The following is a 55,995-nucleotide window of genomic DNA, read 5'->3' on the forward strand; positions in this document are numbered from 1 at the left end:
ATAATGACTGTTAGTAACCATGATTATGTACTTTGGTAAAGATGTGGAGGGAAACAACAATGCGTGTAAACATTACTTTAGCTTGTACTGAAACTGGTGATCGTAACTACATCACTACTAAAAACAAGCGTACGAATCCAGACCGTTTAGAGCTTAAAAAATACAGCCCGCGTTTAAAGAAATACACAGTTCACCGTGAAACGAAGTAATTTCACTTAGAAACGCCTGATACCCATGCAAATGAGGGATCAGGCGTTTTTTCATACTCAAAACTTCAATACATACATAGCTGCGTGATATGATAAATACATCATTTATTAGAGGTGTTTTATAGATGAATAAATCTGAATGGCGAAAAAAAATAAAACAAATATTGCTTTTCACAAAAGAGGATGAAAGAAGAAAAAAAAGCAAGGCGATCTCTAATCTTCTATTTGAAACGGAAGAATGGAATAAAGCACAAAGTGTCGGAATTACCGTTGCAAGAAAATTTGAATTAGATACGTCCTTTATTATTAAAAAGGCATGGGAAGAAGGAAAGAAAGTCGGTGTTCCTAAGTGTTATTCTGCAGAAAAACAAATGCAATTTAGAGAAATGCGTTCATATGACGAACTTGAAAATGTTTACATGGATTTATTTGAACCTAGAATGGATGCGACTCAGCTTATTACTTCTGACCAAATAGATTTAATCATCGTTCCTGGACTCGTGTTTGATAGGAGAGGATATAGGATCGGATACGGCGGTGGTTATTATGATCGTTATTTACAAACGTATCGAGGATTAAAAATTTCACTTGCATACTCCTTTCAAACGACAGATACACTTCCGCACGAAGAATTTGATATTCCAGTTGATCACATCATTACGGAAGATGGACGCTTTATTTAATGGAAATCATTTTAGGCGGGATTGCTCTACTTTCACTTTTATCTGCAATACTTAAATGGCTGACGGTTCCGGGAAGTATAACAGCTTTTATATTGGGATTTATCATTTTTAAAGCGTTTGACTGGCAAGGCCTGGTTATATTGGGTGTATTTTTTATAACTTCTACGTTATTAACAAAATGGAAAAGAGATTTAAAGCGAGACGAAAAAGCACTGCATTCTGAAGAAAAAAAGGGAAGATCAGCTGGACAAGTGCTGGCTAATGGAGGTGCTGCTCTAATCGCTGCAGCATGTCACACAGCAATTCCGAATCCTGTTTGGCTAATTATGTACACTGCAGCTTTTGCGACAGCCACAGCTGATACGTGGGCTTCTGAAATCGGTGTTTTATCAAAAAAGAAACCATTCCATATTAAAGAGTGGAAGACTGTAGATCGCGGGCTGTCTGGAGCGATCTCAAGTTTAGGTACTTTTGCGGCTGCTCTAGGTGCCCTTTTGATCGGTTTTAGTTTTTATATTCTTTTTGACACGTCATTTCTCGTTGCGCTTTGTATTACTATTTCTGGTTTCGTTGGCAACCTAGCTGACACCGTATTTGGGGCGTGGTTTGAACAAAAGTTCTTTTGCTCAATGTGTAAAAAGGAAACAGAGAGCCGAGTGCACTGTGGAAAGAAAACAACAAGGATATATGGGGTTTCTTGGGTGTCAAACAATCTTGTGAATTTCACTTCAACTCTAATCGGTGGAATGATTGCGGGAGGGCTATATATATGGATAAACCAATGAGCTGTGTAGGAGTCGTTATAGCAGGCGGTAAGTCTCGGAGGTTTGGAAGTCCAAAAGTGTTTGCGGAATGGAATAACAAAACTTTTTTTGAGCATTCAATGAATTCCATCGCTCCTCTTTCAGATAACCTTGTAGCCGTGGTCGGGGAGGAATGGATACAACCATTACAACCATACAATAATAATTACAATGCCGAAATCATTACAGATATCGATTCTTTTAAAGGAAATGGTCCTTTAGCAGGCATCTATAGCGCAATGATGCAAATAAAAGCCGATTATTATTTGGTCTCACCTTGTGACATGCCGAGAATGAGCAGCAGCATGTATGAAAAATGGCTAAAAATTGCTATGGATCATCCAGAGTATGATTGTGTTGTTCCGCTTTGGGAAGGGAAAGTATATCCACTTAACGGTGTATATAAACGAACATGCCTCCCTGATATAGAAACATGCTTAAGGAATCAGACGTACAAGGTCTTAGCCTTACTGAAACGTAAAAACACCCATTATATAGAAATTAGTGAAGATGAAGAGTGCTTTTTTCACAATGTAAATACAAAAGAAGAGCTTTTAAAATTGTCGGATTAAAAAATGTACGAGAAAAAATGATTAAAGGTATATTGTCAGGGCAAATGACGAATAAAATGCGAAAATAAAACAGAAAGTAGTAGCAAGGAGGTTTTTATATGAAAGGGTTTGTGATTAAAAGTTTTTTGTTATTCCTTGCTATTATGCTTGGCTACAGAATGAGATATCGCATGATGAATATGGCTCTTGGTCAACCGCTAATCCGAAGGTTCTTAGTAGGAAGCGCCATGTCTTTTCCAGGATTGCGCTCTAAAATGATGGACGAACTTATTTAGATATGCAATCTGCTAAAAAAGCTGCTTTCTTTTTTGATTTAGATAATACACTGTTTGATTATGAAGCCTCCTTTAAGAAGGCTTCTTTGTTTGCATTTCATACAATTACGAATAACAAATGGAAAGATACCCCATTGGTGGAAAAGTGGTTCACTTATTATAAGGCATATTGTGATCTGTATTGGTCTGCTTATGAAAAGAAAGAGATATCACGTCAAGATTACCAAAGAGTACGGCTGCTTTCTTCATTTGAGGCAATAGGATTAAAGAGCTTTTGTGATGCGCAGATCCAGTATTATCAAAAAGTTTTTGAAAAAAGTGTTCCTTCTGAAGTGGAACCCTTTGAATGGATAAAAGAAATCTTTCAGCGATTAGATCAGCTAGGAATCTTAATTGGAATAATTTCAAACGGTGATTCCATTATTCAGAGGGAAAAAATAAAAAATTTAAAATTACATATACCAGAGATGAACATTTATATATCATCCGAAATAAATGTTGCAAAACCAAATCCCGACATCTTCCATTTTGTCAAAAACTGTACGAATGCTGAAGTTTATCACTATGTTGGAGATGCTTTTGATTTAGATATTGTGCCTGCAGTACAAGCTGGTTGGAATGCCATATGGTGGAACCCGCTCAAGCAGCCTGCGGCCGTTAACCCTTCCTCCATTTACAATTGCACATCAAGCAGTGATTTGATTGAGGTCATTAAGAGATGTATTGAATCAGCTGGATATTCTCTCCATTAGCGGTTTGAAGCAGTACGAATAAATACTTTTTATCTTTACTGATTAAAATGAATGGCATAGAACTTCCGATCGGGCTTATCTTTTGTCCGTTCTTTGTCGTGATTCCTAAAAAGTAGTTTTTGTATAATCCTTCCCAAAGCTTTCCTATAATCTCTTGGCTCTTTGCTTGAGAAAAACCAGGCAGGGGCTTAACATTGTAGTCTGTTAAAGATTCTAATGAGATCACATTATAGTTATTAAGATCGATCTGATAATAATTTGCTGCTTGTGTAAGTGTTCCTTGTAGGTATTGATTCGTTTTTTCATCTAATGCATTTTTTGCTCTTCTCTCTAGTGCGTTATTAGGGATTTGAAATCCAGTATAAGATTGGCCAATAACAGATGTATACAAAAAATCATGGCTCATTTGCTGAACAGAGCGATACTTTTCTTCGTTTAAATGAATTTCTCCTTGATGATAAGAGATGGCCTCCCAAAGTCCAGGATCTGTACTTTTAATGTCTTTTTGCAAATCAATTGATTTTGCAGATGTTTTCCATTCAGTCATTTTGTTGATTAACTTTCCATTTTCAAAGATCATAGCGATGTCCTGCCTCAGATAAACTCGTTCAGATGTCTCAGAATTTACTTTCCAAAGTAATTCGTAGCTTGACGGTGTACCTTTTAAGAATGAAAGGTCTGTTGTTGCCTTTGAAAAGGAGAATGAGCTGTCTAAAGGAAAGAATGTAATACTTTCACGGGCTTCTTTTTTAACAAACGGCTGGTAGATGATTCCTATTACAAGTATAATAATCAGCAGATAGATTGAAATTTTCCACTTCATACGTTAGGCCTCCTATAGGACAAACTTGTTCCTAAATTCTATGCAGAATTTTTTTAAATAGAAGACGGAGTAGCAGAAAACGCAGGAGTGGAAACGAGAGGAGAAAAGGTATGGAAATTCAAACGAATGAAATAGTGGGCTTTATTAAAGATCTCGTACATATTCCAAGTCCTTCAGGAAATACAGAAGCTGCAATAAACTATATGAAATCATTTTTTGAAGAAAACGATGTTTCATTTACGATGAGCAATAAAGGTGCTGTTATTGCAACTATCAAAGGTGAGGATGATACAAAACACCGGCTCCTGACCGCACATGTGGATACTCTCGGTGCTATGGTTAAAGAAATTAAAAATGATGGTCGCTTGAAACTAGATTTAATCGGCGGTTTTTATTGGAACACGATAGAAGGTGAATATTGCTCGATTCATACGAATTCTGGAAAAGTGTTTACCGGTACTGTTATGATGCATCAAACAGCAGCACACGTTTATAAAGGGATGAACGAATTAAAGCGTGATGAAAAGAACATGGTTGTTAGAGTCGATCAAGAATTTCATTCCAAGAAAGATGCTGAAGAAGCGGGAATCTCTGTAGGAGATTTTATTTCTTTTGCGCCAAGGTTTGAAGAGTCTGAAAGCGGATTTGTGAAATCGCGCCACCTCGACGACAAAGCAAGTGTTGCAATTCTTATGCACATCATTAAACAGATTAAGCAATCTTCTGTAACATTGCCTAACACGACCCATTTTCTGATCAGTAATAATGAAGAAATCGGGTTTGGCGGTAATTCTAACATTCCAAAAGAAACCGTTGAGTATTTAGCAGTGGACATGGGAGCAATTGGTGATGGGCAAGCAACAGATGAATTTACCGTAAGTATCTGTGCAAAAGATTCTGGCGGTCCATATCATTTTGCTTTAAGAAAACATCTTGTCGCTTTAGCTGAAAAACACAACATTGGGTACAAGGTAGATATATATCCTTATTATGGGTCAGACGCAACTGCTGCTATCCGCGCGGGAGCGGACATTGTACATGGGTTAATCGGTCCTGGGATTGATGCTTCTCATGCATTTGAGCGTACTCATGTTAAGTCATTGAAGCAAACAGCTGATCTCATAAATGTATATTTGCAATCACCACTTGTTTAAGCATTCTAAATCCTAGCCGTTTGCTAGGATTTTTTCTTTGGCTGTTTTCTTAAACTTTGATGCTGATGTAAGTGGTTGATTTCCGCTCCAGGTGCTTCGCTTTCCGCGGGGCGTGCGGTGAGCCCCTTGCCGCTTTGCGCCCTAAAAGGGTCTCACCTGACCGCTCGTCCCGCAGGAGTCTCGCACCTTGTGCTTCAATCAACTTGCAAATGAAGACAATTACAAAAATCTCTTCAGAATCCGTGAGATTCCTTGTCTCATGCCTTGCAAGAAGCTTCTAAGGTGGTAGGTGCAACTTGAAAATTAATGAGAAGAATGAACAAAAGCAACAATCTTATAGAGAAGAGCTTTTCTTTTGGTTGAGGTATGAATTAGAAGGAGTTTGTGAAGGATGATAGGCAGAGGAGTGATGAAAAAATGACATATCTGCCAAAAAAACAACCTCTTTCACCAAACTTTGACGAGAACGTACATTATATGAAGAAACAGCTTGGTGTTGATGTCAGTTTTGATTGCATTCACTTAGATTTAGAATATGCTGGAAGAAGGATGGCTTTATTTATGGTCGATGGATTTGTTAAAGACGACATCCTTCACTATTTAATGAAGCTTTTAGCAGATCTCGAACCCGGGCAATTAGAACCAGATCCTTTATTAAAGTTGATGAAAACGTATTTACCGTATATAGAGATCTCCACGTCTGACGATCTGAACCAAGGTATCGACTGGGTACTAAGCGGTCCTACTGTTTTGATTGTAGAAGGGGTATCAGAAATTCTGCAGATCGATGCTAGGACGTATCCGGTTCGTGGACCAGAAGAGCCAGATGTTGAACGGGTTGTTAGAGGTGCAAGAGACGGATTTGTTGAAACGATTGTTTTTAACACTGCATTAACAAGAAGAAGAGTACGTGATCGATCGCTGCGTATGGAATATATGAGTATCGGAAGGCGATCAAAAACAGATATTTGTATTTCCTACATTGAAGATATTGCCGACCCGCATATTGTAGAGAGAATAAAAGATTCTTTGAAAATGATTGATACTGACGGACTGCCGATGGGGGAGAAGACGGTAGAAGAATTTATATGCGGCAGACACCTGAACCCTTATCCTTTAGTAAGGTATACAGAGCGTCCTGATACGGCAGCTGTGCATTTATTTGAAGGACATGTTCTTGTATTCGTAGATGGCTCTCCATCTGTATTAATAACTCCAACAACTTTCTGGCATCATCTACAGCATGCTGAAGAATATAGGCAAAAACCAGTTGTAGGTGCTTATTTAAGATTTGTACGTTTCTTAGCTGTATGGATATCAATTTTTCTATTGCCTCTTTGGTATTTATTTTCTGTACATAAAGAGCTGCTCCCAGTTTCTCTTTCTTTTATTGGACCAGAAGAAATTGGGGTTGTACCTTTATTTATGCAATTTGTGATCATTGAGTTAGGTATGGATATGCTTCGAATGGCTACCATACATACACCCACTTCTGTTTCGACAGGTCTTGGGCTCGTTTCTGCCATCGTAATTGGACAGGTAGCCATTGAAGCAGGATTGTTTGTAAATGAAGTCGTTCTTTATATTGCAGTTGCTGCCATCGGTACATTTGCAACTCCAACATACGAGCTGAGTCTTGCCAATCGTTTGTTAAGACTCGCTTTGTTATCGCTTACTGCGCTTTTAGGAGTTCCAGGTTATATTGTTGGCTTAACGCTAGCCATATTGTTCTTTGTATCCTTTAAATCTTTCCATATCCCTTATTTATGGCCTTTTATACCGTTTAACTTCAAAGCCATCAGAGATGTTATTTTTAGAATACCAATGCCTCTTAAGAACAGAAGACCCGTTGTATTGCATCCCAAAGACCCTGATCGATGAGTATGTTTAAAACAGCTGAAATTAATCAGCTGTTTTTTTATGCATTATTTCTGTGCAAAGGCTTGCATTCATCCCTATATTTTTTGTTATAATGACAAAGGTGATATTCATGAAAACAATGTATGATGTTCAGCAGCTGTTAAAAAGGTTTGGAACAATTATATATACGGGAAATCCTGTAGCTGATTTAGAATTAATACAAGAAGAAGTACGAGAACTTTACAATCAAAAATTAATTGATGTAAACGAATACAAAACAGCGATACTCATTATCCGAGCTGCACACAATAAATTTCAATAAAGGATGAGACAAGATGGAGAAATGGTTGGTTGGCGTTGACCTTGGTGGAACAACAATTAAAATAGCGTTCATAACTTTGGACGGTCATATCGTAGAAAAATGGGAGATTCCTACAAATATTGAGCAAGATGGAAAGAATATTGTGCCTGACATCGCTCAATCTATACAGACCAAACTAGATGAGCTTTCTGAACCAAAAGAAAAACTTGCGGCAATCGGCATGGGTGCCCCTGGCTTTATTGATATGAAAACAGGGTTTATCTACCATGCGGTTAATATCGGCTGGAGAGATTACCCGCTAAAAGAAGAACTTGAAAAAGCAACAGGTCTGTCTGTTATCGTTGATAACGACGCAAACATTGCTGCAATCGGTGAAATGTGGCGTGGTGCTGGAGATGGAGAAGGAAACTTACTAATGGTAACTCTCGGTACAGGTGTTGGCGGCGGAATCATTGTTAACGGCCATATCATGCATGGTACGAACGGAATGGCAGGAGAAATTGGGCATATTACTTCAATACCAGACGGCGGCGCTCCATGTAATTGTGGCAGAACGGGCTGTATTGAAACCATTGCTTCAGCAACAGGAATTGCAAGAATATCCAAAGAAAAAGCTTTAAAGGATAAAACTTCATCTCTTTATAACATTTTAGAGCAAAACGGGGAAATCAAAGCTAAAGATGTTGCTGCCGCGGCAGAAAAGGGAGATCATGTCGCTATTGAAACGTTAGACGAAGTTACTTTCCATTTAGGCCTTGTGATAGCCAATCTTTCGAACAGTATCAACCCAGGAAAGATCGTAATTGGCGGTGGCGTTTCTAAAGCGGGTAACACCCTCATGGAGAGACTTCAAGAGAAGTTTAAACATTTTGCTCTTCCAAGGGTTGCAGAAGGCGCTGAATTAAAAGTAGCCACTTTAGGCAACGATGCAGGGGTAATAGGCGGAGCATGGCTTGCAAAACACAACCTTTAATATTCATTTTTAAATTGAGCCACATTTAGTGGTTCTTTTTTTTATTTGGCTGTTTTTCCGATGATACGCATGGACGCATGGAAATGATTAAAATCTCAGCGGATCACACCTTTCAATAAAATGACTCCAAAAGAAAACAATCTTTTAGAAAACAGCCCTTCTAAAGTTGGTGATAACAGATTTTTTTTTGAAACTTTTTTGGGGTAAGTTCGTCTAATGGTTTATGAGCTTTAAAAAAGGGTAAAACTAAAATAGTTTTGTTGTCCTATTGTCAGAATCTTGAAATAGTACGTTAGGGTATTGAATTCTTGTGTAAAACCATTTAATATACTCTTTATGTAATCCTTTGATTAAGGTTTTGTAAATTTGTAAAGACTGATTTACATTTCCATTGGATGCTTACGTATATAACAGAGAGTAGTTAATAAAGAAAAAATAAAACGTGCAGGAACACAAGAGTTCTTTTTGATTGAGGAGGTCAGAGAACATATGAAAGAAAAAATGAAACAAGCTTTTGCTGATTATAAATTTTTCTTTATAGCAATTGCTTTATTATGGATAAAAACATATGTCGTTTATAAAACAGCTTTCGAATTACCAATGGACAACAAAGTACAGGAATTGATCCTTTTTATTAATCCGATTAGTTCCGTTATTCTATTTTTAGGGATTACCCTTTATTTTAAAGGAAGAGCACATAGACGGATGATTGTAGCTGTCAGTGCGATTATGAGTTTTGTTATGTATGCCAACATGGTATTCTACAGATTCTTTAACGACTTTATTACGATTCCCGTCTTGTTTCAAACAAGTAACATGGGAGATTTAGGTAATAGTGTTTTTGAATTGATTCAGCCAACCGACTTATTAGTGTTTATCGATATTGTTATTTTGGCTTATTTCATGAGACGTGCAGATTACCGTCCTGCTCGTGCTTCACGCAAGCAAATTACGATTACATTTGCTGCGGCTATCGTGTTTTTTATCGTCAATGTAGGGATTGCTGAAACTGAGCGTCCACAATTATTAACCCGTACATTTGACCGTGAGATGCTAATTAAAAACATCGGTTCTTACAACTATCACATTTATGATTCCATTATCCAGTCTAAAGCAAAGGCGCAGCGTGCTTTTGCAGATGGAAGTGAGATCACTGATATCGAGAACTATTCACGTGCTAATTACAAAGAGCCGAACCCTGAAATGTTCGGTAAAGCAAAAGGCAAGAATGTATTTGTCATCTCAGTTGAATCAACTCAAAACTTTGTTATTAATGAATCAGTAAATGGAAAAGAAATTACACCGTTTATGAATGATTTAATTGAAGACAGTTACTATTTCCCTAACTTTTATCACCAAACAGGGCAAGGTAAAACATCTGACTCTGAGTTCTTATTAGATAACTCGTTATATCCGCTTCCAAGTGGAGCAGTATTCTTTACTCACTCACAAAACCAATACAATGCAACTCCAGAAATATTGAAAGAGCAAGGCTACTATTCTTCAGTACAGCATGCGAATAACAAGAGTTTCTGGAACCGTGATATCATGTATGATAATTTCGGTTATGACCGTTATTATTCATTAAAGGATTTTGATGTAACACCTGAAAATTCAATTGGCTGGGGCTTAAAAGACAAAGATTTCTTTAAACAGTCCATTCCGCACTTAAAAGAAATGCAAGCTATGAACAAGCCATTCTACACGAAATATATTACGTTAACGAATCACTTCCCGTTCACATTGGAAGAGGAAGATGAAATGATTCCAGAATGGACGTCGAACGATGGAACAGTTAACCGTTACTTTACAACGGTTCGTTACACAGACGAAGCATTAAAAGAATTCTTTGCTGACGTTAAGGAAGCAGGACTATACGAAGATTCAATCTTTATTATGTATGGAGATCATTACGGAATTTCTGAAAATCATAATGACGCAATGGGACAATTCTTAGGGAAAGAAATTACTCCTTTTGAATCAACTCAATTGCAGAAAGTACCGTTGATCATCCACATGCCTGGTGAAAAGGGCAAGGTAATGAATTCAGTTGGTGGGCAAGTTGATTTAAAACCAACGATTCTTCACTTGCTTGGAATTGATACAAAAGGCGACATTCAGCTTGGTTCAGATTTATTCTCTAAGGACCACGAAGATTTCGCTGTACTGCGTGACAATTCGTATATCACAAAGGATAATGTATTTACTGATGGTAAATGTTATGATAAAGCAACTGGCCAACCTGTTGAAGGTGAAAACAATGGTTGTGAACCATACAGTGAACGTGCTAAAACTGAACTAGATATCTCTGATCGCATCATTTATGGTGACTTGTTGAGATTCTATGATAAAGATAAGGCAAAAGATAAAGCATTAGATAAAGAAAATAAAGAAAAACAGAAACAGTAAATAAGATAAGCACTTAGCCTCGGCTAAGTGCTTTTTTTTGCATATCTGAAAAGGGTAAACATACATCTTTAAGAGGGACGTTTTATAGGGAGGGCTCTGTTTGGAAATTATCATGCGTAACGGCGATTCACTGTGGTATTATTCTCGACTCTTATCTATCCCTTACGTGTTGATTAAAGACTCTAATCCGAATATGTCTAGTGCAAATATGCAAGCAGGTGAAAGAGTTCAAATACCCGGTTTAAAGGTTGAGAAATACAAGATTAAAAATGGAGATACATTCTTTTCAATAGCAGAGAAATTTGATTTACCACTGGATGCTTTATACTTATTTAATCAAAATGTAAATCCGAAAGAAATTTTTACAAAAGACATTATAAATATTCCTAAAAGATTATCTTTTCCTTTAATTAATGGACAGCGAAAATACGATACGGCTGCTTTAAAGCATGATATGAAAATGCTGCTAAATACTTACCCGTTTATTAAAAAGCAGGAAATCGGCAAATCTGTCCTTGGTAAATCGATAGATATGCTTATAATCGGTAATGGGAAAAAGAAAGTTCATATTAATGGATCCTTTCATGGTAACGAATGGATCACTTCAGGTGTATTAATGAAATTCATCAATGAATATGCCTATGCGTTAACGAGTGAAAATGATTTAAATGGGAATAAACCCTCTAAGCTTTATAGAGATACAACGCTTTTAGCCGTTCCTATGGTAGATCCTGATGGTGTGGATCTTGTATTGAACGGTCCGCCTGAGGACTCTGAGTATAAAGAGCTTGTATTAGAATTAAATAAAGGAAGCAAGGATTTCTCTGGATGGAAAGCAAATATTCGCGGGGTAGACTTGAATAATCAATTTCCCGCAAGATGGGAGCTTGAACAAGTGAGAAAGCCAAAAGCTCCTGCTCCAAGAGATTATCCAGGAAAAGCCCCATTAAGCGAGCCTGAGGCGATAGTGATGGCTGAGGTAACAGAAAGGTATCAATTTGATCGAGTGATCGCACTTCATACTCAAGGAAAAGAACTCTACTGGGGTTTTGAGGGTGAGGAGCCTATGCCGTTATCTGGAGAAATCGCCGAAGAATTTGAAAGGGTAAGCGGATATAAAGCAATCAGATATGTAGATAGCTATGCAGGATATAAGGATTGGTACATTCAGGAATATAGAAAACCCGGATTTACTATCGAACTTGGGATAGGGGTTAATCCGTTACCTTTGAGACAGTTTGATAAGATCTATGAGGACACAAGAGGCATCATGCTTGCAGGCTTATATATGTAATAAAGCTTTTCGCTCCATAAGACCAAAGGTGTGTGCGGCTAGCGAAAGAAAAAACCATCAGAATATGAATTCTGATGGTTTTTTGAGTTCTTAATGGCCTGTAGAACCGCCGCTGCCTACTAATACGTCCAGTACAGTCATGACTGTAAACCAGCCAAAAACTGCAAACGTTAAAAAGGCAAAGCCTGCAGCCATTAAATTTTTAATTTTTAACGAACGCAATAGTCCCAATGCAGCTAAAATAGCTACTAAGCCGAATATAATGGCTAATCCCATTATTCTGTGCCCCCTTGCTCTGGAGTAATACCAATCCTATGTATAACGCTTTCACACAGGTACAACCTTGTATTATTTTACTTGTTTTATTCTGGTTTGTCGAGTGAACATTTAGAACAAAATGAATTCGATGGCTAGTTTGTAAACAGAAGCCCATTTTTTAATGAGAGGTTGATGATGTTTATCTAATATATATATTCTTTTTCCTTCCTCACAAACAGCTACTAATTCTTCTTCCACTTGAAGGAGAAACATTTCTTTTTCTTGTTCATCGCAGTCGATGATAAAAAATGCACAAACCATATCCATATAAATGTAATGTTGTTGTGAATCGGATCTGAAGCCATAATCCTCATATAGAAGTGTTGTCTGTATGGGATTGATGTGGAGTAAAGGAATAGTATCAGGAAAATCTACAATAGCATCTGTAGCAATAAAGAAATCTTCATGTTGATCACAGACAAGAATGTCAGCGTTCTCAATATTTTCGTATCCATAATATACTTTCATTCATTTCCTCCGTAATTATGACTATTTTAGTGTAAGATAGAAAGGAATAACTTGCAATTGGAGGACTAATGATGAAGTGGAAAAAGCTAACTGTAGGACCTGTTCAAGAAAATACATATATTATATATAACACTAACAATGAAGCGATTGTCATCGATCCTGGCAGCGAAAGCAAGAAGATCATTCAAGCGATTGAGTCATTAAAAGTTAAGCCATTGGCTATTCTTTTAACGCATGCTCATTTTGATCATATCGGGGCGGTAGATGATGTTCGTGATAAATATCAGATACCACTATATATTCATAAAAAAGAGTCAGACTGGCTGAGCAACACAAAAAAGAATGGTTCAAATCATTTTGGTCAAAGCATTACAGCAAAAGCTGCAAGTCATCTATTATCCGATCAAGACAATACCTTGAAGATTGGCAGCTTTTCTTTTGAAATTCTTTCAACTCCGGGACACTCACCGGGCAGTATTTCTTTTTATTTAAAAGGTGCTAATGCAGTTTTCTCAGGAGACGCATTATTTGCAGGTAGTATCGGTAGAACGGATCTTTTCGGGGGAAACCAAGACATCCTATTAAAAAGTATTCATGAAAAATTAATGAATCTGCCAGAAGAAACGATTGTTCTATCAGGTCATGGTCCTGAAACCACCATTGGAATGGAAATGGACTCAAATCCATTTTTAGGCGGTTTCTAATAATGTCGCTAACGTCTCTGCTTTATAAGAAACTTGAAGAGACCAAATGGTTAACAATGGAGGAATATATGGAGTACGCTCTATATCATCCTACTGATGGTTATTATATGAACGATAACAAGAAAATCGGAAGAAATGGTGACTTTTATACGTCTAGTTTCGTGTCAGATGTATTTGCAACCGTTTGGGCTGATTTCTTTGTAAAGAAAATTACGCAGAATAACTTAGACCCTGTAGTAGTAGAATTTGGAGGAGGGAATGGTCATTTCGCTCAGCAAATTCAAACCGCTTGGAATAACAACCATACACCTCCTATAAAGTATATAATTGTAGAACGAAGCCCCTTTCACAGAAAGTTGTTAGAAGAAGCGTTAGTAGATACATCTGTAACGATTTTAAGTTCTTTTGAAGAACTTAAACAAGGATATCGATCCTTTAGAGGCATCATTTTTGCAAATGAAGTTCTTGATGCTTTTCCGCTTCGGATCTTTAAGTCCAAAAAAGAAGGCTGGTATGAAAAAGGTGTTACCTTAAAAAGTAAAGATCGAGAACTTTCCTTTGAGTATAAAAAGGTCGAGAATCGATCCTTGCTTCAAACTTTAGATGAAATCTTTGAGAGTCGAAACAAACAGAATGAATTAGAAGTCTCATTTCAAATGTTGCAATGGTTAAAGGAATTATATGAATGGACAGATAATGGATCTTGCTTATATTTTGTTGATTATGGGCTCAGTGGCGATGAATGGAATAATGCTTACTTGAAAGAGGGAAGTATTCGAGGTTACTACCGTCATCAAATGCAGAACGATCCTTTAGCATATCCAGGTAAAATGGATATTACATATCACATAGATTGGGAGCAAGTACAGAAGACGGGTTATCAATATAGGGTTGAAACGCTTGAGATTATGAATCAAGGTGACTTCCTGCTCAAAGAAGGTTTATTGTTACTTTTACAGGATACTCATAATCCTGACCCGTTTTCATACGAACATAAAAGAAATCGCGCTATTCGTTCCTTTTTACTCGACAGCACCTTAGCGAATGGATTCCAAGTCATACAACAACAAAAAAAGCGGACCGTGTAGAACGGGGCTAATGAAAAAGTCCCTATAAAAAAATTGAATGCGGGGATCTCCGCTCCAGGGTACATGCTTTCTGCGGGGCGGGCGGTGAGCCCCATGCCGCTTCGCGCCTTTATGGGTCTCACCTGTCCCACTCGTCCCGCAGGAGTCAGTACCCTTACGCTCCAATCCCAACATGTAAGTATGAAAAAAGGATCAAACCAGCTATTATCAAGTTGGATTGATCTTTTTTCTTTTCGGTATAAAAAAGGAATCAAATACGTGTGGATGATAACTGATGATTTAGAAACAAAAGTTAAGGATTCAAGAAGGGTGTTATAAACCTGGAGCCAAAAGTAAGACTTATTCGGTAAGCATTAAATCTAACATACATATAGAACAAAAGGCCTTTCAAAACAGTGAAATCTTTATAAGTAAGGCAAAAGAACGGTACAAAGTTGAAGCGATGAACAGTGAACTCAAACACAGACAAAATAATTTTGAAGTTAATGGAATAAAAAAGGAAAAGGCAAGGTCAAAAAACAAGGGCTCCGCAAGTAATTTCATGCGGAGCCCTTGTTTTTTTCTAAGATTAAAAAAAACCGGTTAAATTCAACCGGTTTTTCAATGGCCTCGTGTAACACGGACCGCTTTTCTATTGCTGCAGTTGAGAACTTCTTAGTGACCCCCGCCAGCTCCTGGAGTCATCATAAACGTTGACCAGTATGTAAATCCAACAAAGAAAACAGTTAAATAAGCACCAAAGATATAAATATACATACGCTCAGATAAGTTCAAATAACCTAATGAAACGAACATAATTGTTTGTCCTAAGAACAATAACGCCATGTCTTGCATATCGCCAAGATAAGCCATGACACCAATGATTCCAGTCCAAAAGCCTAAAACTTTATACATTCTTGACATATGTATCCCCTCCTTTTTTCGCCAATACTTGTATCCTTTAGTATTATATATGAGTTTCCACTCTCTTGTAAATGACAATTGTAAGCGGATAAATACACAATTAAAAGATAATTAAATAAAATAGGCTTTTTTTGGTTTATTATGCCTCTTTTAAAGGTAATGTAAACCAAAAGGAGTGAGTCTTATGAGTTCAATTACATTCTACACTTATCCCAGCTGCACTTCGTGTCGAAAGGCTAAAATGTGGCTTAAACAAAATAAAGTATCTTTTGATGAAAGACATCTTTTTAAAGAAACACCATCTGTTGAAGAGCTAAGAGAACTGTTAAAGCTAACAAAGTACGGAACAGAAGATATTTTGGCAAAAAGAAGCCAATCCTTCAAATCTCTAGATGTTGATATTTATGACCTTTCAACAAATGAACTTCTAAAATTATTAACAAAAAATCCAAAGCTCTTAAAACGGCCTTTAGTAACTGATGGTAAACAGCTGATCGCAGGATATAGTCCCGGAGACATGAAAAAATTATGTTCAACAAAGGAAAAAGAACACATTTCAAGTCATGTGTCCTGAACGTAACACTCTTTATCTGAAGAGTGTTATTTTTTTGGCTGGGCTAGCTGGATTCGAACCAACGCATGACGGAGTCAAAGTCCGTTGCCTTACCGCTTGGCTATAGCCCAATGCAACAATAATAGTATGAGCCGTGTCGAAATTTATATGCGTTCTTTTTATAAAAAATGCAGGAATTTGTCGTTTGATGGAAGAAAACTTTATAAAGCAAAAGAAAAGGAGGCTGATAATGCTTGCCGATAAAAATATTAGGCACCAACATCCTTCATGAGGCTTCAATACAGAAGGCGTCAGACATTCATTTTATACCAATCAAAAGAGGGGGGATCGTTCAATTTCGAATAGATGATCGGCTTATTGAATTTAAAACACTTACCCAGGAAGAATACACCCGACTTATTGCTCATTTTAAATACTCTGCAAGAATGGATATTGGTGAACAGCGCAAACCTCAAAGTGGCGCAATGGATGTCATGCTAAATAATGTAAATGTGCACCTTCGTTTTTCTTCCATACCTTCTGCTTTTAATGAATCTCTTGTAATTCGTTTACTTCCTCAGCAAGAAACCTTATCACTTTATGAATTATCTCTTTTTCCTCAAGTGTTGCAAAAACTAATCTCCCTAATTAAAAGATCTAGCGGATTATTACTTTTCACAGGACCTACTGGATCAGGTAAAACAACAATCCTTTACTCCTTGCTTCATTACCTTCAAAAACACTATAAACGGCAAGTCGTTACCCTTGAAGATCCTGTCGAACGTAAAGTAGACTCCTTTTTGCAAATGGAGATCAATGAAAAGGCTGGTATAACGTATGGCGAAGGTTTCAGATCTTTATTACGTCATGATCCTGATGTGATTATGATTGGTGAAATTAGGGATGAGTCCACGGCTAGACTCGTTATCCGTGCTTCTTTAACTGGCCACCTCGTATTGTCAACGATGCATGCAGCTGATTGTATAGGTTGTATTGAACGCCTTAGAGAGTTCGGTGTTCAAGAGGGGGAACTAAATCAAACTTTAATGGGTGTAGTTTCACAAAGGCTTATCTCCATCCCTTGTCGTTTTTGCGGGGATGATTGTTATGATTATTGTTTTAAAGCTAGAACCTTTAGGAGAGCTGGGATCTATGAAATGCTGTGTAATCAAGAGTTAGAATTTGCTTTAAACAAAGGTAATCATGTTAAGCCAATATATAAAAACCTTTCTCATTACTTTAACCATGCATTGTCAGCGGGATTTATTACGAAGGAAAGTTATGAAAAATGGATGGGAGGGGAGACCTAAGTTGAAGATTAGAGGCTGGAAACGAGCTTCTCAAGGAACTTTTCTTTATAAACTAGGTTATTTGTTAGATCAGGGCTATTCTATTCAAAAGAGCATTGAGCTCTTAAAGGCACAACTCCCCCAAAAAAAGCTTGTATTGCTAGATGATATGCTTGAAATTCTTGCTTCAGGTGGTTCGATCCAAGATGTATTTACACCGCTTCAGTTACCCAAAGAAGTAATGAGTTCCTTATCAATTAATAGCACTAACGGAAATTTAACGAAAAGTTTAATCGAAAACGGCACCTTCATGAAAAAGAAAGCAGAATGGAACGCGCGACTAATCAAAGCCCTAAGGTATCCCTTGTTTTTGTTATTTCTAACAATATGGATAGGCATTCTGTTTTATCAATTTTTATTTCCTCAATTTTCACTTCTTTTTTCTTCATTAGATGTTAAAACTCCGACTTTTACAACGTGGATGCTTTCATTTTTAGGCATGATACCGATAATAGGCTTTGTTATTCTTGTGCTTAGCTTGATCTCTTGGATCATCATTTACTTCATTAAAAAGAAAGCTAAATATTCTACACAAATGAGTTTATTAATGAAATTTCCGCTATGTAAGAGATTTTTACGCTTAAGCAACTCGCACTTTTTTAGTGTTAATTTCGGGACGATGTTAAAAAGTGGTTTGCCGGTGTCTGACGCATTAGTTGTGATGGAAATGCATTTAAACAAAGGCTTTTATAAAGAAGAAAGTCAACGGCTTCAAAAAGGATTGCTAAATGGAAAGTCACTGCCTGATCTTTTACTGTTAAAACCATATTTCACTAAGGAATTAGCGGAGATTGTTCGATACGGTCAGGCACATGGAGAGTTAGGTGCTGAATTGACTTCATATGGAGAGTGGATTTTTAGTGAATTAGAAGAAATGATTTATTCCGCATTGCAGAAAATACAACCCATATTGTTTGCTGTGATAGGTGTCTTCGTATTGCTCATGTTTGCCTCTATGTTATTGCCCATGTTCAAACTGATGGAAGCATTATAAGGAGGGTTATGAATGAAGAATGAACAAGGATTTACACTGATTGAAATGATGATTGTTCTGCTTATTATTTCGGTGCTCATGCTAATCGCGCTCCCAAGCATGACGAAGAATAACAGCCTTGTAAAGTCATTAGGCTGTGAGGCAACAATCGATTTAGTACAGGGACAAGTGGGAGCTTATGAAGCAGAGAAAAATGTACTTCCTACAATAGAAGATTTATTTGTTAACAAGTACATTGATACAAAAGTGTGTCCTGACAAAAGACCGCTGGTCATAGATAGCGAGGGAATCGTTAGTGTGAGCAGTGAGTAACCAGAAACATAAGGCATGGAACCAACAAGGGTTTAGTTTAATCGAAATGATGATCGTACTAATGATAATTGCGACAATTGGTGCAATCGCTTATCCTGCGTTTGATTCGTTTCGGAAAAATAGGGAAACCGAATATTTTTTACGATCCTTTCAAAAAGACATCGTTCATATGCAGCAAAAAGCGATCAATGAAAATCGAATGTATGTTTTATCAATTGATAATGAAAAACACGTTTATGAAGTAAGTGGCAACGCTTTAAAAAAGCCTTTAAAACGAGCTTTTCCAGAACACATACGTTTTGAAAGCTTTTCCATGTTATTAAGAGTTCAGTTTAATCAATACGGAAATATTAGTCGAGCAGGAACAATCTACATTCATTCTGCAAATGGTACGTATAAGATGGTTTTCCAGATTGGTAAAGGAAAGTTTTATGTTACGAAACAATAAGGGATATCTGTTACTCGAAGCTATGTTGGGTGTTTTACTGATTTCCGCAGTGTGTTCTATTTGTTTACCGTTTATCTATGTGGCCAATCAAGAACAAAAAGCCTCTAAAGAACTCTTGTATGCTATGACAGAAGTAGATCTAGCTGCTGCTAAAAATAGTGAAGGTCAAGAGGAAGCTACAGAAAAAGAGTGGAGTCAAGGTGGGATACGATATGAGTTAAAAACAAGAAAAGGTGTTACAGATGAGTATGAAATATGTATTACGTTTAATGGTTCTAACCATAAAGAGTACACAACCTGTGCAAGTTCTTACTAAACGGATTCTTCATAAAGATGGTCATACCTTTGTCGAAGCTATTATTTCACTTGGAGTTATGCTAATACTTGCCTCACTTGTTCCGTTGCTGCTCTCCCCCATACAGAAACATCCTCCATCAATCCAACTTGAAGAAACAAGCGTATTTCTTTCCATGCTAGGAAAGGAAGTGAGGGAAGGGAAATCTGTAGAAATAAGAAATAACGGGTTGTACATTACTCAAACGACAGGTGATGTGCTAAGTTTTACAAAATATCATTCTCTTATCCGTAAACAAGTGAATGGATTAGGACATGAGGTGTGGGTACAAAATATTCAAGAGATGCTGATTGAAAAGCAGTCTGACACTTCCTTGAAAGTTACTGTTATTGATACCAAAGGAAAAGAACTAATGCGTGTATTTCGGAGGTTGAAATAATGGGTGAGAAGGGATTCGTATATCCGCTTGTTGTAATAATTTGTTTTATGATGCTGATCTTCTTTAGTTTTGTTACAGAGAATGTATTTACTGAACGCGAGTTTGTTTATTTGCAAGAAGAACAAATGCTTCAGGTTCGTCTGTTACAGCAAGCCGTTGATCGCGCTTCTGAATGGATAGATGATGTTGTTTACTTCCCTTCAGAGCACATATTGAATGTGAACGAAGGTCTTATTAAAATAGTTGCCTTAAAAATCTCAGAAGAGGAAGTTGTATTTAATATTGACGCAGTCACAGCTCGTCAGCATACAAGAAGAGTGAAAGTGTATTATAATGTAAAGCAGAAGAGCGTCACAAAATGGGTGGAGGGTTAAATTTTGAACACCATATACTTAGTCGGATTTATGGGTTGTGGAAAAACATCTGTAGGTAAACAGCTCTCTAAGCAGTTAGAAGTTCCACCTTATGATGTTGATTCGACCGTTGAAAAACTTAGAGGAAAGACCATAAAAGAAATCTTCCACAATGAAGGTGAAGAAGCATTCAGAAATTATGAATCTCTTGCCATTCGACAACTGCCGCTGGAGCATGCTGTAGTAATGACTGGAGGCGGAGCAGTCGTAAGGGAAGAAAATCTGTCTTATATGAAAAGTAAAGGAATCGTCATCTATTTAAAAACAAGTTTTCCTGTACTGTGGAATAGACTGATGAAAGAAGACGAAAGAAACAAACGACCAATATTATTAACTCGAACGAAAGAAGAAGTTCAAGCCCTTTTTCATGAAAGAAGCAAGTATTATGAGAAAAGTGATATCGAAATCGTCACTGATCATTTCACAACTGAAGAAGTATGTCATCAAATCCTCGAGAAATTAAATCGTTTAAATACGGAGCAATTGGACAAAACTAAGAAGTGATTGTTATTTAAAAGGAGTTTTGTCAATGGCTGCAGGTACTGACGTTATTAAATTTCTCACGCAAAAAATTGTAAAATATTTAGATGAACCAAAAGCGGTAAGAAAGGAAAGACGAATTTCTAAAAAAAATGAAAGAGAGCCTTTGCTCACTTATTTGTTTGGTGTTGTTCCGATGGGGCTTGGATTGGCATTTCGAAAAAAAAGAAGAAAATAGGGATTGGCTGGAAAAAGGAAGAGCCGGGTACAGAACCTGGCTCTTATTTTTATTCTGATGTTTCATGCAAGGTAAAAGAGTCCCCCGTTAATGATCTCTACGATAATTTTCGGTTCGTATTGTGTACGGAGTGCTTCTTTCTCTACATGATAGGCATCTGGTTTTGTAAGAGAATCCTCGTAAAAGCTCTCCAATAAATCCTGATCTTCTTTCCAACGGTTCCTCGCATCTTCTGCCCAAGTGTGGTCATCTGCATCAATCACTTCTTGGATTTTGTTCTCCAATCTTTTAATTGCACTCTGAGGCTTAATAAATGGAGAAAGTGTATAACAAAAGTCTGGTATTCGTTTCGTTAATAACATTTTTTGAAGACGCGTATGAAATTGATCTTCAATCGTTCCATTGATCAATTGAATCCCATAAGAAAGCACTCGATCTTTCTTTTGATCGCATTGATAGGTTACTTTAACGTTCAGACAGAGCCATGGCTGCAGCGGCACTTGTGCACCTTGTTGGGGAACGGACTCATATAGGCGAATAAAAGATGCAAGCTTTTTCGTTGAGCCGAATATTTGGTGCAGCCGTGGTGATCCAAAATGGATAAACTCACCTTTCCCATCAGGTGCTTGCTGTTGTCCTGTTACGAGTGTCAACGTCATAGGATTAGGTGTACCGCCGGTTTTCTCAAGATAATGCCAGTAGAACGGGCGATTCATTAAAACTTTGTCTAGTTCTGTGGTCAATTGAACTTTCATATAACTAAAGTTCTTTTCTAAGATTCGGCATTCATTTGCATCAAAATATCGTTCAAGAAAGCGATGTATCTCGTGCTGCTGCATGCTCTTCCCATCCTTTCTGTTTTATTCCGCCGTCGAGGTTGATTAAGGAAGCAAGGTTGTCCATCTTCACTCGAATCTCACCTTCACTATCAGACGTGTTCATGATATCTGCAATATGACGTTCAATATTTTTAATCTCAAATTTTGTTAAGATCTCATCTAGCTCTCCGATAACACTTTCAAATAGATTAATTTTGTTGTATAGCAGGTTTAAAATGTGCTCTTCAATTGTGTTTTGAGTTGCAAAGTTGTAGATATGAACATCACCTTGCTGACCGATACGGTGGATACGTCCGATACGCTGCTCAATCCGCATGGGGTTCCATGGCAGATCATAGTTTATGATGTGCTGACAGAATTGAAGGTTAATTCCTTCTCCACCTGCTTCAGTTGCAATCAATACTTGAGCACGTGTTTTAAAGAGATGAGTCATCCAATCTTTTTTACTTCTTTTAAATCCGCCTCTAAACGGAACTGAAGAGATGCCATGCTGCTGCAAAAACCACTGTAAGTACAATTGAGTAGCACGATACTCTGTAAAAATGATGACCTTAGAATCAATGGATTGAATTAGTTCTAAAGCTTTTAATGCTTTGGAGTTTTGTTCGACCAACTCAATTTTCTTCATCAATTCCACAATTCGGTTTTCCATCAAGGTAGTAGGAACTTCTTTTTGCAGCATATTTTTGAGTGTTAAAAAAACAGCTTCACGTGAACTGCATGCTTCACGCTGCAATGTAACGATAGAGAACTTACTTCTCTCAAAGTATGGATCACGCTTTAGTTTGGAGATTTCATCGTAAAGATCACGTTCGGTTTTTGATAATGTAATAGGTATCGTTTTGACGAGCCGCTTCGGCCATTTTAGTCCCGTTTCTTCTCTTCTGTTACGAACCATTACCTTGTTAACAAGCTGTTTGAGCTTTTCTTCATTTTTCAGCGAAGATTTATCTTCTTTAAAATCTTTATCAAAGTTCTCTCTGTTTCCTAGATGCCCAGGTTTCAATAAAGATACGAGATTAAAAATCTCCTCAACTCTATTTTGTACGGGAGTGGCTGTTAACAACAAGCAGAACTTCTTTTTTAACAGCTGTACAAATTCATAGTTTTTCGTTTTTTTGTTTTTGAGTTTGTGTGCTTCATCTATAATAACAAGATCATAATCCTGATTTAGCACGATATCACGGTGGGGAGCGCGCTTAGCAGTATCAATCGAAGATACAACAACGTCGCATTGTTCCCAGACGTAAGCTTTTTTCTGTGCAATAGCAGGGATAAAGAACTTTTGATTTAATTCATTTGTCCATTGAATAACAAGTGAAGCTGGAACAAGAATTAGAATCTTTTTTGCCAGTCGTCTAATCATGTATTCTTTTAATATTAATCCTGCTTCAATCGTTTTTCCTAGTCCAACTTCATCTGCCAAAATTGCTTTTCCGTTCATCTGTTCTATAACGGTTGTTGCAACGTCCAGCTGATGAGGCAGAAAAGTCATCTGTGGCAGATGATCTGGAGCTTGAAGTCCTAGAAAATCAGGAATTGCCAGGTGGTGTTCTGCCTCTAATGCTAAGTTATACAATTCCCAATTGGCCCAAGGTCCATCTTCTTCCACGCGCTTAAAAAAGTCATCATGCCAATCTCGCTGAAACTGAACGTCGATTTTCATAACGGATTTCCTTTCTTTAAAAAAGTTCGTTGCCATTCCATTTGTAAAAATGATAGGATAATAATGTAGTAAACATAGTAATAGTATGTGCGACCTTGGACAATAACATACTCGCGAATGAAAGTAAGAGGAGAGACTGCGTTAGCGGCGCCGAAGGAGCAAACAATTGTGAAACTCTCAGGCAAAAAGACTCTTGCTAGACGCATCTCTGGAGAGTGCTTTTTAATAGATGAAAGCCACCAACGAAGAAACTCAATGATATTTTGAGAAACTTACAGGTTGCAGGACAGAGGATCCCATTTTAAGGGGTCTTTCTGTCCTTTTTTTGTCCAGAAAAGTCCGAAAATTTTTAAGTATGAAAAAGGAGGAATTCACATGGCTACATTGTTACGAACACCGCTATTCGAAACATACAAAGAACACGGTGGAAAAGTAATTGATTTTGGTGGTTGGGAATTGCCTGTTCAGTTCTCAAGCATTAAAGAGGAACACGAGGCTGTTAGAACAAAAGCAGGTTTATTCGATGTATCTCACATGGGAGAATTTGATGTAAGAGGACCGAATGCATTATCGTTCCTGCAATATACGATGACCAATGATGTTTCTAAACTTCAAAACGGCCAGGCTCAATATACGGCTATGTGCTATGAAAACGGCGGTACAGTGGATGATCTTTTAATTTATAAAAGAGATGAAAACGATTACTTGCTCGTTGTGAATGCCTCTAATATTGAAAAAGATTTCGAATGGTTAAACAGCAAAAAGCCAGAAGGTGTAGAACTTGTAAATGTTTCTCCTGAATATGCACAGCTTGCAATCCAAGGACCTAAAGCAGAAGAAATTTTACAGAAGCTAACAGATACAGATCTTTCTGAGATCGGATTCTTCCGTTTTAAAGAAGATGTATCACTGGCTGGAATCTCCGCCCTTGTTTCTCGAACAGGCTATACAGGAGAAGATGGCTTTGAAATTTATTTAAAAACTGAACATGCAGAAAAGCTGTGGAGATCTTTGCTTGAAGCGGGCCATGAAGACGGCTTGCGCCCAGCTGGACTTGGGGCGCGTGACACTTTACGCTTTGAAGCTAAACTTGCTCTATACGGTCAAGAACTTACAAAAGAAATCACTCCAATAGAAGCTGGTATCGGATTCGCAGTGAAAACAGATAAAGAAGCAGATTTTATCGGCAAAGAAGTACTGGCAGAACAAAAGAAAAATGGAGCGCCAAGGAAGCTTGTCGGCATTGAGATGATCGATAAAGGTATCCCGCGGTCTCATTATGAAGTATATAAGGGCGATGTGAAGATTGGAGAAGTTACAACCGGGACACAATCGCCAACATTAAAGAAAAATTTAGGCCTTGCTTTGCTCGAAAAGGACTTTACAGAGCTAGGTACTGAAGTGGAAGTACAGATTCGCCAAAAACGCTTAAAAGCAAAAGTTGTTGCTTCACCATTTTATAAACGAGGAAAATAGAGTTTTTAAGGAGGAGAAACCATGACATTCCGCTATTTGCCAATGACAGCCCAAGATAAAAAGGAAATGCTTGAAACGATTGGAATTGAAACGACAGAAGATCTTTTTCAAGATATTCCAGAAGAAGTTCGCTTTAAAGGACGTTTACAAATTGAGGAAGCTTTGTCTGAGCCTGAGCTCGTGAAAGAAATGGGCCGTTTGGCTGCGTTAAATAAAAATACAAAAGAACATGCATCATTCTTAGGAGCTGGTGTGTACGATCACTATTCTCCATCGATCGTAAATCATATGCTTCTTCGCTCTGAGTTTTACACAGCATATACGCCATATCAGCCTGAGATCTCTCAAGGTGAACTTCAAGCGATCTTCGAATTCCAAACGATGATCTGTGAATTAACAGGTATGGATGTTGCCAACTCTTCCATGTATGATGGCGGAACTGCACTTGCTGAAGCGGGTCTTCTATCTGCAGCGCAAACTCGCAGAAAGAAAATCGTTGTATCCAAGTCCGTTCATCCAGAGTCTCGTGATGTACTGAAGACTTATGCTAAAGGACAGCATCTACAAGTAGTAGAAATTGAAATGGAAGATGGAATGACTTCACTTAACGCTTTGCGTGCTGAAGTGGATGAAGAAACGGCATGTGTAATCGTGCAATATCCAAACTTCTTCGGACAGATTGAACCGTTAAAAGAGATTGAAGAAATCGTTCATGGAGCGAAAGGAATGTTTGTTGTTTCTTCAAATCCGCTAGCTTTAGGTGCCCTCACTCCTCCAGGGAAATTTGGTGCAGATATCGTCGTAGGTGACGCACAGCCATTTGGTATCGCTCAAGGATTTGGCGGTCCTCACTGTGGATATTTTGCTGTAACAACTAAACTAATGCGTAAAGTTCCTGGTCGACTAGTAGGTCAAACACTTGATGAAGACGGAAAGCGCGGCTTTGTATTAACGCTTCAAGCGAGAGAGCAGCACATCAGACGTGATAAAGCAACAAGTAACATTTGTTCAAACCAAGCGCTAAATGCTCTTGCAGCATCCATTGCCATGACAGCTCTTGGAAAGCAAGGTGTTAAAGAAGTGGCTCACCAAAATATCCAGAAAGCACACTATGCAAAAAAAGTGCTTGAAGAAAAAGGCTTTAAAACAGCTTTTACTGGACCGTTCTTTAACGAATTTGTCATTGAATTAAAGTGTTCTGCAAAAGAAGTGAATCAAAAGTTATTAGAATCAGGAATAATTGGAGGCTATGATTTAGGTCTGTCTTATTCAGAACTAAAAAATCATATGCTTTTAGCTGTTACTGAAGTGAGAACAAAAGAAGAAATCGATCAGCTTGCAAATGTATTGGAGGGATTAGCATGCGTACAGAACATCAGTCACTAATTTTTGAATTGTCAAAGCCAGGTCGAGTGGGATACAGCATTCCTGAACTTGACGTTCCAGAAGTAAATGTGGAGTCAATTATTCCATCTGATTATTTGCGTACAGAAGAAGCTGACCTTCCTGAAGTTTCTGAGCTTCAAATCGTCCGTCATTATACAGCATTATCCAATCGTAACCATGGAGTTGATTCTGGTTTTTATCCCCTTGGTTCATGTACGATGAAATACAATCCAAAAATCAATGAAGATGTTGCACGTTTTCCTGGTTTTGCCCATATTCATCCTCTCCAAGATGAAGAGACGGTACAAGGTGCAATGGAAATGATGTACCGTTTGCAAACATCTCTAGCTGAGATTACAGGTATGGATGAAGTAACGCTTCAGCCGGCAGCTGGTGCACATGGTGAATGGACAGGTCTTATGATGATCCGTGCTTATCATGAAGCAAATGGAGACTTTAATCGAACTAAAGTCATCGTTCCAGATTCAGCTCACGGAACGAACCCAGCATCTGCGACCGTTGCAGGTTTCGAATCGATTACCGTAAAATCGGATGAGCGCGGTCTTGTTGATTTAGAAGACTTAAAACGAGTAGTCGATCAAGATGTTGCTGCTCTTATGCTTACAAATCCAAATACATTAGGACTTTTTGAAGAACATATTTTAGAGATGGCAAAGATTGTCCATGAAGCTGGCGGCAAGCTTTATTATGATGGCGCGAATGCGAACGCGATCTTAGGTTTTGCTAGACCTGGGGATATGGGCTTTGATGTTGTTCACTTGAACCTGCATAAAACATTTACAGGACCACATGGCGGCGGAGGACCTGGATCAGGACCAGTCGGAGTGAAAGCGGATTTAATCCCATTCTTGCCAAAACCAGTACTTGTCAAAGAAAACGATGTTTACAAATTTGAGTACAATCGTCCACAGTCAATCGGACGTGTTAAACCTTTCTACGGTAACTTTGGGATTAACGTTCGTGCGTTTACGTACATCATGACGATGGGGCCTGATGGATTGCGCCAAGTGTCTGAAAATGCAGTGTTGAACGCAAACTATATGATGCGCCGTCTGGAGCCTCATTTTGATCTGCCGTTTACACAGCACTGTAAACACGAGTTCGTATTATCTGGACGCCGTCAGAAGAAGTTAGGTGTAAGAACACTCGATATTGCAAAACGTCTTTTAGACTTTGGCTATCACCCGCCAACCATTTACTTCCCATTAAGTGTAGAAGAAGCAATTATGATCGAGCCGACTGAAACTGAGTCTAAAGAAACTCTTGATGAATTTATTGAAAAGATGATTCAGATTTCAAAAGAAGCAGAAGAAACACCTGAAATCGTTCAAGAAGCACCTCACACAACAGTTGTAAAAAGATTGGATGAAGCAACAGCAGCTAGAAAGCCAATCTTAAAGTACAGCAAACAAGTTTAAAGTACAAAAAAAGCAGCCCGTTTTTTGAATGGGCTGCTTTTATATGTGTTAATTTGATTTTACTCGGCCTGTCCATTTTCTGAACCCGCCATGTAAATGATGCAGTTGGCCGTACTTCTTCTTCTTAAGGAAGTTGGCTGCACGAGCACTTCTGAATCCGCTCTCGCAATATAAGTAAACAGGCTGGTCGTTACGAACTTCCTTCAATCTTTGTCTCATTTGAGATAAGGGAATGTTGCGGGCTCCTAAAATATGACCCTTTTTAAACTCTTCAGGTTCACGGACATCAATCAATTGAGCCTTACGATAACCTGCCTTGAACTCTTCTTCGTTTAATGTCTTTAAAAATCTCTTTTGGTATAGACCCATACCAATCACATAGGCCAATAAAGCTACCACGATACCTGCTAAAACTATCCATCCCATAACGCTTGCACTCCTTTAAACAATCTACCACAATTATAGCGGTGGATCGCTATATAGGCAAAAGAAAAATCTAACTTTAAGCGATTGTTTTGACACATACTCCGAATTTGGTACACTAGTTACGAATGAATCGCAGGGAGACGAAAAACGTGGAAAAAGAAAACTGGTATTATATTGATTCTGGAAATTGCGAACCGGCAATAAATATGGCGATGGATGAAGCGCTTCTTACTTGGCACAGTGAAGGTAAAATCCCTCCCGTTATCCGCTTTTACGGGTGGGATCCAGCGACACTATCCATCGGTTACTTTCAAAAAGTAGAAAAAGAGATTAACCTTGATGAGGTTAAAAAATATGATTTAGGCTTTGTTAGACGCCCAACTGGAGGACGCGGGGTTCTTCATGATCAGGAGTTGACATATAGTGTAATCGTATCTGAATCGCATAAGGATATGCCTCAAAGTGTAACAGAAGCTTATCGGGTAATCTCTGAAGGAATTAAAGAAGGATTTCAAGGTTTAGGTTTGGATGCTTACTTCGCTGTTCCAAAAACAGAAGAAGAGCGAGAAGGGTTGAAAAATCCTCGATCTGCCGTTTGTTTTGATGCCCCTTCCTGGTATGAATTAGTCGTTGAAGGCAGAAAAGTGGCAGGAAGTGCTCAAACAAGGCAAAAAGGTGTGATTTTGCAGCATGGATCCATTTTGTTGGATCTAGACGAAGATAAACTCTTTGACCTTTTTAAATACTCAAGCGATCGACTACGCGAGAGAATGCAGTCTGCTTTTAAAAAGAAGGCAGTTGCCATCAATTCATTGCTTTCAGACCCTGTAACGATTCTAGATGCAAAAATCGCCTTTAAAAAGGGTTTTGAAAACGGCTTGAATATTAATCTTGTTCCATATACTCTTTCAAATGAGCAGTGGGCTGAAGTAGAACACATTGCTGAAACTCGCTATCGTAATGATGAATGGACATTTAGACGTTAATAACTGAAAAATCGAAACCTCCTTAGAGGTCTCGATTTTTTCTTTTGGTAAAGTGTGTAAAAACATTAGAAGTCAAGATATTAATTTTTTTTGTGATAGAGCAGGATTTTAAGAAAAACACGTGTTTTAAAGCTTTCTGTAACTTCCAATAAATACAAATCTAATTTTCAGCCAAATATTTAATAAAATCATAAAAAATAGTGTGCAATCTTCAATTTGCTGTAATATCCTCATGATTTTAAGTTTGACAATTTTTTTTCTTTGACACGAGGTTTACGTATATATAGTATAAGGGTAGAACTTATACATACAAGATATAGATATACATCGTATGTGATTTTAATAGAGGAGGAGAAATATGGACACAGTCGCAACTGTTAAAAAGGGTATTGATATTGACGCTCTCAACAGTGATATAGCTCAATTTCCACAAGTGCACCCCGTAACTTCTACAATGAAAACCACTCATAAAGGTGTTTCTCGATTGGTTATGCTCGATCGTTACAGCTTTAAGGACACAGAAAAGAAAACGTTAAAACCGGGTGATTTTGTTGTTTTAACCGTAAAAGAAGATCCAAAGTTTCCAGCAAGAGGACTTGGATACATTCAATCGGTCAACTGGGATGACAAAAATGCCGTCGTACTCGTTGAAGACGAATTTAAAGCGGTGCTAGAAAAACCGGAAGAAGCCGAAACAGGCTTGATCACTCGTTCACTAGATGTAATGGACAAGCCCCTAGAAGTATTTTATGAGCAAATCGCTCTGAGAAATGCGACAGGCTTAGCATCTGTAGAAACGACAGAAGAGAAGCGCCAAGAATCTTTCGAGAAATTTTACAAAGAACTCTCTGAAATGAACTTTGTTCCTGCAGGACGTGTTTTATATGGAGCAGGTGCAGAAACGGATGTAACGTATTTCAACTGTTACGTGATGCCATATGTAAAAGATTCGCGTGAAGGCATCTCAGATCACCGTAAGCAAGTGATGGAGATCATGAGCAGAGGCGGCGGTGTAGGAACGAACGGATCTACTCTTCGACCGAAAAACGCACTCGCTAGAGGCGTAAACGGAAAATCATCAGGCTCTGTATCCTGGCTGGATGATATCGCGAAGTTGACGCACTTGGTTGAGCAGGGCGGAAGTCGTTAACACCATGGCGACTTAATCTCGTGAATTGCTGGAACACCCTAAAGCTTTAGGAGCTACAACGTGGCTGGTAACAGCGGGCGTGAACGCTTGAAAATTCTAAAGATAGTACAATGGGCAATCAGCAGCGAAGCGTCTTTGGAAACAAAGATGAACGTTCAACGACTATTGAAAGTTCCTAAGGTTAATATCTGTAAAAGTGGAGGTTAACGATGGAACGAGTAAACCATAATCATCGGCAACGAGGTTACGGGGCACGAGACAAAGAAGAACTTTTTCTTTGATGATATAGTCTGATCTTACATGAAAGTGTAAGAGGGTGGCAGAAATGTCCATCCCCTCATTATGAGAGTAACAAAAAAGCGTGGGGCACAAATGATCATGCTGGCCGACTGGCATCCTGACATCATTGATTTCATCATTTCTAAAATGCAGAATCCTCGTATTTTGCGTTATTTGATTGAAAATACGAACGACGAAAAAATTAAGCAGGTCGCTCAAGATAAATTGAAGTTTACACCGCTGACACCAGCTCAAAAAGCGATGTACGAAGGAATTCTTCGCTATAAAGACATTCCGGGAACAGGCGGCTTCGATTCTGATGTTTTACGCGATGCTGAAACAATGCTTCGCGATGGTGGGACATACAGTGTTCATAATTCTGAGTTCTTAACTGGAGCAAATATCTCAGTTACGATCACTAAAGAATTTATGGAAGCAGTAGAAAGTGACACTGAGTATCTATTACGCTTTCCAAGTGTTGAGGCATACACGCCTGAAGAGATGGAAGCATACAACAACGAGTGGCATGAGGTCGGAGATGTTCGGGTTTGGGAAGAGAAAGGCTATGGTATTCGAGTATACAAACGCATCCAAGCTCGTGAACTTTGGAACTTGATCAATATTTGTGCCACATACTCAGCTGAGCCAGGAATTTTCTTTATTGATAACGCCAATGACATGACAAATGCTACAGCATATGGACAAAAGGTTGTAGCAACGAATCCGTGTGGTAAGGTGGCTTGAATTGCCTCACGTTAAAAACTGCGGAACTAAGCGGGAAGGGTGAGAATCCTAATCCGAACCGAAGACTGAGTGTAAAAGTTCAGTCAGGGGCAACGCATAGGGGATGAAACTGAACGATTCAGAATATAATTCCCCCACGAGGCCGCAGCAATAGTTAGAATTTATCAAACTATTGAAGAGATATGCTGAGCTGGACCAGAAACGACTGGTCGTACCTTAACTAGGGATGAGGGAAACGAACCTCCAGAAACAAAGGATAAAAAGCCTTTGTGATAACAAAAAACTGGAACAACCACTTGCACCATACAGTGTCTGCAACCTTGCTGCTGTAAACCTTGGCAACATGGCAGACAAAGAAAACAAAACAGTCGATTTTGAAAAGCTGAAACAAACGGTTGAAGTTGGCGTACGCATGCAAGACAACGTTATTGATGCAACACCATACTTCTTGGAACCAAACCGCGTTCAAGCGTTAGGTGAGCGTCGTGTGGGATTAGGAGTAATGGGACTTCATGACCTTCTTATCTATTGTGAAACAGTATATGGATCAGAAGAAGGAAACCAACTGGTAGACAAGATCTTTGAAACGATAGCTGTTACGGCTTACCGCACTTCAATCGAACTTGCAAAAGAGAAGGGTAGCTTCCCGTTCTTAGAAGGTGCATCAGAAACGGAAACTGAAACGCTAAGAAATCGTTTTATTGAAACAGGTTACATGAAAAAGCTTCCAGAAGATGTTCGTGAAGATATCTTAAAATACGGCATTCGTAACTCTCACTTGTTAACAGTCGCGCCAACTGGATCCACAGGAACCATGGTTGGAGTCTCCACAGGATTAGAGCCATACTTCTCATTCTCCTACTTCCGAAGCGGTCGTTTAGGGAAATTTATTGAAGTAAAAGCTGATATCGTAAAAGAATATTTGGACTGCAATCCTGATGCAAACGAGAACGAGCTTCCTGAGTGGTTTGTAGCAGCGATGGAGCTTGCACCAGAAGCGCATGCGGATACACAATGCGTCATCCAGCGCTGGGTAGACAGCTCGATCTCTAAAACGGTTAACGCGCCAAAAGGATACACGGTTGATCAAGTTCAAAAGGTTTACGAACGTCTTTATAAGGGCGGAGCAAAAGGCGGAACGGTTTACGTTGACGGAAGTCGTGACTCACAAGTTCTTACACTAAAAGCAGAAGAGACATTTGAACAGACCGAAATCGATCTTGGTATGGAAGAAGAAAAAAGCAAAGTCGTTATTTTAGATACGATTACAGATCTTCGTTCAACAGATGTAACAATCGGGAACGAAGTAGGCAATACTTGCCCAGTTTGCCGAAAAGGAAAGGTAAAAGAAATCGGCGGCTGCAATACATGTACAAATTGTAATGCACAATTAAAATGCGGACTTTAAAATTAGCACGGGGAAGGAACTGGAAATGTTCCTTCCTTTTTCTTTTGGACCGAATAGCACATACTAACTCCATCATTTGTGAAAAAAATTGTGGGGTGTAGTGTTATGGCTGGTGCAAATAAACCGTTTATGCCGCAGTTGATCTATTTTGAACCGCGTGCACTTGAATATCCGTTAGGAAAAGAATTGTTCGACCGATTCAGCAAGTTGGAAGTGGAGATCAGAGAAACGACGTCACATAATCAAATCCGTGATCTGCCAGGTGACAATGATTTTCAAAAGTATAGAACCGCAAAATCAACGCTTGTTGTCGGAATCAGAAAGACTTTGAAGTTTGATTCGTCCAAGCCTTCTGCAGAATACGCAATTCCTTTAGCGACGGGATGCATGGGTCATTGTCATTATTGTTACTTACAAACGACTCTTGGCAGTAAGCCTTATTTACGAACATATGTGAACACGGATGAAATCTTTGCTCAAGCCGAAAAGTATATGCAAGAGCGAGCACCTGAAGTTACTCGCTTTGAAGCATCGTGTACATCAGATATCGTTGGAATTGATCATTTAACACATAATTTAAAAAGAGCGATTGAATTTTTTGGAGCAACCGATCTAGGCAGACTTCGTTTTACGACAAAGTATCATCATGTTGATCACTTACTCGATGCCAAACATCAAGGAAGAACACGATTTCGATTTAGTGTGAATTCGAATTATGTAATTAAAAATTTCGAACTTGGCACTAGTCCGCTGGAAGAACGTATTAATGCAGCTATACGAGTAGCGGAAGCTGGATACCCGTTAGGATTTATTGTAGCTCCACTTTATCTTCATAAAGACTGGGAAGAAGGATATAAAGAGCTTTTTGACATTTTAGAAGCAAAAATTCCGAAGCATTTAACAAACGACCTGACGTTTGAACTTATACAACACCGTTTTACGAAACCTGCAAAACGAGTTATTGAAAAAAACTATCCTAAATCTAAGCTTGAAATGAACGAAGAAGAGCGTAAATACAAGTGGGGACGTTATGGAATCGGTAAATATGTCTATCAAGATGATCAAGCAACAAGATTGCGGGAAACCGTTGAAAATTACATTCATACGATGTTTCCTTCAGCAAAGATCGAGTATTTTACGTGATGGAGTGGTTAATAGGTTCCCTTGTCACGCTTACCATTCTATAGTATCCTTTTTATAGAGACCAAGCTGGTTTAGTATATAGGGAGGGAACATTTTGCCGCCAACCCCAAGTATGGAAGACTATATAGAACGCATTTACGCCTTAATCGAAGAGAAAGGCTATGCCAGGGTATCAGATCTTGCTGAAAACCTAGAAGTGCATCCCTCTTCTGTGACCAAGATGATTCAGAAACTCGACAAAGGCAAGTATGTCGTTTATGAAAAATACAGAGGATTCGTTTTAACGCCTAACGGTAAAAAGCTAGGTAAGCGATTAGTTTACAGACATGAATTACTTGAAGAATTTTTAAAGGTTATCGGTGTAGACCAAGAAAACATCTATCAAGATGTTGAGGGGATCGAGCATCACTTAAGCTGGAACGCGATAGACCGAATTGGAGATCTTGTGCAGTTCTTTGAGGAAGACGAGAGCCGACTAAAGCAATTACGAGAAGTACAAGCGAAGAATGAAGAACAAGAACAATCATAATTTATATGGTTGTTTTTTTGTGCGCTTACTACAGGTTTATAGCTGGCAAGCAGTAAATTGTAAGAAGTGGACAGTAAAACGTGAAAAGTGGACAGTATTTTTCTAAAAGTGGACAGTAAATTGAGAAAACCCGACAGTATTTTTGAAATATGGACGGTAAAGGTTATTATATAAATTTTATTTTCATAAATCGGTAATATGGGACATCTTCTGCTGATTAGGATAGTAGTGGAGGAGATGTTTATGCGGATTGATGGTGTTTTTTCTGGTGGAGGCATCAAGGCACTTTCTTTGATTGGAGCTGTTGAAGCGGCTGAAAATCGGGGGCTTACTTTTGAGAGGGTAGCTGGAACGAGTGCGGGTGCGTTGATGGCAGCTTTAATTAAGGCGGGTTATTCGGCAGGAGAAATGAAAGAGCTCATTGATCAATTGGACTTTCGAAAATTTCTGGATACGAGTAAAACCATTGTGCCTATTCCTTTTATGAACTGGTTAAAGTTATATTGGAAACTAGGATTGTTTAAAGGAGATTACTTGGAAAACTGGGTGGCGTCCCTTTTAGCTGCTAGGGGAATTGTTACGTTTGCGGATATTCCTTATGGAAGCTTAAAGATCATTGCCTCTGATATTACAAGAGGCAGGTTGATTGTTTTGCCAGACGATTTAGAAGAATATGGGCTGCTGCCTGAACGTTTTCCTATTGCTCGAGCAGTAAGAATGAGCTGCAGCTTGCCTTATTTTTTTTATCCGATCAAGTTGTTTAATCGAGTTGGACAGAAAAGTTATATTGTTGATGGAGGAGTGCTTAGCAACTTTCCGATGTGGTTGTTCCAAAGAAGAGATCGCGTTCCAATCCGCCCTGTATTAGGGTTTCAGCTAAGTTCATATATTAATGATCATATACCAACACATAATGTGAAGAATGCCGTGCAGTTGTTTAAAGCTTTATTTGAGACGATGATGCAAGCACACGATAACCGTTATATTGATTCACACGATGCAAGAGATATAATATTTATGCCGGTTAAACATGTTTCGGTAATAGATTTCCAGCTTTCGTCAGAAGCAAAAAATGAATTATATACATTTGGTCATGATCGAGCAGAGCACTTTTTGCAAAACTGGATTACAGGTAAGAGGTATCCTCATCCAGCGCATCCATCATACAAAAATCGAGCCTAATCCTAAAAGGAGGCTCGATTTTTTTTCTTGTTCTTTTTACCTTCGATTACGGTTAAATGATGTTCACGTGTTCTCTTTTTCTGAGCGGAACTTTTTGCAGCCTTTTTGTTAGGAAACAGCGGAGATGCTTTCGGCGGTTTCTGATTGGAGCCATACCGTTTTTGCGACTGTTTGACTGCTTTTCTATATTTGCCGTTTACACCCGATGAAGTTCTCCGAAAGATAAAGTAAAACACGGCGACCACTGCTGCTCCGATCAGAATGGTTGTAAATAATTGGCGAGGTGAAGTGATCAATTGATAAAGAATTCCTACAACAGCCAGTGAAATAACGAACCAAATGATGGGATGCAATTTTCTGCTATTCTGTTGCAACAGGTTCACCTCCTTATGATTAAACGATTTGACTAGCGTTTTTTTCACTTTCATAGGATGCGTCACGACGCAACATTTCATTAAAAGAAAGAATAGAAACTTCTATTTGTTTTTCATCAGGTTCTTTTGTTGTTAATAACTGAAGCCATAGTCCCGGGTATCCGAGGTAACGGAGAACAGGAACATCTCTTAATTTATTCGTAAGTTGTAATACTTCAAAAGATACCCCTAAAACGACAGGGATAAGCGCAAGTCTGCATAAAATTCTTAGCCAAAGCGGATCAGATGGGAAGAAGTAATAGATAAACATTCCAACGATTACGGTAAATAAGATAAAACTGCTGCCGCAACGGTAATGAAGTCTAGAATGGCGTTTCACGTTTTCAATCGTTAGTTCATCGCCTGCTTCGTAAGTATTGATGACTTTGTGTTCTGCACCATGATACATAAATACCCTTTTAATCGCTGGTGTCAACGATACAAAATAGATGTAGCTTAATAAAAAGATAAACTTGAATAAACCTTCTAGAAGATTTTGACCTAGGTGTCCAGGTACGATAAAGCGAAATGCTTCTGCTAAAAACACAGGTACAAGTGTGAATACAAACTTACCAAATAGAAAAGATAGAACACCGATAATCGCTAAAGAAAAGAAAAAGGCAAATTTAGATGGTTTATCTTCTTCTACTTTTTCTTCTTCACCAGGTTCTACACCGAACCGTTCAGCTGAAAAGTTTAAGTGCTGTGTGCCATTCATGCTCGCTTCGATTATCGCTATAAATCCTCGTAAAAAAGGAATCTTCTTTAATTTAGATAAAACTGGAGAAGGTTTCTTTTTCAGTTCAAAATACTCGATAGAATCATCATTTCTCCGTATTGCCGTAACGTATGTGTGCTTACCGGCAAACATAACCCCTTCAAGTACGGCTTGACCGCCGTATGCGGGCTTTTTCTCTTTTGTCATGTTGAACCCCCAGCCTAAAGTTTTGTAGGTACTTTCTATTCTACAGTAAAGCTGGATATTCCTCCACATGGGATGATTGTATTTTTCCCATTTTATACATGTTTTACACGGATTATGATTGATGAATGTTGAGAAGTTTGGGCGTTAATTTTGTGGACATACTAGAAATGTTGGAGGTGGTCGTATATGAGCGATTCAAAATTAGAACAAGACAAACAAGAGTCTCAATCCTCGTTTATGAGCAGAGTGATAGGTGTTGGTTTTTTTGGAGGTCTAATATGGGCTTCATTTGGTTTTATTGCATACTACTTAAATTTTTCAAAAGTAGGTCCTGCACTCGTCTTAGCACCGTGGGCACTCGGGAAATGGAAGTCCGAGTGGCTTGGGCAGCTGATCAGTATTCTGATTGTCGCTTTACTATCAATCCTTGTAGCGATTGCATATCGTTATGCTTTTGCTAAGGTCAAGTCGATGTGGGCTGGAATCATATATGGAGTGGCGTTGTGGGCGATTGTATTCTATCTGCTTCATCCGATATTTCCTGGATTAGAACCTATGAATACGATAGGTAAAAACACGATTACAACTACGCTTTGTATATACATCTTATATGGTGTTTTTGTGGGATACTCGATTTCATTTGAATACAGTGAGCGTTATGGTCAGGCACAAGGGAATAAGGAATCTGCACAAAGTTCGTAACTATTCAAATGATCAGCCCCTATGATAGAATGTTTTATGAACATTCTATTTTTTTATGCAAAGGCTAGGTGTTTCCGATGAACAACAGAAATTTACTTATCATTAATGGACCGAATTTAAACAGATTGGGAAAACGGGAGCCTGGCATTTATGGTGCAAAAACATTAGACGACCTAGAAAACGAACTAGAAGAGTTATCAGAAAAACTTCTAATGGGAGTATCCTTTCATCAAAGCAACAATGAAGGCGATATCATTGATTTAATTCATGGTGCTGCTGGTCAATTCCAGGGTATTGTCTTAAACGCAGGAGCTTATACTCATTATAGTTATGCGATTAGGGACGCAATTGCCAGTGTGGATGTCCCAGTTATAGAAGTCCATTTGTCCAATGTTCATGCTCGGGAGGAATTTCGGCGTGACTCTGTTATTGCCCCAGTTACGATCGGACAGATTTCAGGTTTTGGTTTTGATAGTTATAAATTAGCGCTGCATGCTTTTAACAATCAATTTAAGGGGGATGCAATATGAGACGTGTTGAAAAAGCGAGAGAGTTGTTTGAAACGTTTGATATTGATGCATTGCTAGTCACTTCTTCTTCAAACCGCTTTTATTTAAGTGGGTTTAAGGGCAGTTCAGGTGTACTTTTAATTACAAAGGAAGAAGCCATATTGGTTACGGACTTCCGCTATAAGACACAGGCAGCTGAACAGGCAGAGGGTTATCGAGTCGTCATGCATACCGCTCCGATTCCAGAAGAGGTGGCAAAGTTAACGAAAGAACTTTCAATCCAGAAGCTTGGTTTTGAACAAGATCATGTTACATATTCTTCTTACCGTACATATGAGAAACAATTAGATTCACAGGAGACCGAACTCGTACCTGTAACGGGGCTTGTGGAAAAGTTGCGCTTGATAAAGGATGAATCAGAGATTAAGATAGTAAAGGATGCAGCAAGCATTGCCGATGCCGCTTTTTCACATATCATAGAGTTTATTCGCCCAGGTCTTACAGAACGTGAAGTTTCTAATGAACTAGAATTTTTCATGAGAAAAAATGGAGCAGCTTCATCCTCATTTGATATCATTGTGGCTTCAGGCTATCGTTCAGCCCTTCCACACGGTGTTGCTTCAGATAAAAAGATTGAGACTGGTGAATTAGTAACCTTGGATTTTGGTGCATACTACAAAGGTTATTGTTCTGATATTACTCGTACGGTTGCGATCGGTAATGTTTCAGATGAGCTTAAAGAGATCTATCAAGTTGTGTATGAAGCACAAATGCTTGGAATGAAAGGCATTAAGCCTGGAATGACGGGCAAGGAAGCAGATGCGTTAACACGGGATTATATAACTTCAAAAGGATTTGGTGACAATTTTGGACATTCAACGGGCCATGGAATAGGCTTAGATGTTCATGAAGGACCTGCTTTATCTATGAAGTCTGATACAATTCTTGAGCCTGGGATGCTTGTTACTGTAGAACCTGGAATTTATGTTTCAGGAATAGGTGGAGTTCGTATTGAAGACGATGCACTTATCACGAAAGACGGTAATGAATCACTAACTCACTCAACAAAAACGCTTTTAACAATCAGTTAAACGATTCAGGAGGATAATAACATGATTTCAGTAAACGATTTTAAAACAGGATTAACGATTGAAGTAGATGGAGGGATTTGGCAAGTTCTTGAATTCCAACATGTAAAACCCGGAAAAGGAGCGGCATTTGTTCGTTCTAAACTTCGTAACCTTCGTACAGGCGGTATCCAGGAAAAAACGTTCCGTGGCGGAGAGAAAGTTGCAAAAGCACATATTGAAAACCGTAAGATGCAATACCTATATGCATCAGGAGATACGCATACGTTCATGGATAACGAATCATATGAGCAAATTGAGCTCCAAGCTTCTCAAATTGAGTACGAATTGAAGTACTTGCTTGAAAACATGACAGTACACATCATGACGTATCAAGGTGAAACGATCGGTGTTGAACTGCCGAACACAGTAGAATTAGTAGTTGCTGAGACTGAGCCTGGAATCAAAGGTGATACAGCTTCAGGCGGAACAAAACCAGCTACCCTTGAAACAGGATTGATCGTTCAAGTGCCTTTCTTTGTTAACCAAGGAGACAAGCTGATCATCGATACAAGAAATGCAGCATACGTATCACGTGCATAGTTAAATAATTGGTAAAGCCTCATTCTGATTCTTTAATCGGGATGAGGCTTTTTTGTTATGAATTTTACGGTACGTGTTCTTTTATTTGTTACACGTTCGCTCAAACTGGACGGTGTTTCGCTCCTAACTCCTTCCATTCCGCCCAGTGGGCCCCATTTTTCGCTCCAATTAGCTACAGTTTCGCTCAGTGTGTCCATCGTTTCGCTCCGAAAGTTGAATAAGCTTATTACAAACCCCGTTAACGTTCAAAAAAGTATATAAATGTGGTGATTTATTTCTATAAAACTTCATTTACCTTCCTCTTTAATCAGCTTATCACTGAAACTCACTTCATTTTTTCTCAACAGTACTACTAAACCTCCCTTTATTGGCATAAAGCGTAGGGATAAGCCATACGTTTATAGTACTAGCCTTTTAAAGGAGAAACGGTTATGGAAACCATTTTTAGACTCTTTCCGGAAGAAATTCAGCATACTTTAAGAAATCTGCCAGCTCCTATCCTTCAATCAGTTGAGGAAATAAGAGTTAGAATCGGACAGCCGTTAGAAATTTTATGTTCGGGTAAGCCGATCTATCCGTTAGAAAAAACGATCCTGGCAGAAGAATCCCAAGTATTGCTCAATCGTTTAAGTCAGCATTCTCTATACGCGCTAGAAGAAGAGCTGAAGCGGGGCTATATCACGATCTCTGGAGGTCATCGCGTAGGACTAGCAGGTAAGGTGATCACGGAGCATGGATCTGTTAAAGCTATAAAAGATATCAGTTCATTTAATGTAAGGATTGCGAGAGAGAAAATAGGAATTGCTGAACCGCTTCTACCCTACCTGTTTCAAAAAAATTGGCTGAATACATTGCTGATTGGCCCTCCGCAGACCGGGAAAACTACCCTTTTAAGGGATATTGCAAGGCTAGTCAGTTGTGGCGCAAACAAAAAAAATATTCCTTCTTTTAAAGTTGGTATCGTTGATGAACGTTCTGAAATAGCTGGTTCCATTAAAGGGATTCCCCAACATTCACTTGGACAAAGAGTGGATGTACTTGATGCCTGTCCAAAAGCGGAAGGTATGATGATGCTTATACGTTCGATGAGCCCGCAAGTTTTAATCGTGGATGAAATTGGGAGAAAAGAAGACGGTGAGGCTATTTTAGAGGCTATGCACGCTGGTGTACAGATGATTTTCACTGCCCATGGAAGCAGTTTAGAAGATGCGCTCAAAAGGCCTGTGATGAAACCCTTGTCTGGTCTTTCGCTGTTTCAAAGATATGTAATTTTAAGCCGTGATAAAGGACCTGGTACGATACAAAGGATTTATGATGGGGCTTTCAATGAAATCTATCGGTCGCCGGTTGGTGCAGCATGATGAGTTGGATCGGTGCGATCGCTATTCTTTCTGCAACCACAATATTTGGATTTGAGTGGGCAAAGCGTGTAAGAGAAAGACCAAAGAAATTAAGAGAACTAAAAGTCACTCTTCAAGCACTAGAGGCAGAGATCATGTATGGGTCAACACCTCTTCATGAAGCCTTTCAGCATATAGGAAAACCTTTAAAAGAGCCTTTATCTACTTTTTTTCTTACGATTTCTGATTCTTTGATTGAAGGTGAACTCTCTGTTCAAGAAGCATGGGAGAGTCAACTGGCTGTATTGACAAAGGAAACGTCCTTTAAGTCCGGAGAAATAGAAGTGCTTCGCCAGTTTGGATCAACGCTTGGCAGACATGACAAAGAGCATCAGCAAAAGCAGATACAGTTAACACTCGCCCACCTTACCCGTGAGGAAAAAGAAGCAAGAGACATACAAGAACGCTATGAAAAAATGTGCAAAAGTCTTGGGGTGTTAATGGGGCTTTTAATCGTTATTCTCTTAATGTAACAGGAGGTCTCACTAATGGGATTGGATGTAAACGCAGTGTTTCAGATTGCAGGATTAGGAATAATTGTCGCGATGCTTCATACCGTTTTAAAGATGATTGGTAAAGAGGATTATGCGCACTGGGTAACGCTTTTAGGATTTGTTGTTGCTCTATTTATGGTTATTACTTTATTAGATGACTTGTTTCAAAAAGTAAAAGGAGTCTTTTTGTTTCAGAATTAAGGAGGGGGCCAGATTGGAAATTATCCAAATTGTTGGTTTTGGACTGGTCGCTGCTTTCTTAGCTTTAGTCCTTAAAGAACAAAAAGCGAATTTCGCCTTTTTGGTTACACTCATGGTCGGAGCAGGAATCTTCTTGTTCTTGATCGATAAGATTGGACAGGTATTAACGATGCTTCAACGGCTTGCCATTAATGCAAACGTCAACATGGTCTATGTAGAAACGTTACTAAAGATTATTGGAATCGCTTATATCGCAGAATTTGGAGCGCAAATTACACGTGATGCAGGGCAAGGAGCTATTGCTTCCAAGATTGAACTCGGAGGTAAGATTCTGATCCTTGTGATGGCTATACCAATATTGACGGTTATTATTGAAACCGTGCTGACGCTTATTCCCAAATAAGAAAGCAGGTTGTAAAGATGCAGACAAAGTTGAAGCGGACAAGTCTAATTATGCTAGTAATCTTCTCTTTTATGCTATTCGGTAACTCAGAATCTGCATCTGCGAGCTCGATCACTTCAAAAATGGTAGATCAACAAGTCTCATCCATGCAGCTTGATGAAATTAAACAATATTGGGATAGCATCTCTAGTGAATATGGTGGTTTTTTGCCGGAAAGTCAAAAAGGAACGTTTCTAGAATTTGTAAAAGGAGAGAAGGATTTCTCCCTCAAAGGTTATATGATGGGCCTTATGAAATTTATGTTTCATGAGCTTGCCGTTCACGGGAAGTTGTTAGGAACACTAATATTATTAACCGTATTCAGTATGCTCCTCCAATCTATACAGAATGCTTTTGATCGTTCAGCGATCTCCAAAGTAGCATATGGCATTGTCTATATGGTTTTGATTATTTTAGCACTAAATAGTTTTCACGTTGCGATCTCATATGCAACAGAAGCAATCGATAATATGCTTAGCTTCATGATTGCACTCATTCCCCTTCTTCTTGCTTTGATGGCAACAGTAGGAAGTATTGCTTCAGTGGCATTCTTTCATCCAGTCATTTTATTTTTAGTAAACACAAGCGGGCTTTTGATTAAAAACTTTGTTCTGCCCCTTCTTTTTTTATCAGCTTTATTAAGTATCGTTTCCACCATGTCTGAACATCACAAAGTGACGCAGCTCGCGAAATTGTTAAGAAATATCAGCATGGGTGCTTTGGCCTTTTTTTTCACAGTCTTCCTCGGTGTGATGAGTGTTCAAGGAGCTACTGCAGCTGTTGCCGATGGAATAACGATTAAGACTGCAAAATTTATTACAGGCAATTTTATACCGGTCGTAGGACGTATGTTTACGGATGCAACTGACACAGTAATGAGTGCATCTATCTTACTGAAAAATTCTGTTGGTATTATTGGAGCTCTATTATTACTCTTACTAGCTATCTTCCCAGCAATAAAAGTACTTATTCTCGCTTTCATATACAGCATGGCAGCAGCCCTATTACAGCCGTTAGGTGGCGGCCCGATCGTAGAATCGTTAAGTATCATCGGTAAAAGTGTCATGTTTATCTTTGCTGCACTTATGACTGTCTCTATCATGTTCTTTCTTGCAATTACGATTATTATTGCAGCGGGCAATGTAACGCTAATGGTTCGATAGGAGGTGGGATTATGGCGTTTTTAACAGAATGGATCACAAACATTATTATTCTTGTCTTATTAGCGGGCGTCATAGAACTCTTATTGCCAGGGAACCAGTTTCAGAGTTACATCAAGATGGTTGTAGGATTACTTATACTTCTAGCTATGCTCTCACCATTATTCAAACTTATAAATTCTGATCTGGATCAAGTATTCATGGCCATGGATCTACCAGCCGCTGCAAAGGAAAATGAAATAAAAAATTCAATAGAAGAGAATAAAAGTGAAATACAATCCGCACAACGTGCATATATATTAGAGCAAATGGCTGTCCCAATGAAAAAACAAGTTCAGGAGGAGTTGAAAAAGACGTATGAATTAGAAATTGTCGATCTTCAAATCCAAACGGAAATGGGTACAGAGCCGTTAAAGCCTGAAGATATTACTGGTGCAAAAGTGGTACTGGCCAAACATCATGAACAAGCAGGAATTTCAGATGTTTCAGAAGTGAATGTTAGTATCGCTCATCCACAAAAACAGGAAGACCTTGAACACCAAGAAGTTCCTGATGAGATTGTGTATTTCTTGGCCAGCCAGTGGCAGCTAGATTCACAGCAAGTTGAGGTGCAAATGGAAGGGGGAGAGGATTTATCCCAATGAAACATTCATTTTGGGAACAGATAAAAAAACGGCTGCAGCTTAGTGATAAAGCAGGGAATAAACAAAAGTACTTACTAGTATTACTTCTATTGGGAATTTCTCTTATGTTTATTAGTAAAATGATAGACTCCCCTGCTCAAAAAAGCGCTTTAAATGGAATAGGCATGGAAACAGAACCGAAAACCCAAGCAGTTTTTAAACAAGCCAAGGAAGTGACAGATAAGAATATTAAGACATATGAAGATCGTTATTCCAACGAGCTAAAAGATTTATTAGAACAGATGCAAGGTGTAGGAAAAGTATCAGTCTGGGTAGAGCTTTCCACAACAGAAAAAAAAGAGTTTGTAACAGATGACAGCACCCAAAGTCAAACAACGCTAGAAAATGATAAAAATGGAGGCACCAGAACGATAGAAGATCAAAAGATAGATGAAAAAGTCGTTATCATTTCAAATGATGGAAGAGAAGAGCCAATTATCGTGACAACAGAAAAACCTAAGATAAAAGGAGTGGCTGTGTTAGCACAGGGTGCTGAGAGCATTCAGACTAAGGCGATGATTATCGAGCTTGTGAAGAAGATTTTTGATATTGGAAGTGACCAGATCTTTGTAGGACCAAAAAATCCTGAGGGGGAATAAACAAATGTTATTGAAAAAACAAACGGTTTGGCTTTTAACCATGCTTAGCTTAATTATTGTTCTATCGGTCTATTATATTACAGCTCCTGGTGCAACAGATGACCTAGCCTATCTTGAAGCAGGCAAGAAATCAGGTAAAGATGCGACTGTTTCAGGTGTAGCGAATGATGATTTGTTTACGGCACTTCGTTTAGAGCGAGATGAAGTTCGTGATGAGATGAGTGCAGATTATGTAGCAGTTGCAGGTTCAGAAGATGCATCAGCTGAAGTTCAAGCGGATGCTTGGGCAAAAATGACTGAGCTTCAGTCACTCACGATGCAAGAATCAACAGTAGAGACATTGATCAAGTCGATGGGCTTTGATGATGCACTTGTAAGCACGATGAACAATCAGATTAAAGTAATCGTAAAAGCTGATAAACTTTCCAAAAAAGAAGTTGTAGAGATTATGAACGTAGCCAATGAACACTTAGGAAACAGCAAGACTGTAGCCGTTGAATATCACGCATCTAAATAAAAGCTGTGTTCTCAAGCTTCGTTACTTTGAAGGATCTTCATCAGCATGCTTGTAGAAATGAGCTAACAAACAAAAAGCCGGAGACTCCGGCTTTTTGTTTGTTTTTGATGACCAGCTTTTTTTATTTTTGCAGAGTTTCATGATATATTTTATAAAACCCTAAAAGTTTAGCTGGTTTGGACTTGATTGTGACAGGTAATGATAGAAATAGCAGACAACACATGCCGTAAACGCTTACAATATGAATGAGAATCGTGTACTATTAACTTGTACTTGATTCTAATGTATCCTTAAAATGAGAAATATGGTATATTACATGTGTTAAGACCTAGTCACAATAGAAGGTGCTAACTAAAAAATCTAAACTGGATAGGATTGTTAAAAGGAGTAGAGACCTCATGCTAAAAATACAAGAAATCCGTGAACTGATTAAGCTAATTGACAAATCAAGCATTAACGAATTTAAATACGAAAATGACGGATCTAAAATCGTCCTTAAAAAGAACGATGGAACAGCAGTTGCTTATCATGCAGAGGAAGCACAATCTCAGCCTGTAGTTACTCAAGCGCCACCAGCAAGAGAACAAGTTCCAGCAGCAGAACCTGCAAAAGAAAACACTGAAGTAAAACAAGAAACAAAGACTGCAGACGATGATGATAACTTACATAAAGTAGTCTCACCTATGGTAGGAACGTTTTATGCTGCGTCTTCACCAGATGAGGAAGCTTTCGTTAAACCAGGAGATCAAGTATCAAAAGACAGCATCGTTTGTATTATCGAAGCGATGAAACTATTTAACGAAATCGAATCTGAAGTGAATGGTGAGATTGTTAAAGTATTAGTTGAAAACGGACAATTAGTAGAATACGGACAACCTCTGTTCCTTGTGAAAGCAGAATAGGAGGGTATGTCTATGATTAAAAAGCTATTAGTAGCAAACCGTGGTGAAATTGCAGTACGGATTATTCGAGCATGCAAAGAACTTGGTGTTGAAACAGTAGCCGTTTATTCAGAAGCTGACAAAGATGCCTTGCATGTCCGTTTGGCAGATGAAGCTTATTGTATCGGACCGACTGCTTCAAAGGACAGTTACTTAAACTTCACAAACATTATGAGTGTTGCGACACTGACTGGTTCAGAGGCCATTCATCCGGGATATGGATTCTTGGCTGAGAATGCTGACTTTGCAGAATTATGCAGAGAATGCAACGTGACATTTGTAGGCCCGAGTGCTGAAGCGATCAACAAAATGGGTATTAAAGATGTTGCCAGAGCAACAATGGCAGATGCAGGAGTTCCTATCGTACCAGGTTCTGAAGGGATCATCAGGGACAAGGAAGACGCCATTGAACTCAGCAATAAAATTGGGTATCCTGTAATTATTAAAGCAACAGCAGGCGGTGGAGGTAAAGGAATCCGTGTAGCCAAAAATGAAACAGAACTTTTAAAAGGCATCGCAATTACTCAACAAGAAGCAGCAACCGCCTTTGGCAACCCGGGTGTTTATATTGAAAAGTACATTGAAGATTTCCGCCACGTAGAGATACAGGTTCTTGCAGATAACTATGGGAATGTTATTCACTTAGGTGAAAGAGATTGCAGCATCCAAAGACGCCTTCAAAAGCTTCTGGAGGAGACGCCTTCTCCAGCTATTTCTCCATCAAAACGCCAAGAGATGGGAGATGCTGCTGTAAAAGCTGCTGAAGCTGTTCAATACTCTGGCGCTGGTACAGTTGAATTTATTTTTGACCACAATACAGGTGAGTTCTATTTTATGGAGATGAACACACGCATCCAAGTAGAACACCCTGTAACAGAGATGGTTACAGGCATCGATCTTATAAAAGAGCAGATTAAAGTGGCTTCTGGTGAAAGATTAAGATACAAACAGGAAGACATTGAATTTAATGGGTGGTCCATTGAGTGCAGAATAAATGCGGAGAATCCTGAAAAGAACTTTATGCCTTCAGCCGGTAAGATCGAGATGTATCTTCCTCCAGGCGGACTAGGTGTCAGGGTTGATTCTGCTGTATATCCAGGCTATACAATTCCACCATTTTACGATTCTATGATCGCAAAAGTAATCACATATGGAAATACAAGACAAGAAGCAATAGACCGTATGAAACGTGCATTAAGTGAATTTGTCATCGAGGGTGTTCATACGACCATTCCGTTCCACCTGCGTCTGTTAAACCATGAGACATTTGTGAATGGTGACTTTAATACAAAGTTTTTGGAAAATCATGATTTAACTTCAAAAAGCGAATAAGTGCGGAGGTGTTAGAGATGAATGAACTATCATTTGAAATGGAAAGTTACTCATCAGAACTAGGGAAAGTAGAGATCTCACCTGAAGTCATTGAAGTCATTGCAAGTATTGCAGCTTCAGACGTTGAAGGTGTAGCATCCATGAGAGGAAGCTTTGCAAGCGGAGTTGTAGAGCGCCTTGGAAAGAAAACACACGGAAAAGGTGTGAAAGTTGAACTTTCTGAAACTGGTATTTCAATTGATGTTTACGTATCAATGAAATACGGTGTTGCCATTCCAGACGTTGCTCAAAAGATTCAAGATTATATTAGACAAGCGCTTCTAGACATGACAGCACTAGAAGCAACGGATATCAACGTTTTCGTAGTTGGTGTTCAATTTGATTCAAAAGAAAAACAAAATGAAGCACCAGAAGTAGACTATTAAAAAAGGTCAAAGGGTGAGGTGAGTAACCTTCCCTTTGATCTTTTTTCTTTTGGCTGTTTTCGCAAACTTTGTTGCTTTTGAAAGTGGTTGATTTCCGTTTCAGGTGCTTCGCTTTCCGCGGGGCAGGCGGTGAGCCACATTCGTACGTTTCACTCTTAAGTGTCTCAACTGCCCACCTGTCCCGCAGGAGTCTCACACCTTACACTCTAATCAACTTGTCAATGAAGAGAAAGAAAAGAACGACTTTACAGCTACATTCTTTTATATAAATCAGCCTTTACCATTTGGACAATACTTTTAGTGAAAAAAACTGAATGTTCGGAAGGGTTTGTAAGTCCATTGTTCGGATTGTAACCACTCCTCACAATATGGTATTATGCTAGATAGAAATTGTTCGCAAATAGAAAGGAAGTCGGATTATGAAACGCAGACTTGCCAGAGAAAAGGCATTTCAATCGCTTTTTCAAATTGAAGTAAGTGACATATCAGCTAATGAAGCTATGGAACACGTATTAGAAGGTGAACCATCTGATGAATTTTTAACGAAAATGGTTTATGGTACGGTAGAAAATAAAGAGGAAATTGAGCGTTTTCTAACGCCTTACCTTGAAAAATGGAGTTTTTCAAGACTAGCAAATGTGGAGCGTGTAGTTCTGCAAATGGCTGCGTATGAATGGCTCTATATGGAAGAGATCCCTAAGAACGTAACGTTGAATGAAGCGATTGAAACAGCTAAAATATTTGGCGGTGAAGAAGCAGGACGTTTCGTAAATGGTGTCCTAGGAAAAATAGTTAAAGATCTTAACAATAATTAATAACTACTTTTTGAGGGGGATTTAGAATGGCTGTGTTAGATGGAAAACAAATTGCAAGAGAGATTAGAGAACAACTTGCAAAAGAGATCCAAGACCTAAAACAAGAAGGTACTGTTCCAGGTTTAGCTGTTATTCTAGTAGGCGATCACCCAGCGTCTCGTTCATATGTTCTTGCAAAAGAAAGAACGTGTAAAGAGCTCGGAATGCACTCCGTATTATCTGAACTTCCTGAATCTATTTCTGAAGAAGAATTATTGGAATATATTCAAACGTTTAACAATGATGAACAAATTGATGGGATCCTTGTACAACTCCCCCTTCCTTCACATATTAGTGAATCAAAAGTAATTGAAACAATCCTGCCTGAAAAAGATGTAGACGGTTTTCACCCGATTAATATTGGCCGAATGCATGCCGGTGACGAACACGCTTTTATTCCTTGTACACCACTAGGTATTTTAGAGATGGTAAAACAAACAGGTGAAGAAATTGCTGGTAAGCATGTTGTCGTTGTAGGAAGAAGCAACCTTGTCGGGAAACCTGCAGGGCAACTGTTTTTACAAGAAAATGCGACTGTCACGTTTTGTCACTCAAGAACAAATAATCTTCGTGAACAAACATTACAAGCTGATATTTTAATAGCTGCAGTAGGAAAACCAAATCTTATTACAGAAGATATGGTAAAAGCAGGTGCAGTTGTTATTGATGTAGGCGTAAATCGCAAGGAAAACGGAAAATTGTGTGGAGATGTGGACTATGACGCAATTAAACCAAAAGCAAAACATATCACACCAGTTCCAGGGGGCGTGGGCCCTATGACGATCACGATGCTGATGAACAATACGGTGCTTGCTTCAAAATGGAGAAAGAAGCTAAAGGAAGTTCTTTAATGCAAAACAACAATCGGTATGTCCCAATATCGGCTGTAACCCGGTATATAAAGCGATTATTTGAAAATGACGGTAATTTGCAAGATGTTTGGGTAAAAGGTGAATTATCAAATGTGAAACTGCATAGCAGAGGGCATTTGTATTTTACCCTGAAAGATGCAAACAGCAGAGTTTCAGCGGTTATGTTTGCAGGCAATAACAGATATTTGAATTTCAAGCCTGAGGAAGGAATGAATGTTTTAATTCAAGGATCATTCTCAGTGTATGAACCACAAGGACAATATCAGCTCTATGTGAAAACGATGCAACAAGACGGAGTTGGCAACTTGTTTCAAGCTTATGAGAATCTAAAAATCAAGCTTGAACAAGAAGGACTTTTTGATTCATCACAAAAAAAGTCGCTGCCAAAGTTTCCATCAGAGATTGCTGTGATCACTTCTCCAACAGGTGCTGCTGTTAGGGATATCGCCACAACGATCAAACGCCGTTTTCCTTTAGCTGCTATCACTTTATATCCTGTTCTTGTTCAGGGTCCCGGTGCAGCTCCAGCTATCTCACGAGCGATAGAACAAGCTAATGAGGCAAATAAAGCGGATTTGCTGATTGTCGGACGCGGCGGAGGATCGATTGAAGAATTATGGGCTTTTAACGAAGAGATCGTTGCTCGAGCAATCTTTTCTTCCAAATTGCCTGTCATTTCAGCGGTAGGACATGAAACAGATTTTACAATATCTGACTTTGTGGCAGATTTAAGAGCGCCTACGCCAACAGCGGCTGCTGAGATGGCCGTACCCCACCTAGATGAACTTGGCGATAGACTTTTTCAAAGAAGTGTAAGGCTTAAGAGAGTTATGAAAGATTATCTGGCAGGGCATCAACAGCATTTGTCCCGCCTGCAAAAATCGTATGCATTCAAATATCCTACTCAGCTTGTTAAGCAAAAAGAGCAGGAACTTGATAGAAACATGGATAAATTAAAAAGAACAGTTGAAGGTTTTGTAGTTCAGCACCAGAGCGAGCTGACAAAAATGAAGCGTCAACTATCATTGTTCTCGCCTGCAGGACAGCTCCACAAAGCGAACGAACGAGTTGTTTCTTTACATAAGTTATTGATAAAAGAAACAAACCGACATGTTAGACAGCACCAAAAGGAATTCTCTAATAAGATTTCAAGGCTATCATCTCTAAATCCACTTGCCATAATGGAGCGGGGATATAGTTTGACGTACAAACAAGGAAAGAAAGAACTCGTTAAGTCTGTTAAACAAGTGAAAGCAGGAGATGCGTTAACGATTAAGTTAAAAGATGGACAGGTTGATTGTCACATCACGGGAACGGAGGCGTCTTTAACGAATGAGTGAAAAAGCGGCCAAACTTACATTTGAAGAAGCGATGGTACAGCTTGAAGAAATTGTAGAAAAGCTTGAGCAGGGTGATGTACCGTTAGAAGAAAGCATTGATTTGTATCAGCAAGGTATGAAGCTTTCAAAGTTATGTCATACAAAGCTGAAAAATGTTGAGAAGAAAATGGATAAGATCATGCATGAAGATGGAAGAGAAGAACCTTTTGTGATTCAGGGGGAAGATCATTGATAGCGTTTGAACAATATCTTCGTGATAAAAAGAAATTGGTTGAGGGACAGATGGTTGATTACTTGAATCAGCTTCAGGCTCCATCAACTCTAAAGAAGTCAATGTTGTATTCAATTTCTGCTGGAGGCAAGAGAATAAGACCTATTCTTGCGCTAGCTGTCATAGAATCTTTTGAAAAAGATCCTCTTCAATTTTTAGATGCTGTATGTGCCATTGAATTTGTACATACGTATTCATTAATTCACGATGATCTCCCATCGATGGACAATGATGATTACAGAAGAGGTAAACTCACGAGCCATAAAGTGTTTGGAGAAGCTCAAGCGATTCTAGCGGGAGACGCTCTTTTAACAGAAAGCTTCACCCTAATTTTAAATAATACATTACTGACTCCTGAACAAAAGGTTAAGATGGTCGCGGTCCTTTCAAAGGCTGCTGGAGCAGCCGGAATGGTCGGTGGTCAAGTTGAGGACCTTGAGGGAGAAGACAAAGATCTTACTTTGTCTGAGTTGGAAAGCATCCATGAAAAAAAGACGGGTAAAATGCTAGAGTGCTCCGTCTTATTTGGCGGGATTGCCGCGGACACTTCAGAGATTGACCTTATGCATTTGCAAAGTTATGCACGCCATATTGGAATCGCATTTCAGATCCAGGATGACATCCTTGATGTAACGGGTAATCAAGATGATCTAGGTAAACCTGTTGGAAGTGATGAAGCCAATTTAAAAACGACATATCCTAAAATTCTAGGTCTGGATGGAGCAAAGAAAGAAATGGAAAAACATATACATATTTCTTTGGAACATTTAGGCAAAACCAATGGAAATACAGGCATATTAGCGTCCATTGCTGACTACATTATAAAAAGAAACCACTAATAGATTGTTGAGCAATTGGAAGTATGATATGATATTATTTGCTTTGGAGTGGTGCAGTATTCTAGTCAGCCCCCCGTTCCTGAAGGCGGGCCTAAAAATCCGCCAAAGGGCACATCGATGAAGTTCCTTGTATTGGCTTGAGGCGCCCAGCCTTGGGTCAACGCTGGGAGTTAAGGTTGAAGGGCGATCCACAATGGCATGTGGGCGATGACCCTTCTTCCGCGGAGGCCCCCATATTTGCGGTTTGTGTTCAAAAGACCTTACTGCGAAATGGGGTTTGAACCTGCTTTGCTGCTTTTCTTGATTTCAGGAAAAGTGAGGCGAGCAGCGTAGCCTGCCTTGAGTGGAGTTTGAGGGGATTATGGTGTGAAAAGCCTGTATCGGTTGGCCGCTGATTTTGAGCTTTATACCATATGAAATCTTCTCTGCAAAAGAGGCTAGGGAATGTGCGCGAGGCTGTTGAGGAAAACTCCTAGACTGTTCTATTTCTGACACCTTTTAGGGATTATAGTGCGGACTAAGTGGTAATCTAGTCTAACGTTTGGTGACAGCGTTAAGAAGAGAGTAAAGGGAAACCGCGAATATGGCGACATTTCGTACTCTTCTGGGAAAACCTACTGGACCTAAGCCGCAGTCTTTACTTAATAAGGTGACCACTCCCTATTACATAAAGTGACCAAAAAAGAAGGAGTTATGCATGAAGCATTCCTTTTCTAAAACACTCAAATGGAGTACAAGCATTGCCGTTATCACTCTTGTGTTAGCGGCTATTTTTACAGTTGTATCCTCCTTTTTATTAAACGGAGTTTCTTGGGCTATCGGTATGGGAATCGTCTTTTTAATTGTTTTAACAGGCGTACTCTTTGATATTGTAGGTGTTGCTTCTACAGCTGCGAAAGAAGTTCCATTCCATGCGATGGCATCAGAGAGGGTTCCTGGTGCAAGACATGCTATAATCATTACAAGAAACGCGGATCGTGTAGCGAATTTTTGTAATGATGTGATAGGAGACATTTCCGGTATTGTTAGCGGAACAGCATCTGCTGCAGTAGTAGTAGAACTTACACTCTCTATGGGGAATAAATCAGGAACGAACTTAGAGTATCTGATCTCAATTATCTTCACGAGTGTAGTAGCTGCTCTTACTGTCGGAGGCAAAGCTCTCGGGAAATCATATGCGATCAACCACTCAACCTTTATTATTTTTCAGGTTGGGCGTTTATTATATTTTTTAGAGGAAAAATTAAGAATTAAACTGCTATCGCCTGCTAAAAGAGAGAAGAAAAGGCGTTAATGGAAAGAGAGGCATATTCCATGAACCTGGAAGATATTCAAGATCCTCATTTTTTAAAAACATATGAGACTGAACAATTAAACCAATTAGCTGATGAAATCCGCTCTTTTCTAATTGAAAAACTTTCAGTTAGAGGCGGCCATTTAGGTCCTAATTTAGGTGTAGTTGAACTGACGCTTGCTATGCACAAAGTGTTTGAAAGCCCTAAAGACAAATTTATTTGGGATGTAGGACACCAGGCATATGTTCATAAAATCCTTACAGGAAGAGCATCGCAGTTCGATACACTTCGCCAATACAAAGGATTATGCGGATTTCCAAAAAGAATAGAAAGTGAACATGATGTATGGGAAACAGGTCATAGCTCGACGTCACTTTCAGCTGCAATGGGAATGGCAATAGCTCGAGACTTGAAAAAAACGGATGATAAAGTGATAGCTGTAATTGGCGACGGCGCTTTAACAGGCGGAATGGCTTTGGAAGCGCTCAATCATATCGGTCATGAAAAGAAAGATTTAATCGTTATTCTTAACGACAACGAAATGTCTATTGCGCCGAATGTAGGAGCTCTTCATAACGTTCTTGGGCGTATGCGAACAGCTAGAAAATACAATAAAGCAAAAGATGAGTTAGAGTCACTGATCCGTAAGATTCCTGCATTTGGCGGGAAATTAGCTGCAACAGCAGAGCGGGTTAAAGACAGCTTAAAATATTTATTAGTATCTGGGATGTTCTTTGAAGAACTAGGATACACCTACTTAGGCCCTGTTGACGGGCATGATGTTGAAGATTTAATCGAGAATTTAAGTTACGCAAAAAAGACAAACGGTCCTGTAATCGTTCATGTACTTACGAAAAAAGGTAAGGGATATGAACCTGCAGAAAGTGATAAAAAAGACAGCTGGCACGGTGTAGGTCCGTATAAGATTGAATCGGGCGAACAAATTAAACCACAGCAGCAAGGTCCATCTTACAGTGGTGTAGTGAGCAAGACCTTGGAGAAATTATCACATAAAGATGACAGAATCGCCGTAATTACTCCTGCGATGACGATTGGATCTAAGCTTGTGGATTATGGAAAGGTTTTTCCTGATCGCTTGTTTGATGTTGGGATTGCCGAACAGCATGCAACAACAATGGCTGCAGGACTCGCGACACAAAATATGAAGCCGGTGCTTTCCATTTATTCTACATTCTTGCAGCGAGGCTACGACCAAGTGGTTCATGACGTTGCGAGACAGAATCTGAATGTCGTTTTTACAATCGACAGATCTGGACTAGTGGGTGCAGATGGAGAAACGCATCAAGGTGTGTTTGATATCGCGTTCTTACGCCATATTCCGAACATGGTCCTAATGATGGGTAAGGACGAAAACGAGCTGCAGCATATGGTACATTCTGCTCTTCAATATGATGACGGTCCTATTGCGATTAGATTTCCTAGAGGAAACGGTTCAGGTGTTCCAATGGATGATGAGTTTGAAAATATTCCGATTGGGTCTTGGGAAGTTCTTAAAGAAGGAGACGATGTTGCGATCCTTACTTTCGGAACAACGATTCCTATGGCACTCGAAGCGTGGGAAATCCTCGCAAAATCAGGGGTGTCTGCCCGTGTGATTAACGCGCGCTTTATTAAGCCTTTAGATTCAAAAATGCTGAATGAGCTTTATGCACAGAACATGCCGATTCTTACTCTGGAAGAGGCTGTCCTTCAAGGCGGTTTTGGAAGTGCTGTTTTAGAACATGCCTCAGATAACCATGCAAATGTGATCGTGGATCGAATGGGGATACCTGATTGTTTTATTGAGCATGGAAGTGTTACAAAGCTTCTTGAAGAAATAGGAATCACGACACCTGATTTAGTAAACCGTGTTAAAGCGCTTGTTAAGAGAAAGGCAGAAAAGGGTCTTCTTACATGAAAAAAGAACGTGTAGATGTTTTGCTTGTTAACCGGGGACTTTGTGAAACAAGAGAAAAAGCAAAAAGATCTGTTATGGCAGGTCTTGTGTATTCTGGAACGAACCGGATGGATAAGCCAGGAGAAAAAATTGAACAAGATGCACCTTTGCAAGTTAAAGGTGATGTAATTCCATATGTCGGAAGAGGCGGGCTTAAGTTAGAGAAGGCGCTAAACGTTTTTTCTTTTGACGTGAAAGATAAAATTGGAATGGATATTGGAGCATCAACAGGTGGTTTTACAGATTGTGCTCTTCAAAACGGTGCATCCTTTATATATGCTATTGATGTAGGCTACAATCAGTTGGCTTGGAAGCTTAGAAATGATCCGAGGGTAGCGGTAATGGAAAGAACAAACTTTCGGTACGTGAC

The 55,995-nt window shown here is 39.0% G+C and carries 63 protein-coding genes, 1 tRNA gene, 4 pseudogenes and 1 riboswitch (1 of these 69 only partly in view); of the genes and pseudogenes, 58 read left to right on the forward strand and 10 right to left on the reverse strand.

What is annotated here, in order from left to right; all coding sequences use genetic code 11:
- Positions 1 to 59 precede the first annotated feature (59 nt).
- The 6 genes from rpmG (at position 60) to P8610_RS02370 (ending at position 3,294) form a co-directional block, all read left to right on the forward strand.
- Complete coding sequence (gene rpmG / locus P8610_RS02345) at positions 60 to 209, forward strand: 50S ribosomal protein L33 (protein ID WP_066242361.1); 150 nt, start codon at positions 60 to 62, stop codon at positions 207 to 209.
- A 125-nt stretch (positions 210 to 334) separates the two neighbouring features.
- Positions 335 to 892, forward strand: coding sequence for a 5-formyltetrahydrofolate cyclo-ligase (locus tag P8610_RS02350; RefSeq protein ID WP_394602947.1), 558 nt, complete (start codon positions 335 to 337; stop codon positions 890 to 892).
- Positions 892 to 1,677 (forward strand): DUF92 domain-containing protein, encoded by a 786-nt coding sequence (locus P8610_RS02355; protein ID WP_394602948.1) that lies wholly within the window; start codon positions 892 to 894, stop codon positions 1,675 to 1,677. Before P8610_RS02350 ends, P8610_RS02355 begins: the two co-directional genes overlap by 1 nt.
- Entirely contained in the window at positions 1,662 to 2,267 is a 606-nt protein-coding gene (locus tag P8610_RS02360) for a molybdenum cofactor guanylyltransferase (RefSeq protein WP_394602949.1), read from the forward strand. The genes P8610_RS02355 and P8610_RS02360 overlap by 16 nt, the downstream gene beginning before the upstream one ends.
- Positions 2,268 to 2,365: 98 nt before the next feature.
- Positions 2,366 to 2,542 carry a hypothetical protein gene (locus tag P8610_RS02365; protein WP_289495134.1) on the forward strand — a complete coding sequence of 59 codons (177 nt, stop codon included), beginning with the start codon at positions 2,366 to 2,368 and terminating at the stop codon, positions 2,540 to 2,542.
- 2 nt (positions 2,543 to 2,544) lie between these two features.
- Complete coding sequence (locus tag P8610_RS02370) at positions 2,545 to 3,294, forward strand: HAD family hydrolase (protein ID WP_394602950.1); 750 nt, start codon at positions 2,545 to 2,547, stop codon at positions 3,292 to 3,294.
- Here the strand turns inward: P8610_RS02370 and P8610_RS02375 are convergent.
- Complete coding sequence (locus P8610_RS02375; protein ID WP_394602951.1) at positions 3,254 to 4,117, reverse strand: hypothetical protein; 864 nt, start codon at positions 4,115 to 4,117, stop codon at positions 3,254 to 3,256. The two genes, P8610_RS02370 and P8610_RS02375, sit on opposite strands and share 41 nt — an antisense overlap.
- Before the next feature lie 110 nt (positions 4,118 to 4,227).
- Between P8610_RS02375 and P8610_RS02380 the strand changes: the two genes are divergently transcribed.
- The 6 genes from P8610_RS02380 (at position 4,228) to P8610_RS02405 (ending at position 12,129) form a co-directional block, all read left to right on the forward strand.
- On the forward strand, positions 4,228 to 5,271 hold the full coding sequence (locus P8610_RS02380) for a M42 family metallopeptidase (RefSeq protein WP_394602952.1): 1,044 nt from the start codon (positions 4,228 to 4,230) through the stop codon (positions 5,269 to 5,271).
- A gap of 417 nt (positions 5,272 to 5,688) precedes the next feature.
- Complete coding sequence (locus P8610_RS02385; protein WP_289495139.1) at positions 5,689 to 7,152, forward strand: spore germination protein; 1,464 nt, start codon at positions 5,689 to 5,691, stop codon at positions 7,150 to 7,152.
- Between the two features lie 109 nt (positions 7,153 to 7,261).
- Positions 7,262 to 7,453 carry a YqgQ family protein gene (locus P8610_RS02390; RefSeq protein ID WP_289495140.1) on the forward strand — a complete coding sequence of 64 codons (192 nt, stop codon included), beginning with the start codon at positions 7,262 to 7,264 and terminating at the stop codon, positions 7,451 to 7,453.
- Between the two features lie 13 nt (positions 7,454 to 7,466).
- Positions 7,467 to 8,426: an ROK family glucokinase gene (locus tag P8610_RS02395; RefSeq protein ID WP_394602953.1), complete on the forward strand. Its 960-nt coding sequence runs from the start codon at positions 7,467 to 7,469 to the stop codon at positions 8,424 to 8,426.
- A 489-nt stretch (positions 8,427 to 8,915) separates the two neighbouring features.
- Positions 8,916 to 10,835 (forward strand): LTA synthase family protein, encoded by a 1,920-nt coding sequence (locus tag P8610_RS02400; protein ID WP_394602954.1) that lies wholly within the window; start codon positions 8,916 to 8,918, stop codon positions 10,833 to 10,835.
- A 100-nt stretch (positions 10,836 to 10,935) separates the two neighbouring features.
- Positions 10,936 to 12,129, forward strand: coding sequence for a M14 family metallopeptidase (locus P8610_RS02405; RefSeq protein WP_394602955.1), 1,194 nt, complete (start codon positions 10,936 to 10,938; stop codon positions 12,127 to 12,129).
- 90 nt (positions 12,130 to 12,219) lie between these two features.
- Here the strand turns inward: P8610_RS02405 and P8610_RS02410 are convergent, their stop codons facing one another.
- Complete coding sequence (locus P8610_RS02410; RefSeq protein ID WP_066242324.1) at positions 12,220 to 12,405, reverse strand: DUF2759 domain-containing protein; 186 nt, start codon at positions 12,403 to 12,405, stop codon at positions 12,220 to 12,222.
- Positions 12,406 to 12,516: 111 nt separating this feature from the next.
- On the reverse strand, positions 12,517 to 12,915 hold the full coding sequence (locus tag P8610_RS02415) for a hypothetical protein (RefSeq protein WP_394602956.1): 399 nt from the start codon (positions 12,913 to 12,915) through the stop codon (positions 12,517 to 12,519).
- Between the two features lie 71 nt (positions 12,916 to 12,986).
- Here P8610_RS02415 and P8610_RS02420 point away from each other — a divergent pair, with 71 nt between their 5' ends.
- The 3 genes and pseudogenes from P8610_RS02420 to P8610_RS02430 all read left to right on the forward strand — a co-directional run.
- A complete protein-coding gene (locus tag P8610_RS02420; RefSeq protein WP_394602957.1) occupies positions 12,987 to 13,619 on the forward strand; it encodes an MBL fold metallo-hydrolase in 633 nt (210 codons plus the stop codon).
- A gap of 2 nt (positions 13,620 to 13,621) precedes the next feature.
- Positions 13,622 to 14,707: an SAM-dependent methyltransferase gene (locus P8610_RS02425; RefSeq protein WP_394602958.1), complete on the forward strand. Its 1,086-nt coding sequence runs from the start codon at positions 13,622 to 13,624 to the stop codon at positions 14,705 to 14,707.
- Positions 14,708 to 15,008: 301 nt separating this feature from the next.
- A pseudogene (locus tag P8610_RS02430) lies at positions 15,009 to 15,293 on the forward strand (hypothetical protein); the annotation flags it as partial.
- A 68-nt stretch (positions 15,294 to 15,361) separates the two neighbouring features.
- Here P8610_RS02430 and P8610_RS02435 read toward each other — a convergent pair.
- On the reverse strand, positions 15,362 to 15,610 hold the full coding sequence (locus tag P8610_RS02435; RefSeq protein WP_066242314.1) for a DUF2626 domain-containing protein: 249 nt from the start codon (positions 15,608 to 15,610) through the stop codon (positions 15,362 to 15,364).
- 184 nt (positions 15,611 to 15,794) lie between these two features.
- On the opposite strand from P8610_RS02435, the gene P8610_RS02440 reads away from it, so the two are divergent.
- Positions 15,795 to 16,184, forward strand: a complete 390-nt coding sequence (locus tag P8610_RS02440; protein WP_394602959.1) for a Spx/MgsR family RNA polymerase-binding regulatory protein — start codon at positions 15,795 to 15,797, stop codon at positions 16,182 to 16,184.
- Between the two features lie 35 nt (positions 16,185 to 16,219).
- On the opposite strand, the gene P8610_RS02445 is transcribed toward P8610_RS02440, so the two are convergent.
- A tRNA-Gln gene (locus P8610_RS02445) sits at positions 16,220 to 16,294 on the reverse strand.
- A 123-nt stretch (positions 16,295 to 16,417) separates the two neighbouring features.
- Here P8610_RS02445 and comGA point away from each other — a divergent pair.
- From comGA to P8610_RS02490, 9 genes are read left to right on the forward strand one after another with little or no spacing between them, the layout of a single operon-like run.
- Entirely contained in the window at positions 16,418 to 17,473 is a 1,056-nt protein-coding gene (gene comGA, locus P8610_RS02450; RefSeq protein ID WP_394602960.1) for a competence type IV pilus ATPase ComGA, read from the forward strand.
- Position 17,474: 1 nt separating this feature from the next.
- Positions 17,475 to 18,506: a competence type IV pilus assembly protein ComGB gene (gene comGB / locus P8610_RS02455; protein ID WP_394602961.1), complete on the forward strand. Its 1,032-nt coding sequence runs from the start codon at positions 17,475 to 17,477 to the stop codon at positions 18,504 to 18,506.
- A gap of 12 nt (positions 18,507 to 18,518) precedes the next feature.
- A complete protein-coding gene (comGC, locus tag P8610_RS02460; protein WP_394602962.1) occupies positions 18,519 to 18,818 on the forward strand; it encodes a competence type IV pilus major pilin ComGC in 300 nt (99 codons plus the stop codon).
- Positions 18,811 to 19,266: a competence type IV pilus minor pilin ComGD gene (gene comGD / locus P8610_RS02465; protein WP_394602963.1), complete on the forward strand. Its 456-nt coding sequence runs from the start codon at positions 18,811 to 18,813 to the stop codon at positions 19,264 to 19,266. The genes comGC and comGD overlap by 8 nt, the downstream gene beginning before the upstream one ends.
- Positions 19,250 to 19,582 (forward strand): hypothetical protein, encoded by a 333-nt coding sequence (locus tag P8610_RS02470; protein ID WP_394602964.1) that lies wholly within the window; start codon positions 19,250 to 19,252, stop codon positions 19,580 to 19,582. The genes comGD and P8610_RS02470 overlap by 17 nt, the downstream gene beginning before the upstream one ends.
- Positions 19,515 to 20,000, forward strand: a complete 486-nt coding sequence (locus P8610_RS02475) for a competence type IV pilus minor pilin ComGF (protein ID WP_394602965.1) — start codon at positions 19,515 to 19,517, stop codon at positions 19,998 to 20,000. Before P8610_RS02470 ends, P8610_RS02475 begins: the two co-directional genes overlap by 68 nt.
- Positions 20,000 to 20,374, forward strand: a complete 375-nt coding sequence (gene comGG, locus P8610_RS02480; RefSeq protein WP_394602966.1) for a competence type IV pilus minor pilin ComGG — start codon at positions 20,000 to 20,002, stop codon at positions 20,372 to 20,374. The genes P8610_RS02475 and comGG overlap by 1 nt, the downstream gene beginning before the upstream one ends.
- Positions 20,375 to 20,377: 3 nt before the next feature.
- Positions 20,378 to 20,917: a shikimate kinase gene (locus P8610_RS02485; protein ID WP_394602967.1), complete on the forward strand. Its 540-nt coding sequence runs from the start codon at positions 20,378 to 20,380 to the stop codon at positions 20,915 to 20,917.
- Between the two features lie 25 nt (positions 20,918 to 20,942).
- Complete coding sequence (locus tag P8610_RS02490) at positions 20,943 to 21,131, forward strand: YqzE family protein (protein ID WP_394602968.1); 189 nt, start codon at positions 20,943 to 20,945, stop codon at positions 21,129 to 21,131.
- Between the two features lie 62 nt (positions 21,132 to 21,193).
- Here the strand turns inward: P8610_RS02490 and P8610_RS02495 are convergent, their stop codons facing one another.
- Both P8610_RS02495 and P8610_RS02500 read right to left on the reverse strand, forming a co-directional pair.
- Positions 21,194 to 21,970, reverse strand: a complete 777-nt coding sequence (locus P8610_RS02495; RefSeq protein ID WP_289495158.1) for a YqhG family protein — start codon at positions 21,968 to 21,970, stop codon at positions 21,194 to 21,196.
- Positions 21,939 to 23,636 carry a DEAD/DEAH box helicase gene (locus P8610_RS02500; protein WP_289497608.1) on the reverse strand — a complete coding sequence of 566 codons (1,698 nt, stop codon included), beginning with the start codon at positions 23,634 to 23,636 and terminating at the stop codon, positions 21,939 to 21,941. The genes P8610_RS02495 and P8610_RS02500 overlap by 32 nt, the downstream gene beginning before the upstream one ends.
- Positions 23,637 to 23,753: 117 nt before the next feature.
- Positions 23,754 to 23,839, forward strand: a riboswitch (glycine riboswitch).
- Between the two features lie 172 nt (positions 23,840 to 24,011).
- Between P8610_RS02500 and gcvT the strand changes: the two genes are divergently transcribed.
- Genes gcvT through gcvPB form a run of 3 tightly spaced genes read left to right on the forward strand, consistent with a single transcriptional unit; the run spans position 24,012 to position 27,937 of the window.
- A complete protein-coding gene (gene gcvT, locus P8610_RS02505) occupies positions 24,012 to 25,112 on the forward strand; it encodes a glycine cleavage system aminomethyltransferase GcvT (protein ID WP_289495159.1) in 1,101 nt (366 codons plus the stop codon).
- Positions 25,113 to 25,133: 21 nt separating this feature from the next.
- The gene (gene gcvPA, locus P8610_RS02510; RefSeq protein WP_394602969.1) at positions 25,134 to 26,498 is read left to right on the forward strand and encodes an aminomethyl-transferring glycine dehydrogenase subunit GcvPA; all 1,365 of its coding nucleotides are present in this window, start codon (positions 25,134 to 25,136) and stop codon (positions 26,496 to 26,498) included.
- The gene (gene gcvPB, locus P8610_RS02515) at positions 26,474 to 27,937 is read left to right on the forward strand and encodes an aminomethyl-transferring glycine dehydrogenase subunit GcvPB (RefSeq protein ID WP_289495161.1); all 1,464 of its coding nucleotides are present in this window, start codon (positions 26,474 to 26,476) and stop codon (positions 27,935 to 27,937) included. The genes gcvPA and gcvPB overlap by 25 nt, the downstream gene beginning before the upstream one ends.
- A gap of 48 nt (positions 27,938 to 27,985) precedes the next feature.
- Here gcvPB and P8610_RS02520 read toward each other — a convergent pair whose 3' ends face one another.
- Positions 27,986 to 28,363, reverse strand: a complete 378-nt coding sequence (locus P8610_RS02520; protein ID WP_289495162.1) for a rhodanese-like domain-containing protein — start codon at positions 28,361 to 28,363, stop codon at positions 27,986 to 27,988.
- A 149-nt stretch (positions 28,364 to 28,512) separates the two neighbouring features.
- Between P8610_RS02520 and P8610_RS02525 the strand changes: the two genes are divergently transcribed.
- The 7 genes and pseudogenes from P8610_RS02525 to P8610_RS02555 all read left to right on the forward strand — a co-directional run bounded on the left by P8610_RS02525 (position 28,513) and on the right by P8610_RS02555 (position 35,784).
- Entirely contained in the window at positions 28,513 to 29,349 is an 837-nt protein-coding gene (locus P8610_RS02525; RefSeq protein ID WP_394602970.1) for a lipoate--protein ligase family protein, read from the forward strand.
- A 358-nt stretch (positions 29,350 to 29,707) separates the two neighbouring features.
- Positions 29,708 to 30,550, forward strand: a pseudogene (locus P8610_RS02530) (ribonucleotide reductase N-terminal alpha domain-containing protein); the annotation flags it as partial.
- A 309-nt stretch (positions 30,551 to 30,859) separates the two neighbouring features.
- A pseudogene (locus P8610_RS02535) lies at positions 30,860 to 31,510 on the forward strand (vitamin B12-dependent ribonucleotide reductase); the annotation flags it as partial.
- A gap of 298 nt (positions 31,511 to 31,808) precedes the next feature.
- Positions 31,809 to 32,930 (forward strand): annotated as a pseudogene (locus P8610_RS02540) (vitamin B12-dependent ribonucleotide reductase); the annotation flags it as partial.
- A gap of 105 nt (positions 32,931 to 33,035) precedes the next feature.
- Positions 33,036 to 34,073: a spore photoproduct lyase gene (splB, locus tag P8610_RS02545; protein WP_289495164.1), complete on the forward strand. Its 1,038-nt coding sequence runs from the start codon at positions 33,036 to 33,038 to the stop codon at positions 34,071 to 34,073.
- Positions 34,074 to 34,185: 112 nt separating this feature from the next.
- Positions 34,186 to 34,602: a transcriptional regulator MntR gene (gene mntR, locus P8610_RS02550; protein WP_289497609.1), complete on the forward strand. Its 417-nt coding sequence runs from the start codon at positions 34,186 to 34,188 to the stop codon at positions 34,600 to 34,602.
- 243 nt (positions 34,603 to 34,845) lie between these two features.
- On the forward strand, positions 34,846 to 35,784 hold the full coding sequence (locus P8610_RS02555; protein WP_289495165.1) for a patatin-like phospholipase family protein: 939 nt from the start codon (positions 34,846 to 34,848) through the stop codon (positions 35,782 to 35,784).
- 2 nt (positions 35,785 to 35,786) lie between these two features.
- On the opposite strand, the gene P8610_RS02560 is transcribed toward P8610_RS02555, so the two are convergent.
- Both P8610_RS02560 and P8610_RS02565 read right to left on the reverse strand, forming a co-directional pair.
- The gene (locus P8610_RS02560; RefSeq protein ID WP_289495166.1) at positions 35,787 to 36,158 is read right to left on the reverse strand and encodes an SA1362 family protein; all 372 of its coding nucleotides are present in this window, start codon (positions 36,156 to 36,158) and stop codon (positions 35,787 to 35,789) included.
- 19 nt (positions 36,159 to 36,177) lie between these two features.
- Entirely contained in the window at positions 36,178 to 37,122 is a 945-nt protein-coding gene (locus P8610_RS02565; RefSeq protein WP_394602971.1) for a DUF1385 domain-containing protein, read from the reverse strand.
- 186 nt (positions 37,123 to 37,308) lie between these two features.
- Between P8610_RS02565 and P8610_RS02570 the strand changes: the two genes are divergently transcribed.
- From P8610_RS02570 to P8610_RS02680, 23 genes are all read left to right on the forward strand, one after another.
- Positions 37,309 to 37,824, forward strand: coding sequence for a YqhR family membrane protein (locus tag P8610_RS02570; RefSeq protein ID WP_394602972.1), 516 nt, complete (start codon positions 37,309 to 37,311; stop codon positions 37,822 to 37,824).
- A 77-nt stretch (positions 37,825 to 37,901) separates the two neighbouring features.
- Positions 37,902 to 38,354, forward strand: coding sequence for a type II 3-dehydroquinate dehydratase (aroQ, locus tag P8610_RS02575; protein ID WP_394602973.1), 453 nt, complete (start codon positions 37,902 to 37,904; stop codon positions 38,352 to 38,354).
- A complete protein-coding gene (locus P8610_RS02580; protein WP_394602974.1) occupies positions 38,351 to 39,424 on the forward strand; it encodes a M24 family metallopeptidase in 1,074 nt (357 codons plus the stop codon). The genes aroQ and P8610_RS02580 overlap by 4 nt, the downstream gene beginning before the upstream one ends.
- Positions 39,425 to 39,445: 21 nt before the next feature.
- Positions 39,446 to 40,003, forward strand: a complete 558-nt coding sequence (efp, locus tag P8610_RS02585) for an elongation factor P (protein WP_198767749.1) — start codon at positions 39,446 to 39,448, stop codon at positions 40,001 to 40,003.
- Between the two features lie 431 nt (positions 40,004 to 40,434).
- The gene (spoIIIAA, locus tag P8610_RS02590; RefSeq protein ID WP_394602975.1) at positions 40,435 to 41,364 is read left to right on the forward strand and encodes a stage III sporulation protein AA; all 930 of its coding nucleotides are present in this window, start codon (positions 40,435 to 40,437) and stop codon (positions 41,362 to 41,364) included.
- Positions 41,361 to 41,876 (forward strand): stage III sporulation protein SpoIIIAB, encoded by a 516-nt coding sequence (spoIIIAB, locus tag P8610_RS02595; protein WP_394602976.1) that lies wholly within the window; start codon positions 41,361 to 41,363, stop codon positions 41,874 to 41,876. Before spoIIIAA ends, spoIIIAB begins: the two co-directional genes overlap by 4 nt.
- 15 nt (positions 41,877 to 41,891) lie before the next feature.
- The gene (gene spoIIIAC, locus P8610_RS02600) at positions 41,892 to 42,098 is read left to right on the forward strand and encodes a stage III sporulation protein AC (RefSeq protein ID WP_066290831.1); all 207 of its coding nucleotides are present in this window, start codon (positions 41,892 to 41,894) and stop codon (positions 42,096 to 42,098) included.
- Between the two features lie 13 nt (positions 42,099 to 42,111).
- Complete coding sequence (gene spoIIIAD / locus P8610_RS02605; RefSeq protein ID WP_066242234.1) at positions 42,112 to 42,501, forward strand: stage III sporulation protein AD; 390 nt, start codon at positions 42,112 to 42,114, stop codon at positions 42,499 to 42,501.
- Between the two features lie 17 nt (positions 42,502 to 42,518).
- The gene (gene spoIIIAE / locus P8610_RS02610) at positions 42,519 to 43,703 is read left to right on the forward strand and encodes a stage III sporulation protein AE (protein ID WP_394602977.1); all 1,185 of its coding nucleotides are present in this window, start codon (positions 42,519 to 42,521) and stop codon (positions 43,701 to 43,703) included.
- An 11-nt stretch (positions 43,704 to 43,714) separates the two neighbouring features.
- Positions 43,715 to 44,344: a stage III sporulation protein AF gene (gene spoIIIAF, locus P8610_RS02615; RefSeq protein ID WP_289495174.1), complete on the forward strand. Its 630-nt coding sequence runs from the start codon at positions 43,715 to 43,717 to the stop codon at positions 44,342 to 44,344.
- Complete coding sequence (gene spoIIIAG, locus P8610_RS02620; protein WP_289495175.1) at positions 44,341 to 44,982, forward strand: stage III sporulation protein AG; 642 nt, start codon at positions 44,341 to 44,343, stop codon at positions 44,980 to 44,982. The genes spoIIIAF and spoIIIAG overlap by 4 nt, the downstream gene beginning before the upstream one ends.
- A 4-nt stretch (positions 44,983 to 44,986) precedes the next feature.
- Complete coding sequence (locus P8610_RS02625; RefSeq protein ID WP_289495176.1) at positions 44,987 to 45,499, forward strand: SpoIIIAH-like family protein; 513 nt, start codon at positions 44,987 to 44,989, stop codon at positions 45,497 to 45,499.
- Between the two features lie 398 nt (positions 45,500 to 45,897).
- The gene (accB, locus tag P8610_RS02630; protein WP_394602978.1) at positions 45,898 to 46,401 is read left to right on the forward strand and encodes an acetyl-CoA carboxylase biotin carboxyl carrier protein; all 504 of its coding nucleotides are present in this window, start codon (positions 45,898 to 45,900) and stop codon (positions 46,399 to 46,401) included.
- 12 nt (positions 46,402 to 46,413) lie between these two features.
- Positions 46,414 to 47,772, forward strand: coding sequence for an acetyl-CoA carboxylase biotin carboxylase subunit (gene accC, locus P8610_RS02635; protein WP_289495178.1), 1,359 nt, complete (start codon positions 46,414 to 46,416; stop codon positions 47,770 to 47,772).
- 17 nt (positions 47,773 to 47,789) lie between these two features.
- A complete protein-coding gene (locus tag P8610_RS02640; RefSeq protein WP_066242213.1) occupies positions 47,790 to 48,197 on the forward strand; it encodes an Asp23/Gls24 family envelope stress response protein in 408 nt (135 codons plus the stop codon).
- A gap of 419 nt (positions 48,198 to 48,616) precedes the next feature.
- Positions 48,617 to 49,012, forward strand: a complete 396-nt coding sequence (nusB, locus tag P8610_RS02645; RefSeq protein ID WP_289495179.1) for a transcription antitermination factor NusB — start codon at positions 48,617 to 48,619, stop codon at positions 49,010 to 49,012.
- A 26-nt stretch (positions 49,013 to 49,038) separates the two neighbouring features.
- Positions 49,039 to 49,902, forward strand: a complete 864-nt coding sequence (gene folD / locus P8610_RS02650) for a bifunctional methylenetetrahydrofolate dehydrogenase/methenyltetrahydrofolate cyclohydrolase FolD (protein ID WP_289495180.1) — start codon at positions 49,039 to 49,041, stop codon at positions 49,900 to 49,902.
- Positions 49,902 to 51,263, forward strand: coding sequence for an exodeoxyribonuclease VII large subunit (xseA, locus tag P8610_RS02655; RefSeq protein ID WP_394602979.1), 1,362 nt, complete (start codon positions 49,902 to 49,904; stop codon positions 51,261 to 51,263). The genes folD and xseA overlap by 1 nt, the downstream gene beginning before the upstream one ends.
- The gene (locus P8610_RS02660) at positions 51,256 to 51,495 is read left to right on the forward strand and encodes an exodeoxyribonuclease VII small subunit (protein ID WP_394602980.1); all 240 of its coding nucleotides are present in this window, start codon (positions 51,256 to 51,258) and stop codon (positions 51,493 to 51,495) included. Before xseA ends, P8610_RS02660 begins: the two co-directional genes overlap by 8 nt.
- On the forward strand, positions 51,492 to 52,373 hold the full coding sequence (locus P8610_RS02665; RefSeq protein ID WP_394602981.1) for a polyprenyl synthetase family protein: 882 nt from the start codon (positions 51,492 to 51,494) through the stop codon (positions 52,371 to 52,373). Before P8610_RS02660 ends, P8610_RS02665 begins: the two co-directional genes overlap by 4 nt.
- 697 nt (positions 52,374 to 53,070) lie before the next feature.
- Positions 53,071 to 53,667, forward strand: coding sequence for a hypothetical protein (locus P8610_RS02670; RefSeq protein ID WP_289495184.1), 597 nt, complete (start codon positions 53,071 to 53,073; stop codon positions 53,665 to 53,667).
- Between the two features lie 20 nt (positions 53,668 to 53,687).
- Positions 53,688 to 55,586 carry a 1-deoxy-D-xylulose-5-phosphate synthase gene (dxs, locus tag P8610_RS02675; protein ID WP_289495185.1) on the forward strand — a complete coding sequence of 633 codons (1,899 nt, stop codon included), beginning with the start codon at positions 53,688 to 53,690 and terminating at the stop codon, positions 55,584 to 55,586.
- On the forward strand, positions 55,583 to 55,995 hold the 5' portion of the coding sequence (locus P8610_RS02680) for a TlyA family RNA methyltransferase (protein WP_394602982.1). Its footprint extends 406 nt past the window's final position; only the first 413 of its 819 coding nucleotides appear in the window; it begins with the start codon at positions 55,583 to 55,585; its stop codon lies beyond the right edge, outside the window. Before dxs ends, P8610_RS02680 begins: the two co-directional genes overlap by 4 nt.

Origin of the sequence: Fictibacillus sp. UD (genome assembly GCF_043558025.1) — a bacterium.
Lineage (GTDB): Bacteria > Bacillota > Bacilli > Bacillales > Fictibacillaceae > Fictibacillus.

What these genes read in the sequence shown, in the direction of transcription:
- P8610_RS02440 (WP_394602959.1), top strand. Translation starts at nt 15,795, where the DNA reads ATGAGTTCAATTACATTCTACACTTATCCCAGCTGCACTTCGTGTCGA.
- efp (WP_198767749.1), top strand. Translation starts at nt 39,446, where the DNA reads ATGATTTCAGTAAACGATTTTAAAACAGGATTAACGATTGAAGTAGAT.
- P8610_RS02625 (WP_289495176.1), top strand. Translation starts at nt 44,987, where the DNA reads ATGTTATTGAAAAAACAAACGGTTTGGCTTTTAACCATGCTTAGCTTA.
- spoIIIAG (WP_289495175.1), top strand. Translation starts at nt 44,341, where the DNA reads ATGAAACATTCATTTTGGGAACAGATAAAAAAACGGCTGCAGCTTAGT.
- dxs (WP_289495185.1), top strand. Translation starts at nt 53,688, where the DNA reads ATGAACCTGGAAGATATTCAAGATCCTCATTTTTTAAAAACATATGAG.
- rpmG (WP_066242361.1), top strand. Translation starts at nt 60, where the DNA reads ATGCGTGTAAACATTACTTTAGCTTGTACTGAAACTGGTGATCGTAAC.
- folD (WP_289495180.1), top strand. Translation starts at nt 49,039, where the DNA reads ATGGCTGTGTTAGATGGAAAACAAATTGCAAGAGAGATTAGAGAACAA.
- accB (WP_394602978.1), top strand. Translation starts at nt 45,898, where the DNA reads ATGCTAAAAATACAAGAAATCCGTGAACTGATTAAGCTAATTGACAAA.
- P8610_RS02500 (WP_289497608.1), bottom strand. Translation starts at nt 23,636, where the DNA reads ATGAAAATCGACGTTCAGTTTCAGCGAGATTGGCATGATGACTTTTTT.
- P8610_RS02420 (WP_394602957.1), top strand. Translation starts at nt 12,987, where the DNA reads ATGAAGTGGAAAAAGCTAACTGTAGGACCTGTTCAAGAAAATACATAT.
- spoIIIAF (WP_289495174.1), top strand. Translation starts at nt 43,715, where the DNA reads ATGGCGTTTTTAACAGAATGGATCACAAACATTATTATTCTTGTCTTA.
- P8610_RS02385 (WP_289495139.1), top strand. Translation starts at nt 5,689, where the DNA reads ATGACATATCTGCCAAAAAAACAACCTCTTTCACCAAACTTTGACGAG.
- P8610_RS02565 (WP_394602971.1), bottom strand. Translation starts at nt 37,122, where the DNA reads ATGACAAAAGAGAAAAAGCCCGCATACGGCGGTCAAGCCGTACTTGAA.
- P8610_RS02640 (WP_066242213.1), top strand. Translation starts at nt 47,790, where the DNA reads ATGAATGAACTATCATTTGAAATGGAAAGTTACTCATCAGAACTAGGG.
- P8610_RS02350 (WP_394602947.1), top strand. Translation starts at nt 335, where the DNA reads ATGAATAAATCTGAATGGCGAAAAAAAATAAAACAAATATTGCTTTTC.
- P8610_RS02370 (WP_394602950.1), top strand. Translation starts at nt 2,545, where the DNA reads ATGCAATCTGCTAAAAAAGCTGCTTTCTTTTTTGATTTAGATAATACA.
- splB (WP_289495164.1), top strand. Translation starts at nt 33,036, where the DNA reads ATGGCTGGTGCAAATAAACCGTTTATGCCGCAGTTGATCTATTTTGAA.
- mntR (WP_289497609.1), top strand. Translation starts at nt 34,186, where the DNA reads ATGGAAGACTATATAGAACGCATTTACGCCTTAATCGAAGAGAAAGGC.
- gcvPA (WP_394602969.1), top strand. Translation starts at nt 25,134, where the DNA reads ATGACATTCCGCTATTTGCCAATGACAGCCCAAGATAAAAAGGAAATG.
- P8610_RS02475 (WP_394602965.1), top strand. Translation starts at nt 19,515, where the DNA reads ATGAAATATGTATTACGTTTAATGGTTCTAACCATAAAGAGTACACAA.
- gcvT (WP_289495159.1), top strand. Translation starts at nt 24,012, where the DNA reads ATGGCTACATTGTTACGAACACCGCTATTCGAAACATACAAAGAACAC.
- spoIIIAA (WP_394602975.1), top strand. Translation starts at nt 40,435, where the DNA reads ATGGAAACCATTTTTAGACTCTTTCCGGAAGAAATTCAGCATACTTTA.
- comGC (WP_394602962.1), top strand. Translation starts at nt 18,519, where the DNA reads ATGAAGAATGAACAAGGATTTACACTGATTGAAATGATGATTGTTCTG.
- P8610_RS02660 (WP_394602980.1), top strand. Translation starts at nt 51,256, where the DNA reads ATGAGTGAAAAAGCGGCCAAACTTACATTTGAAGAAGCGATGGTACAG.
- P8610_RS02375 (WP_394602951.1), bottom strand. Translation starts at nt 4,117, where the DNA reads ATGAAGTGGAAAATTTCAATCTATCTGCTGATTATTATACTTGTAATA.
- P8610_RS02495 (WP_289495158.1), bottom strand. Translation starts at nt 21,970, where the DNA reads ATGCAGCAGCACGAGATACATCGCTTTCTTGAACGATATTTTGATGCA.
- nusB (WP_289495179.1), top strand. Translation starts at nt 48,617, where the DNA reads ATGAAACGCAGACTTGCCAGAGAAAAGGCATTTCAATCGCTTTTTCAA.
- aroQ (WP_394602973.1), top strand. Translation starts at nt 37,902, where the DNA reads ATGAACAACAGAAATTTACTTATCATTAATGGACCGAATTTAAACAGA.
- P8610_RS02415 (WP_394602956.1), bottom strand. Translation starts at nt 12,915, where the DNA reads ATGAAAGTATATTATGGATACGAAAATATTGAGAACGCTGACATTCTT.
- P8610_RS02360 (WP_394602949.1), top strand. Translation starts at nt 1,662, where the DNA reads ATGGATAAACCAATGAGCTGTGTAGGAGTCGTTATAGCAGGCGGTAAG.
- comGG (WP_394602966.1), top strand. Translation starts at nt 20,000, where the DNA reads ATGGGTGAGAAGGGATTCGTATATCCGCTTGTTGTAATAATTTGTTTT.
- P8610_RS02470 (WP_394602964.1), top strand. Translation starts at nt 19,250, where the DNA reads ATGTTACGAAACAATAAGGGATATCTGTTACTCGAAGCTATGTTGGGT.
- spoIIIAE (WP_394602977.1), top strand. Translation starts at nt 42,519, where the DNA reads ATGCAGACAAAGTTGAAGCGGACAAGTCTAATTATGCTAGTAATCTTC.
- P8610_RS02490 (WP_394602968.1), top strand. Translation starts at nt 20,943, where the DNA reads ATGGCTGCAGGTACTGACGTTATTAAATTTCTCACGCAAAAAATTGTA.
- P8610_RS02365 (WP_289495134.1), top strand. Translation starts at nt 2,366, where the DNA reads ATGAAAGGGTTTGTGATTAAAAGTTTTTTGTTATTCCTTGCTATTATG.
- P8610_RS02570 (WP_394602972.1), top strand. Translation starts at nt 37,309, where the DNA reads ATGAGCGATTCAAAATTAGAACAAGACAAACAAGAGTCTCAATCCTCG.
- gcvPB (WP_289495161.1), top strand. Translation starts at nt 26,474, where the DNA reads ATGCGTACAGAACATCAGTCACTAATTTTTGAATTGTCAAAGCCAGGT.
- accC (WP_289495178.1), top strand. Translation starts at nt 46,414, where the DNA reads ATGATTAAAAAGCTATTAGTAGCAAACCGTGGTGAAATTGCAGTACGG.
- P8610_RS02380 (WP_394602952.1), top strand. Translation starts at nt 4,228, where the DNA reads ATGGAAATTCAAACGAATGAAATAGTGGGCTTTATTAAAGATCTCGTA.
- P8610_RS02400 (WP_394602954.1), top strand. Translation starts at nt 8,916, where the DNA reads ATGAAAGAAAAAATGAAACAAGCTTTTGCTGATTATAAATTTTTCTTT.
- P8610_RS02555 (WP_289495165.1), top strand. Translation starts at nt 34,846, where the DNA reads ATGCGGATTGATGGTGTTTTTTCTGGTGGAGGCATCAAGGCACTTTCT.
- P8610_RS02670 (WP_289495184.1), top strand. Translation starts at nt 53,071, where the DNA reads ATGAAGCATTCCTTTTCTAAAACACTCAAATGGAGTACAAGCATTGCC.
- P8610_RS02435 (WP_066242314.1), bottom strand. Translation starts at nt 15,610, where the DNA reads ATGTCAAGAATGTATAAAGTTTTAGGCTTTTGGACTGGAATCATTGGT.
- P8610_RS02355 (WP_394602948.1), top strand. Translation starts at nt 892, where the DNA reads ATGGAAATCATTTTAGGCGGGATTGCTCTACTTTCACTTTTATCTGCA.
- P8610_RS02425 (WP_394602958.1), top strand. Translation starts at nt 13,622, where the DNA reads ATGTCGCTAACGTCTCTGCTTTATAAGAAACTTGAAGAGACCAAATGG.
- P8610_RS02390 (WP_289495140.1), top strand. Translation starts at nt 7,262, where the DNA reads ATGAAAACAATGTATGATGTTCAGCAGCTGTTAAAAAGGTTTGGAACA.
- xseA (WP_394602979.1), top strand. Translation starts at nt 49,902, where the DNA reads ATGCAAAACAACAATCGGTATGTCCCAATATCGGCTGTAACCCGGTAT.
- spoIIIAC (WP_066290831.1), top strand. Translation starts at nt 41,892, where the DNA reads ATGGGATTGGATGTAAACGCAGTGTTTCAGATTGCAGGATTAGGAATA.
- P8610_RS02520 (WP_289495162.1), bottom strand. Translation starts at nt 28,363, where the DNA reads ATGGGATGGATAGTTTTAGCAGGTATCGTGGTAGCTTTATTGGCCTAT.
- P8610_RS02580 (WP_394602974.1), top strand. Translation starts at nt 38,351, where the DNA reads ATGAGACGTGTTGAAAAAGCGAGAGAGTTGTTTGAAACGTTTGATATT.
- P8610_RS02410 (WP_066242324.1), bottom strand. Translation starts at nt 12,405, where the DNA reads ATGGGATTAGCCATTATATTCGGCTTAGTAGCTATTTTAGCTGCATTG.
- P8610_RS02395 (WP_394602953.1), top strand. Translation starts at nt 7,467, where the DNA reads ATGGAGAAATGGTTGGTTGGCGTTGACCTTGGTGGAACAACAATTAAA.
- spoIIIAB (WP_394602976.1), top strand. Translation starts at nt 41,361, where the DNA reads ATGATGAGTTGGATCGGTGCGATCGCTATTCTTTCTGCAACCACAATA.